Origin of the sequence: Neobacillus sp. NPDC097160 (genome assembly GCF_044762155.1) — a bacterium.
GTDB lineage: Bacteria > Bacillota > Bacilli > Bacillales > Cytobacillaceae > Neobacillus.
Genome location: NZ_JBIWDU010000005.1, coordinates 1 through 57671, shown reverse-complemented (window position 1 = coordinate 57671; position 57671 = coordinate 1). Strand labels below are relative to the sequence as shown.

At 37.2% G+C, this 57671-nt stretch carries 62 protein-coding genes and 5 pseudogenes (1 of these 67 running past the window's edge); 11 read left to right on the top strand and 56 right to left on the bottom strand.

What is annotated here, in order from left to right; all coding sequences use genetic code 11:
- Together ACIQXV_RS08605 and ACIQXV_RS08600 are read right to left on the bottom strand one after the other, a co-directional pair.
- On the bottom strand, nucleotides 1-880 hold the 5' portion of the coding sequence (locus tag ACIQXV_RS08605) for a GntP family permease (protein ID WP_402957858.1). Its footprint begins 107 nt before the window's first position; 880 of the gene's 987 nt are visible here — the first part of the coding sequence; the start codon lies at nucleotides 878-880; its stop codon lies beyond the left edge, outside the window.
- A gap of 67 nt (nucleotides 881-947) precedes the next feature.
- Complete coding sequence (locus ACIQXV_RS08600; RefSeq protein ID WP_402957856.1) at nucleotides 948-1925, bottom strand: transglutaminase domain-containing protein; 978 nt, start codon at nucleotides 1923-1925, stop codon at nucleotides 948-950.
- A 153-nt stretch (nucleotides 1926-2078) separates the two neighbouring features.
- Between ACIQXV_RS08600 and ACIQXV_RS08595 the strand changes: the two genes are divergently transcribed.
- A complete protein-coding gene (locus tag ACIQXV_RS08595) occupies nucleotides 2079-4028 on the top strand; it encodes a GTP-binding protein (protein ID WP_402957854.1) in 1950 nt (649 codons plus the stop codon).
- A 66-nt stretch (nucleotides 4029-4094) separates the two neighbouring features.
- On the opposite strand, the gene ytaF is transcribed toward ACIQXV_RS08595, so the two are convergent.
- The 4 genes and pseudogenes from ytaF to ACIQXV_RS08575 all read right to left on the bottom strand — a co-directional run bounded on the left by ytaF (nucleotide 4095) and on the right by ACIQXV_RS08575 (nucleotide 6963).
- The gene (ytaF, locus tag ACIQXV_RS08590; protein WP_402957852.1) at nucleotides 4095-4700 is read right to left on the bottom strand and encodes a sporulation membrane protein YtaF; all 606 of its coding nucleotides are present in this window, start codon (nucleotides 4698-4700) and stop codon (nucleotides 4095-4097) included.
- Between the two features lie 173 nt (nucleotides 4701-4873).
- Nucleotides 4874-5629, bottom strand: coding sequence for a twin-arginine translocase subunit TatC (gene tatC, locus ACIQXV_RS08585; RefSeq protein WP_402957850.1), 756 nt, complete (start codon nucleotides 5627-5629; stop codon nucleotides 4874-4876).
- A 91-nt stretch (nucleotides 5630-5720) separates the two neighbouring features.
- Nucleotides 5721-5834, bottom strand: a pseudogene (locus ACIQXV_RS08580) (DUF1232 domain-containing protein); the annotation flags it as partial.
- Nucleotides 5835-6225: 391 nt separating this feature from the next.
- Nucleotides 6226-6963, bottom strand: a complete 738-nt coding sequence (locus tag ACIQXV_RS08575; RefSeq protein WP_402957848.1) for a TerC family protein — start codon at nucleotides 6961-6963, stop codon at nucleotides 6226-6228.
- A 543-nt stretch (nucleotides 6964-7506) separates the two neighbouring features.
- On the opposite strand from ACIQXV_RS08575, the gene ACIQXV_RS08570 reads away from it, so the two are divergent.
- Nucleotides 7507-8511, top strand: coding sequence for a DUF3231 family protein (locus ACIQXV_RS08570; RefSeq protein ID WP_402957846.1), 1005 nt, complete (start codon nucleotides 7507-7509; stop codon nucleotides 8509-8511).
- A gap of 147 nt (nucleotides 8512-8658) precedes the next feature.
- Here the strand turns inward: ACIQXV_RS08570 and ACIQXV_RS08565 are convergent, their stop codons facing one another.
- The 7 genes from ACIQXV_RS08565 to ACIQXV_RS08535 all read right to left on the bottom strand — a co-directional run bounded on the left by ACIQXV_RS08565 (nucleotide 8659) and on the right by ACIQXV_RS08535 (nucleotide 13181).
- Nucleotides 8659-9171: an RDD family protein gene (locus ACIQXV_RS08565; protein WP_402957844.1), complete on the bottom strand. Its 513-nt coding sequence runs from the start codon at nucleotides 9169-9171 to the stop codon at nucleotides 8659-8661.
- Nucleotides 9172-9305: 134 nt separating this feature from the next.
- A complete protein-coding gene (locus ACIQXV_RS08560) occupies nucleotides 9306-9782 on the bottom strand; it encodes a DUF3995 domain-containing protein (protein ID WP_402958254.1) in 477 nt (158 codons plus the stop codon).
- A gap of 111 nt (nucleotides 9783-9893) precedes the next feature.
- A complete protein-coding gene (locus tag ACIQXV_RS08555) occupies nucleotides 9894-10487 on the bottom strand; it encodes a TetR/AcrR family transcriptional regulator (protein ID WP_402957842.1) in 594 nt (197 codons plus the stop codon).
- A gap of 44 nt (nucleotides 10488-10531) precedes the next feature.
- Nucleotides 10532-11431 (bottom strand): SDR family NAD(P)-dependent oxidoreductase, encoded by a 900-nt coding sequence (locus ACIQXV_RS08550; protein WP_402957840.1) that lies wholly within the window; start codon nucleotides 11429-11431, stop codon nucleotides 10532-10534.
- Between the two features lie 233 nt (nucleotides 11432-11664).
- Nucleotides 11665-12693 (bottom strand): spore photoproduct lyase, encoded by a 1029-nt coding sequence (gene splB, locus ACIQXV_RS08545; protein ID WP_402957838.1) that lies wholly within the window; start codon nucleotides 12691-12693, stop codon nucleotides 11665-11667.
- 14 nt (nucleotides 12694-12707) lie between these two features.
- Nucleotides 12708-12953, bottom strand: coding sequence for a transcriptional regulator SplA domain-containing protein (locus ACIQXV_RS08540; RefSeq protein ID WP_402957836.1), 246 nt, complete (start codon nucleotides 12951-12953; stop codon nucleotides 12708-12710).
- Nucleotides 12954-13022: 69 nt separating this feature from the next.
- Nucleotides 13023-13181 carry a hypothetical protein gene (locus ACIQXV_RS08535; protein WP_402957834.1) on the bottom strand — a complete coding sequence of 53 codons (159 nt, stop codon included), beginning with the start codon at nucleotides 13179-13181 and terminating at the stop codon, nucleotides 13023-13025.
- 158 nt (nucleotides 13182-13339) lie between these two features.
- On the opposite strand from ACIQXV_RS08535, the gene ACIQXV_RS08530 reads away from it, so the two are divergent.
- Nucleotides 13340-13768, top strand: coding sequence for a YugN family protein (locus ACIQXV_RS08530; RefSeq protein WP_402957832.1), 429 nt, complete (start codon nucleotides 13340-13342; stop codon nucleotides 13766-13768).
- A 119-nt stretch (nucleotides 13769-13887) separates the two neighbouring features.
- A complete protein-coding gene (locus ACIQXV_RS08525) occupies nucleotides 13888-14319 on the top strand; it encodes a pyridoxamine 5'-phosphate oxidase family protein (RefSeq protein ID WP_402957830.1) in 432 nt (143 codons plus the stop codon).
- Between the two features lie 24 nt (nucleotides 14320-14343).
- Here ACIQXV_RS08525 and uvsE (ACIQXV_RS08520) read toward each other — a convergent pair whose 3' ends face one another.
- The 6 genes from uvsE (ACIQXV_RS08520) to ACIQXV_RS08495 form a co-directional block, all read right to left on the bottom strand.
- The gene (gene uvsE, locus ACIQXV_RS08520) at nucleotides 14344-15309 is read right to left on the bottom strand and encodes a UV DNA damage repair endonuclease UvsE (protein WP_402957829.1); all 966 of its coding nucleotides are present in this window, start codon (nucleotides 15307-15309) and stop codon (nucleotides 14344-14346) included.
- 28 nt (nucleotides 15310-15337) lie between these two features.
- Entirely contained in the window at nucleotides 15338-16282 is a 945-nt protein-coding gene (gene uvsE / locus ACIQXV_RS08515) for a UV DNA damage repair endonuclease UvsE (RefSeq protein WP_402957827.1), read from the bottom strand.
- Complete coding sequence (locus ACIQXV_RS08510; protein WP_402958252.1) at nucleotides 16282-17304, bottom strand: DUF3231 family protein; 1023 nt, start codon at nucleotides 17302-17304, stop codon at nucleotides 16282-16284. The genes uvsE (ACIQXV_RS08515) and ACIQXV_RS08510 overlap by 1 nt, the downstream gene beginning before the upstream one ends.
- 269 nt (nucleotides 17305-17573) lie before the next feature.
- Nucleotides 17574-18086, bottom strand: a complete 513-nt coding sequence (locus tag ACIQXV_RS08505; protein ID WP_402957825.1) for a DUF3231 family protein — start codon at nucleotides 18084-18086, stop codon at nucleotides 17574-17576.
- Between the two features lie 293 nt (nucleotides 18087-18379).
- The gene (locus ACIQXV_RS08500) at nucleotides 18380-18673 is read right to left on the bottom strand and encodes a DUF378 domain-containing protein (RefSeq protein ID WP_402957823.1); all 294 of its coding nucleotides are present in this window, start codon (nucleotides 18671-18673) and stop codon (nucleotides 18380-18382) included.
- Between the two features lie 120 nt (nucleotides 18674-18793).
- Nucleotides 18794-18967 carry an asparagine synthase gene (locus tag ACIQXV_RS08495; RefSeq protein WP_149870190.1) on the bottom strand — a complete coding sequence of 58 codons (174 nt, stop codon included), beginning with the start codon at nucleotides 18965-18967 and terminating at the stop codon, nucleotides 18794-18796.
- 220 nt (nucleotides 18968-19187) lie between these two features.
- Here ACIQXV_RS08495 and ACIQXV_RS08490 point away from each other — a divergent pair, with 220 nt between their 5' ends.
- Complete coding sequence (locus ACIQXV_RS08490; RefSeq protein WP_402957820.1) at nucleotides 19188-19364, top strand: hypothetical protein; 177 nt, start codon at nucleotides 19188-19190, stop codon at nucleotides 19362-19364.
- A gap of 131 nt (nucleotides 19365-19495) precedes the next feature.
- Here the strand turns inward: ACIQXV_RS08490 and ACIQXV_RS08485 are convergent, their stop codons facing one another.
- The 4 genes from ACIQXV_RS08485 to ACIQXV_RS08470 form a co-directional block, all read right to left on the bottom strand.
- On the bottom strand, nucleotides 19496-20470 hold the full coding sequence (locus tag ACIQXV_RS08485; RefSeq protein ID WP_402957818.1) for an NAD(P)H-quinone oxidoreductase: 975 nt from the start codon (nucleotides 20468-20470) through the stop codon (nucleotides 19496-19498).
- Between the two features lie 83 nt (nucleotides 20471-20553).
- Entirely contained in the window at nucleotides 20554-20934 is a 381-nt protein-coding gene (locus tag ACIQXV_RS08480; RefSeq protein ID WP_402957816.1) for a VOC family protein, read from the bottom strand.
- Between the two features lie 170 nt (nucleotides 20935-21104).
- Nucleotides 21105-22508: a M28 family peptidase gene (locus tag ACIQXV_RS08475; protein ID WP_402957814.1), complete on the bottom strand. Its 1404-nt coding sequence runs from the start codon at nucleotides 22506-22508 to the stop codon at nucleotides 21105-21107.
- Nucleotides 22509-22795: 287 nt separating this feature from the next.
- Nucleotides 22796-23344: a histidine phosphatase family protein gene (locus ACIQXV_RS08470; RefSeq protein WP_402957810.1), complete on the bottom strand. Its 549-nt coding sequence runs from the start codon at nucleotides 23342-23344 to the stop codon at nucleotides 22796-22798.
- A 242-nt stretch (nucleotides 23345-23586) separates the two neighbouring features.
- Between ACIQXV_RS08470 and ACIQXV_RS08465 the strand changes: the two genes are divergently transcribed.
- The gene (locus tag ACIQXV_RS08465; protein ID WP_402957808.1) at nucleotides 23587-23943 is read left to right on the top strand and encodes a GNAT family N-acetyltransferase; all 357 of its coding nucleotides are present in this window, start codon (nucleotides 23587-23589) and stop codon (nucleotides 23941-23943) included.
- A 301-nt stretch (nucleotides 23944-24244) separates the two neighbouring features.
- Here the strand turns inward: ACIQXV_RS08465 and ACIQXV_RS08460 are convergent, their stop codons facing one another.
- Nucleotides 24245-24730, bottom strand: coding sequence for a GNAT family N-acetyltransferase (locus ACIQXV_RS08460; RefSeq protein WP_402957806.1), 486 nt, complete (start codon nucleotides 24728-24730; stop codon nucleotides 24245-24247).
- A 239-nt stretch (nucleotides 24731-24969) separates the two neighbouring features.
- On the opposite strand from ACIQXV_RS08460, the gene ACIQXV_RS08455 reads away from it, so the two are divergent.
- Nucleotides 24970-25248 (top strand): hypothetical protein, encoded by a 279-nt coding sequence (locus ACIQXV_RS08455; RefSeq protein ID WP_402957804.1) that lies wholly within the window; start codon nucleotides 24970-24972, stop codon nucleotides 25246-25248.
- A 111-nt stretch (nucleotides 25249-25359) separates the two neighbouring features.
- On the opposite strand, the gene spxA is transcribed toward ACIQXV_RS08455, so the two are convergent.
- Nucleotides 25360-25758, bottom strand: coding sequence for a transcriptional regulator SpxA (spxA, locus tag ACIQXV_RS08450; protein WP_402957802.1), 399 nt, complete (start codon nucleotides 25756-25758; stop codon nucleotides 25360-25362).
- A 138-nt stretch (nucleotides 25759-25896) separates the two neighbouring features.
- Nucleotides 25897-26316: an RrF2 family transcriptional regulator gene (locus ACIQXV_RS08445; protein ID WP_402957800.1), complete on the bottom strand. Its 420-nt coding sequence runs from the start codon at nucleotides 26314-26316 to the stop codon at nucleotides 25897-25899.
- A 661-nt stretch (nucleotides 26317-26977) separates the two neighbouring features.
- Here ACIQXV_RS08445 and hpaB point away from each other — a divergent pair.
- Nucleotides 26978-28426, top strand: a complete 1449-nt coding sequence (gene hpaB / locus ACIQXV_RS08440) for a 4-hydroxyphenylacetate 3-monooxygenase, oxygenase component (RefSeq protein WP_402957798.1) — start codon at nucleotides 26978-26980, stop codon at nucleotides 28424-28426.
- Between the two features lie 86 nt (nucleotides 28427-28512).
- Here hpaB and sstT read toward each other — a convergent pair whose 3' ends face one another.
- The 10 genes and pseudogenes from sstT to ACIQXV_RS08390 form a co-directional block, all read right to left on the bottom strand.
- Nucleotides 28513-29751 (bottom strand): serine/threonine transporter SstT, encoded by a 1239-nt coding sequence (gene sstT / locus ACIQXV_RS08435; RefSeq protein ID WP_402957796.1) that lies wholly within the window; start codon nucleotides 29749-29751, stop codon nucleotides 28513-28515.
- Between the two features lie 574 nt (nucleotides 29752-30325).
- Nucleotides 30326-30478, bottom strand: a complete 153-nt coding sequence (locus tag ACIQXV_RS08430; protein WP_402957794.1) for a YjcZ family sporulation protein — start codon at nucleotides 30476-30478, stop codon at nucleotides 30326-30328.
- 33 nt (nucleotides 30479-30511) lie between these two features.
- On the bottom strand, nucleotides 30512-30613 hold the full coding sequence (locus ACIQXV_RS08425; protein ID WP_402957792.1) for a YjcZ family sporulation protein: 102 nt from the start codon (nucleotides 30611-30613) through the stop codon (nucleotides 30512-30514).
- Between the two features lie 445 nt (nucleotides 30614-31058).
- A pseudogene (locus ACIQXV_RS08420) lies at nucleotides 31059-31136 on the bottom strand (YjcZ family sporulation protein); the annotation flags it as partial.
- Between the two features lie 108 nt (nucleotides 31137-31244).
- Complete coding sequence (locus ACIQXV_RS08415) at nucleotides 31245-31346, bottom strand: YjcZ family sporulation protein (RefSeq protein ID WP_402957792.1); 102 nt, start codon at nucleotides 31344-31346, stop codon at nucleotides 31245-31247.
- A gap of 220 nt (nucleotides 31347-31566) precedes the next feature.
- Complete coding sequence (locus ACIQXV_RS08410) at nucleotides 31567-33081, bottom strand: malate:quinone oxidoreductase (RefSeq protein ID WP_402957790.1); 1515 nt, start codon at nucleotides 33079-33081, stop codon at nucleotides 31567-31569.
- Between the two features lie 327 nt (nucleotides 33082-33408).
- The gene (locus ACIQXV_RS08405; protein WP_402957788.1) at nucleotides 33409-34314 is read right to left on the bottom strand and encodes a protein-ADP-ribose hydrolase; all 906 of its coding nucleotides are present in this window, start codon (nucleotides 34312-34314) and stop codon (nucleotides 33409-33411) included.
- A gap of 13 nt (nucleotides 34315-34327) precedes the next feature.
- On the bottom strand, nucleotides 34328-35173 hold the full coding sequence (locus ACIQXV_RS08400; RefSeq protein ID WP_402957786.1) for a Sir2 family NAD-dependent protein deacetylase: 846 nt from the start codon (nucleotides 35171-35173) through the stop codon (nucleotides 34328-34330).
- A gap of 77 nt (nucleotides 35174-35250) precedes the next feature.
- Nucleotides 35251-35839 (bottom strand): annotated as a pseudogene (locus ACIQXV_RS08395) (YdeI/OmpD-associated family protein).
- Nucleotides 35840-35955: 116 nt separating this feature from the next.
- Nucleotides 35956-36173 (bottom strand): annotated as a pseudogene (locus ACIQXV_RS08390) (DUF6366 family protein).
- Nucleotides 36174-36224: 51 nt separating this feature from the next.
- Here ACIQXV_RS08390 and ACIQXV_RS08385 point away from each other — a divergent pair.
- On the top strand, nucleotides 36225-37214 hold the full coding sequence (locus tag ACIQXV_RS08385) for a DUF3231 family protein (RefSeq protein ID WP_402957784.1): 990 nt from the start codon (nucleotides 36225-36227) through the stop codon (nucleotides 37212-37214).
- 222 nt (nucleotides 37215-37436) lie between these two features.
- Here the strand turns inward: ACIQXV_RS08385 and ACIQXV_RS08380 are convergent, their stop codons facing one another.
- Nucleotides 37437-37853 carry a VOC family protein gene (locus ACIQXV_RS08380; protein WP_402957782.1) on the bottom strand — a complete coding sequence of 139 codons (417 nt, stop codon included), beginning with the start codon at nucleotides 37851-37853 and terminating at the stop codon, nucleotides 37437-37439.
- Nucleotides 37854-38271: 418 nt separating this feature from the next.
- On the opposite strand from ACIQXV_RS08380, the gene ACIQXV_RS08375 reads away from it, so the two are divergent.
- Entirely contained in the window at nucleotides 38272-38838 is a 567-nt protein-coding gene (locus ACIQXV_RS08375; protein ID WP_402957780.1) for an undecaprenyl-diphosphatase, read from the top strand.
- Nucleotides 38839-38890: 52 nt separating this feature from the next.
- Here the strand turns inward: ACIQXV_RS08375 and ACIQXV_RS08370 are convergent, their stop codons facing one another.
- Complete coding sequence (locus ACIQXV_RS08370; protein WP_402957778.1) at nucleotides 38891-39658, bottom strand: alpha/beta fold hydrolase; 768 nt, start codon at nucleotides 39656-39658, stop codon at nucleotides 38891-38893.
- Between the two features lie 547 nt (nucleotides 39659-40205).
- Between ACIQXV_RS08370 and ACIQXV_RS08365 the strand changes: the two genes are divergently transcribed.
- Nucleotides 40206-41168 carry an LCP family protein gene (locus ACIQXV_RS08365; protein WP_402957776.1) on the top strand — a complete coding sequence of 321 codons (963 nt, stop codon included), beginning with the start codon at nucleotides 40206-40208 and terminating at the stop codon, nucleotides 41166-41168.
- A 281-nt stretch (nucleotides 41169-41449) separates the two neighbouring features.
- Here ACIQXV_RS08365 and ACIQXV_RS08360 read toward each other — a convergent pair whose 3' ends face one another.
- The 18 genes and pseudogenes from ACIQXV_RS08360 to ACIQXV_RS08275 all read right to left on the bottom strand — a co-directional run bounded on the left by ACIQXV_RS08360 (nucleotide 41450) and on the right by ACIQXV_RS08275 (nucleotide 57074).
- Nucleotides 41450-41917 (bottom strand): UPF0158 family protein, encoded by a 468-nt coding sequence (locus tag ACIQXV_RS08360; RefSeq protein WP_402957774.1) that lies wholly within the window; start codon nucleotides 41915-41917, stop codon nucleotides 41450-41452.
- A 112-nt stretch (nucleotides 41918-42029) separates the two neighbouring features.
- A complete protein-coding gene (locus ACIQXV_RS08355) occupies nucleotides 42030-42566 on the bottom strand; it encodes an AAA family ATPase (RefSeq protein ID WP_402957772.1) in 537 nt (178 codons plus the stop codon).
- A 227-nt stretch (nucleotides 42567-42793) separates the two neighbouring features.
- Nucleotides 42794-43303 carry a DUF4871 domain-containing protein gene (locus ACIQXV_RS08350; RefSeq protein WP_402957770.1) on the bottom strand — a complete coding sequence of 170 codons (510 nt, stop codon included), beginning with the start codon at nucleotides 43301-43303 and terminating at the stop codon, nucleotides 42794-42796.
- Between the two features lie 236 nt (nucleotides 43304-43539).
- Nucleotides 43540-44286 (bottom strand): formylglycine-generating enzyme family protein, encoded by a 747-nt coding sequence (locus tag ACIQXV_RS08345; protein WP_402957768.1) that lies wholly within the window; start codon nucleotides 44284-44286, stop codon nucleotides 43540-43542.
- A 200-nt stretch (nucleotides 44287-44486) separates the two neighbouring features.
- Entirely contained in the window at nucleotides 44487-45080 is a 594-nt protein-coding gene (locus ACIQXV_RS08340) for a TetR/AcrR family transcriptional regulator (RefSeq protein ID WP_402957766.1), read from the bottom strand.
- A 73-nt stretch (nucleotides 45081-45153) separates the two neighbouring features.
- Nucleotides 45154-46191 (bottom strand): alpha/beta fold hydrolase, encoded by a 1038-nt coding sequence (locus ACIQXV_RS08335; protein ID WP_402957764.1) that lies wholly within the window; start codon nucleotides 46189-46191, stop codon nucleotides 45154-45156.
- Nucleotides 46192-46509: 318 nt separating this feature from the next.
- Complete coding sequence (locus ACIQXV_RS08330) at nucleotides 46510-47010, bottom strand: GNAT family N-acetyltransferase (protein ID WP_402957762.1); 501 nt, start codon at nucleotides 47008-47010, stop codon at nucleotides 46510-46512.
- A gap of 152 nt (nucleotides 47011-47162) precedes the next feature.
- Nucleotides 47163-48041 (bottom strand): S41 family peptidase, encoded by an 879-nt coding sequence (locus tag ACIQXV_RS08325; RefSeq protein WP_402957760.1) that lies wholly within the window; start codon nucleotides 48039-48041, stop codon nucleotides 47163-47165.
- Between the two features lie 329 nt (nucleotides 48042-48370).
- Nucleotides 48371-48607: a hypothetical protein gene (locus ACIQXV_RS08320; RefSeq protein WP_402957759.1), complete on the bottom strand. Its 237-nt coding sequence runs from the start codon at nucleotides 48605-48607 to the stop codon at nucleotides 48371-48373.
- Between the two features lie 587 nt (nucleotides 48608-49194).
- Nucleotides 49195-50139, bottom strand: a complete 945-nt coding sequence (locus ACIQXV_RS08315; RefSeq protein WP_402957757.1) for an aldo/keto reductase family protein — start codon at nucleotides 50137-50139, stop codon at nucleotides 49195-49197.
- 1102 nt (nucleotides 50140-51241) lie between these two features.
- A complete protein-coding gene (locus ACIQXV_RS08310; protein WP_402957755.1) occupies nucleotides 51242-51748 on the bottom strand; it encodes a DUF1062 domain-containing protein in 507 nt (168 codons plus the stop codon).
- Between the two features lie 518 nt (nucleotides 51749-52266).
- On the bottom strand, nucleotides 52267-52392 hold the full coding sequence (locus tag ACIQXV_RS08305) for a hypothetical protein (RefSeq protein ID WP_402957753.1): 126 nt from the start codon (nucleotides 52390-52392) through the stop codon (nucleotides 52267-52269).
- A gap of 607 nt (nucleotides 52393-52999) precedes the next feature.
- Nucleotides 53000-53156 (bottom strand): annotated as a pseudogene (locus ACIQXV_RS08300) (sporulation protein YhbH); the annotation flags it as partial.
- A gap of 639 nt (nucleotides 53157-53795) precedes the next feature.
- Nucleotides 53796-54545, bottom strand: a complete 750-nt coding sequence (locus tag ACIQXV_RS08295) for an ABC transporter permease (protein ID WP_402957751.1) — start codon at nucleotides 54543-54545, stop codon at nucleotides 53796-53798.
- Complete coding sequence (locus ACIQXV_RS08290) at nucleotides 54546-55307, bottom strand: ABC transporter ATP-binding protein (protein ID WP_402957749.1); 762 nt, start codon at nucleotides 55305-55307, stop codon at nucleotides 54546-54548.
- A gap of 340 nt (nucleotides 55308-55647) precedes the next feature.
- On the bottom strand, nucleotides 55648-55989 hold the full coding sequence (locus tag ACIQXV_RS08285; protein ID WP_402957747.1) for a DUF1048 domain-containing protein: 342 nt from the start codon (nucleotides 55987-55989) through the stop codon (nucleotides 55648-55650).
- A 4-nt stretch (nucleotides 55990-55993) separates the two neighbouring features.
- The gene (locus ACIQXV_RS08280) at nucleotides 55994-56332 is read right to left on the bottom strand and encodes a PadR family transcriptional regulator (protein WP_402957746.1); all 339 of its coding nucleotides are present in this window, start codon (nucleotides 56330-56332) and stop codon (nucleotides 55994-55996) included.
- A gap of 376 nt (nucleotides 56333-56708) precedes the next feature.
- The gene (locus ACIQXV_RS08275; protein ID WP_402957744.1) at nucleotides 56709-57074 is read right to left on the bottom strand and encodes a hypothetical protein; all 366 of its coding nucleotides are present in this window, start codon (nucleotides 57072-57074) and stop codon (nucleotides 56709-56711) included.
- Nucleotides 57075-57671: the final 597 nt, after the last annotated feature.

Below are 57671 nucleotides of genomic sequence, written 5' to 3'. Positions count from 1 at the left end.
TATTGACACTTCCGCCTGTTGCGTGGAAAAAGCTTCCGTGTGGCAGATGGTCTAAAACGGTTGCACCGGCGTGAATCATGGCGGCATCGGCTAACCCCGATACACCCATTCCTAAAATTGTCCCGCTAAATACTTGACTCGCTACCGCTGTTCCTGCAGTTGTTGACGCGGTTGCTGCTGACATGAAAATACCGGAAACTGGTGCAAGTACATATCCAGGAAGGCCGAGTGTATTTAATCCTTCAATTAAAAAGTCTTTCAACCCTGAATTGGCGATAATACCCGCCAATGTACCTGTCCCAAGGAGCATGATCGCTACACCTGACATTTTTCCTAATCCGGAAACCGCATACTCATTCATTTTTCTTCCACGGCCCATTGCCAGTGCCCCGGCAATCCCCCCAACAGGCAGGGCAATTATAGGGTCAACACTAATATCAAACAATGGCCTTAAAGCTAATAAAATAATCGTTACCAGTGGAGCTGCAATGGCTGGAAAAAATAACGGAAGTTTTCCGCCACTATGGGTTTGAACTCCAAAATCTTTTATGCCGGAACCTTTATTTACAAGTTTTTTCGCAATGAAATACGTTACCAAAAGTCCAAAAATAGCAGGAATAATTCCGGCAGCCATAATCGAAGTTAACGGAACTTTAAAAATACCGGCAGCAAGGATCCGAAGTACCGCAGGAATGATGTCTTTCGCGCCTTCCATCATTAACGTTACGGTGTTGGTGATATCCACTCCTCCAATGAGTCCGCCGATTAACGCACCGGCAATCATCCCATAGGCAGGTGAAACCTTTTTCAAAATTAAAATAATGGCAATGACAAGTGCACAAATCGCACCTAAAGCGCTTACTTGAATATGAGCATCCATGATGTAACCTCTTAGTATAAATGAGGACGCAATGAATAGAGTCTACGCGGGCACTATTCTCCTCCCATTACCAAGGATATTCCCCTTCTTTATTCTTATCCGTTTTAGAAAAATAGGCAGGTTGATAGCTTCGAACAAATTTATTTGTATTCGCGTTAATGTATCCGGAACCGTATGTTGGATCTTCAGACTGCCACACACCATTCAGCATAATTTCATTCCACGCATGATTTTCACCATACGCAATTTTCGCTTCAATCCCAACAGCTCTGTGCAGGGCCGCACTTAAATGAGCATAGCCGGTACAAAGTACTGTACGAGATTGAAAGGTTTGCACAGCTGAATAGATTGGTGGGTTTGTTGCATTAACAAGCGGAGCGTTATAAGCGATATTTTTGGCAACCCACTCAAATATGGCCCGCGATTTTTCTTGATCTGACATCTTTCCACTCGTAATATTCTGTGCAAGTGCTAGAATGGAAGGATCATTGCTTTGAACCATGTAACTGGGAGTTAAATATGGGTCGCTATCCTTTAATGTATATTGGGCATAGCCAAGAACCTTATCTGGATCATTTTCCTTCCCATTGTAATATTCATCCAGATTAAGAATGACGTCCCCCACTGAATAGCTTAGTGGATAAACATAATTAATTTTTCCATTGGAAAAAGGAACCTTGATCGTTGTGTTCTTGTGGGCCCGCACTTCTTGAATATATAAAATGACACCATTCGCATTATTGTATTTTCCAAATTCCGTAGGTTTTCCCGTTACAATAAGCTTCCCACTTTCTACCGTAACCTGATAGGTTTGGATCTCCGTCGGCTGATAGTTTGCATTCGCTGAAGCTGATGTGGAATTCAGCGGTTTTTGCTCATTTACTGTTGCTTCACTAGTTTCAACTTCTGGATTCTCCTGCTCAGATAATTGGAAACGATTCAAATTTAAATAGCTTTTCATTTGTTCAATAGAAGGAATCATATTTTTTTCCGATAGAAACATAAATGCACAAAAACAGATGAACAGAAAGAATAGTTTTTTCATAACGGTTAACACCTCAGTTCAATACTTAAAAAATAGATTACCTGATTTCCAGTTTATTTCATTTTACTCTTGTTCACAATGAATTCGAATTGCCAGCACCTTTTTAAGTGAGTTATGATTTAAATTATCAGATACATAAAAAGAGGTGACACCATGAAGAAGACAATTGGGATGTTTGCCCATGTGGATGCAGGAAAAACCACATTGGCCGAACAATTGCTTTATCATACGAAAACCATCAAACAAAGAGGACGAGTCGATCATCAGGACACCTTTTTGGATAATCATGACATAGAAAAGCAAAGAGGCATTACCGTGTTCGCGGAACAGGCAAAGTTCACATTTAATCAATCCGATTATTATCTAATTGACACCCCGGGCCATGTGGACTTTTCTCCAGAAATGGAGCGGGCGATTCAAGTGATGGATTATGCCATTGTCATTATTAGTGCCGTCGAAGGAATTGAAGGACATACCGAAACAGTTTGGAGGCTCCTTCAGCAGCATCAGATACCTACATTTTTCTTTATTAATAAAACCGATCGGGTTGGGGCTGATGCGGCAAGAGTCTTAGACGAAATTCGCAACCATTTAACATCCGACGCTTTTGACATTACCGGGACATTAACTCATGGTGAAATGAACGAGGATCTAATCGAATTTATTGCGGAGCGCGATGAATCGCTTTTGGAAACATACATGGACACCGGGTATCAAGCGGAACTTTGGCTTGAAACAATGAAAAGGCTATTTAACGAAAGTAAAATTTTCCCATGCGTAAGCGGCTCAGCTCTCCAAGATATCGGAATTGCCAGCTTTCTTGATAAATTAGACTTGTTAACCGCTACGAATTATAAAAGTGATGAACCCTTTGCCGGCCGCGTCTATAAGATTCGCTATGACGAAAAAGGGACGAAAATTACGTTTATAAAAGCCTTAAGCGGAACCTTAAAAGTTCGGGATGAAATAAGCTCTGGTAATGACCTCTCTGAAAAAATTACCCAGATCCGGTTATATAATGGAAACAAATTTACACCGGTCGAACAAATCTCAGCAGGTGATATTTTTGCCGTAACAGGATTGTCATCCGCTTCTGCAGGAGACGGCGTAGGAACTATAAAAGATAAGGCTGTTTACGAAATGGTCTCAGCGCTAAAATCAAAGGTACTAGTTGATCCATCGATGAATGTGAAAGAAGTTTTGCGGTATTTTAACATTTTGAATGCGGAAGATCCGGCATTAAATGTTACTTGGGAAGAACGCTCGCAGGAAATTCATATCCATGTGATGGGGACCATTCAACTTGAAGTCTTAAAGCAAATCATTAAAGAACGGTTCCTCCTCGACGTCTCATTTGGAGAACCGAAAATTATGTATAAAGAAACGATTGGTTCGGAGGTTACAGGTTATGGGCATTTTGAACCGTTGGGACATTATTCTGAAGTACATCTGAGGATGGAACCTGCAGAAAGAAATAGCGGCATTTCCTTCGAAAGTAAGTGCCATACGGATCATTTAACGATCGGGACGCAGAACCTCATCCGCCATCATCTATTTGAGCGAGAACATCATGGGTTACTGACAGGATCACCCCTTACCGATATAAAAATCACATTGCTAACAGGTCGTGCCCATAATAAACATACCTCCGGCGGCGACTTTCGAGAGGCTTCCTACCGGGCATTACGGCAAGGCTTAGAAAAAGCAGCAAATATTTTACTTGAACCGTATTATCAATTTAAAATCAAAATGGATTTAAATCATTTAGGAAAAGTGCTGACAGATATCCAAAATTTTCACGGAAGCTTCAACCCACCTGATACCATAGGAAATAAAGCTATCTTAACCGGTAAAGTACCGGTCGCAACTTTCATGAATTATGGCCCGGAATTTGCCTCGATTACCGGAGGAAAAGGAACAATGAATTTAGTATTTGGCGGCTACTACCCTTGTCACAATCAAGAGCAAGTTATTGAAAAGCTCAATTATAATAAAGATGCAGATCCTGAATATTCATCCACTTCGATTTTTTGCGCAAAGGGACAAGGCTATTCTGTTCCGTGGGATCAAGCCGAAGCGGAAATGCATTGTAAGCTTAGTTAAAAAAATATTGGCGACCTCTATCATTTCGGTCGCCTATCAAACCAACTCTCTTTTTTAATCCAATTTTTATACAATCATTTCATAAACGCCAATCAATATTAACAGGATACCCGCAACAATATTAGAGTACTTGCCAATGTTCATACCACAAATCTTACTTCCAAGTTTTATTCCACTCCAAATGGATAGGAAGGAAAATAAACCAATAGGCAATGTTGTTAAAGCAGTAGAAACTCCCGTAATTCCTGCTCCCAATCCCATTGCTAAACAATTGATCGCTAACGCAAATCCTAAGAAAATCGATTCTTTTACAGAAATAACATTATCAGAGTTTACATCTGCTGAATCTGGATGCGTAATAACATGTGAAAAATTAGAATCAACTTTAACTTCTCTTGGAGATTCTTGAACAGAGAAGGAATCTACAATGCATTTTATCCCAATACAAATAATGATCAACCCACCGGCAAAATTGGCCATTCCGATAGAAATAAATTGTGAGATGAATTCCCCTGCAATAATGGAAAGATAAGCACATATCATGGAAACGATTGCAATAATTAAATTAGAAACAAATGGAATCCTTGTCGACCTTAATCCATATGACACGCTTATTCCTAAATTATCAAGATTTGCGGCAATACCGATTAACAATATAGACAAATAATGCATATTTTCCTCCTGTTGGTGTGCAGTTCATCCAGTTGTTCTGGAGAAAAATTCTTTTGTGTATTTATATATTCAAATCGTTTGAATTATGTTAATTAGAAATCAACTCTTCAATATTGGAAAATCTTAAAAGGAACCCAACTCTAAGTTCTCTTCAAATAAACTGTTTTCATTTTTTAACTGCTAATATGTTCATGTTCTTCAAAAGTGTTTAGAACACGATAACGTTTTTGCTTTCGTTTAAAAACCATTTTGGATAAAAAGATGCTTATTTCATACAAGAGAATCAATGGAATAGCTACAGAAATATGAGAAAAAAATTCTGGTGGGGAAATCATTGAAGCAATAATTACCAGAATCAAATACACATATTTTCTCAGTTTTACGATTTTATAAGGATTAACCAATCCTAAAGTTGTTAGAAACATCGATACAAGAGGTAATTCAAATGCAATTCCGAAAGGTAATGTCATATTAATTAAAAAACTGAAATATTTATCCGCTGAAAAGGAAATGGTCATTAAATCGTTGCCCATATTGATAAGAAACTTCATGACGTTTGGAAATATAAAAAAATAACCAAATGCCAACCCTCCAATAAAAAGAAAGAACAAAGCAGGAATATACGCTAATGTAACCTTTCTTTCCACTGGCTTCAAAGCGGGTTTTACAAATAACCAGAATTGCCATCCAGCAACTGGTATCGTTCCAGCTACAGCAATAACAGCGGCAACGTGGAAATAAATCCTAATTATATCACTTGGTCCCAAAACTAATAACTTATAATCGATATTCCCCATTAGAAAAAGATATAAATCTTTGACATAAACTAGCCCTAAAATAAGAAATATAATGAAAGCCAAAGCCGAAATAATTAATCTTTTCCTTAACTCATCCAGATGCTCAACTAATATTAATTCTTTATCATCCAAAGTTCTACGCCTGCCTGTCTAAAAAATAATAAATCCCCTTATTGGTAATGTACAAGATTCATAGTGCTTGCTTAATTAATCTAAAGTCAAATTACTTAACTGTTAGTAATTTTGTAACTATTTGTATTGCCAAAGCATCATCAATATAACCGACTGGAAAAATGTAATCTGGAATAACATCCACAGATACAATAAAATAGATTAGTCCGTGTCAATATCAGTAAGCTCACTAAGCTTCCTCATGGATAAAGAACGTTCATTTAATAATTTCTTCAAAAACAAACTAAATTGATTATCTCTTTTTTCCTCTGCCATCACTGCGTTCCTTTCTATTTTAATTTTAATATTTCGATTTCATTATGTAAGATTCTTTTAATATGGAAAACTTCGCAAAAAATAGCAAAGTACCTATTATTTGATAAAAGAAAATGCAATTAGAAATATACATAATCGTTGACATATTGTCAACAAATAATAGGAACTCAATGCCTTCTCTTCTTCCACTAATGAAATATTAATTCAAAAAGAAAAGCCACCAAAAAGGCAGCCGAAAATTTAATTCTTGCTAGTGGATTGGTACTTCTATTTAAAATACCCTACAAGGTTCTTTCATTACTGGAATTTTTCCTAAATATATGGACAATAAAGGTTCCCAAGAAAACTGCGATTAAAACACTAAAGAATACTACTTCATCCATATGGATTCCGAAGGCAGCGATGATCATTTTTACTCCAATAACGCCAATTAAAAGAAACGCAGTTATCTCAAATTCAGGGACTTTTTCAATTAAGACTAAAAATAATTGGGCTACCCCTCGCATCATTAAAATTCCGAGAACTCCTCCCAGGAATAAAACCCATACTTGATTTGAAACCCCAAATGCAGCAATCACACTGTCAAAGCTGAAAGCAATGTCCATTAGTTCCACGGTTAAAACTGTTCGCCAGAATCCAATTTTCTTATTTTGAACATCATCTTCATTATCTGTTTTCTTTACAAAATTTTGAAAAACAATCCAAAGTAGATAGTGACCGCAGACAATTTTGATCCAAGGAATGTTGATTAAGGTAACCCCTAATCCAATGGCCACAACTCGGAAAAAATAGGCACCAAAAATCCCATAGAATAGGGCTTTCTTTTGTTGTTCCTTTGGCAGATGCTTTACCATTACCGCTAGAACGAGGGCATTATCAGCAGATAATAATCCTTCAAGAATAATAAGGGTCCCAATAATTCCCCAACTGGCAGGATTCATCACGACATTCTCTAACGTCTCTAGTGAAAAAAATGTACTAAAACTAGTTAAGATTTCTTGCAGGAGTTGCATCTGCATCTGCTCTTTTCCCCTTTCCGTTCCAACCTACGCATCTTTTTTATCATGATAACTGCACATTACAAGAAAAGTAATACTATTATAGTGCTTGTACTGTTAATGCTTTGAGTCCCCCACTTGCTGCTCTAGTCTAAATGTATGTAAGACTCTTAAATATATGAACCAAAAACGAAATCGCAATCAAAAGTATAAATATTTCTTTCAGATTAAAACTTACCTTAGTGTTATCCTCTAACACAAAACTTCAATGTGGAGGGATATACTTTGGACATTCTTTTTAGCTTATTCTCAATCTTCATTATTTTGAGTATTAAGGTTGCATTTTTAATTAATAATACAACTGACAGATTAAAATCTTTGTTAAAAATGCCGGCTTTAACTTAAGAATCGAATATCCCGCTAATATCTTCTTTATCGCATTGATGAAGAAAAGGGTGAGCACAGCATTTTGCTTGCCCTTTTATGGAAATTGGGCTTCTTTTTTTTCATAGAATATTCATATCTCTAACAGAATTGGTAAATAATATTCCAAGGGGTGATCATATGGATGAGAATCAATTAAAACTCACATCTTCCGAAATAGGAACACTGTGGGGAGAATTTGTAAACGGTACAATGACAGACGTGGTAAATAGATATATGGTCTCGATTATTGAAGATGAGCAAATTAAAGCCATCTTTGAGGATGCGATCAAAACGTTCGGAAAACAAAAGCAGCAAATCATAGCTTTTATAGAAAAAGAGGGGTTCCCAGTTCCAATTGGATTTACTGAATCTGACCTTTTTAAAGGGAAACAGAGATTGTTCACTGATATATTTTGCTTGAATTATTTACATATCATGACATTACATGGTTTGCTGGGGCACAGCACGTCATTAGCTGTTTCAGTAAGAAAAGACTTAAGAGATTTTTACGATTCCTGCGATAATGACGCAAAAAGGATGTATCATCAAACAATTGAGTTATTGCTTGAAAAAGGGAATTTCCAGAGAGACCCTCTATTTTATCCAGCTAAAAATCCTGAATATGTTTCTAGCCAAGATTTTACAGATGGATTTTTCGGAAAGGGTAGAAAATTAGCTGCGACAGAAATTATTAGTATTTCTTTAAACCTGAAAAAAAGTATTATGGGTAAAACTCTTTCTATCGCATTCAGCCAAGTCGCTCAAACAAAAGAAGTTAGAAAGTTTTTAACTGATTCCGAGAAAACGGCTGATGGACAAATAAAATCATTTTCAAAAATCATGCAAACGGATAATTTGCCAGTACCTAAATCCTGGGAATCAGAAGTGACAACTTCAACGGATTCACCTTTTTCCGATAAATTGATGTTGTATCATATTGGTTTCTTGTTCCAGGCTGCACAAAACTATCATGGGGCTGGATTAGCATCAGCTATGCGATTAGACCTTGTCACGGCTTATGAAGGAACCATTCTACAAAATCTTATGTTAACTAAGAAATGGTTTAATCTTATGGTACAAAATAAATGGTTTGAACAGCCGCCACTTGCTCCAAATAGAAAAGAATTGGCACAAGAAGTGTAGTAAAATTTAAGTTATTGTCAGATAAACTTATAAAAAACCATCCAATTTTTGGTTTTTTAGCATATTCCCCAGAAAAGGTTTATTATGAAAATCCCTCCTGAGATGTAATAGATTCAGTAGGGATTTCGTAATACTCGATGGAATAGTTCAGCGAACTACCTCCGTACCTGCTATCCAGTCATAAACATTTCTCCTTTTTTTACTAGTGAGAGGAATTATTAGATATAATAATATTACAAGATTGACAGCATTTAGGATTACATAAACGGTACTCTCAGAAAAGTCAGTTGGAAGCATTAATCGCCATATTCCGAAGTGAGCAACCTCCCAAGGAAGAAACTTGATAGCTGTTCGAAAAGCGGAGCGACCGATTCCAATACGCTGACCGACAGCGTCAACAACACGGATGCCCATTTTTCTCTTTCCTAATGTTCCTTGCCATTTAGAACATTCACATAAAATAAAATAAAGAGAAACTGGCAACGTCATCATAAAAAAACCTGTCAGTTCGGCTGTTATTGGGGAACTTGAAAATAAGGGCTTAATATATGATCGAAATACAAAAGAAATGGTACCCACAACAAAAATACCATATATAACGATCACGAGATAATCTAATAAGAAAGCGTAAATACGGGTTTTAAATGCTGCATATGGCATAGCGCTTGGCCCCCCTATTTCTGTTTAATGATTATCTCTCAAAAAACAACTACTCTCTAAAATATATTACCATAAAAATCCAAGTCAGTATTAAACAACTCCGTTTTAACTACTAAAGTAAATTCATGCGAATGTTATTTATGGTTTAAGATGTTTGTCTTTTTGAACTCGAGTGCAGAGAGTATAAAAAGAACTCCTCCAATCATCCAAAATGGCTCCCAAAAAAAGAGTCTCCACCTTAGAGCAAAGTTGTCAATCTGAAGAGATAATAAACCAATACTTGAAAGAATAAGGGATATAAAGTTTAACAATCCGTATAAAGATAAAAAGATCCCTCCTATTAAAGATAAAAAATATAAAACACAATTTGTTATTTTAGACCATTTTCTTAGAAGTAACAGTAAAAACAACCCTCCACCTAACTTAATGAATCCAGTAAACCAAACAATTGCTATAAAAGATGATTCCCTTTCCACGGCTTTTTTATAGATTAAACCTCCTAAAGATTTTGCTCCTAACATACCCCCAGCTGCCCAGTAAAAACTCATTAGTGCAAATAGGAAACACCAAATGAATCCAACATAGATATAAATTCTTTTGCTCTGAATCATTTCCACCCTTACTCTCCCCTTAAAGGTTTTATTGTTGATAAGTGTAGATGTCTAGTGCACTTACTTGACTGCCTGGAAATAATCGCATGGATGGTCAATTTTAAAAGCAACTTATTTCGTTAAAATCTTCATTAAGATGTCAATCTCTTGCAGCCAATGGGATTCATCGGTCTGTACATCTTGCAACATTAGGCCGGTTAAGACGGAAAAGTAGAGGAACAAGAGCCTATGAGGATCACCTGCACAGAATTCTCCTGTCTGTTGTCCTTTGATGAATATGGGAATCAATTGCTCAATTGTATCCTTCGAAGAATATTGTTCTATTAACTGTTTTGCCTTTACCGGTACCTCATCCGAATCTTGAGTTTGCTGGATTAATAAAAAGAAATGTTTATGACTCTCATCCAACATATTTATTGTTAAGGTTTTGATTTGTTCTAACGGTGTACCGGGAAAATGGCGGAGATTCCCAACTGCTACCTGAGCTTCTTCCAATGCCTCCTGCACAAGTACCGTAAAGAGATCTTCTTTGGAATCGAAATAACGGTAGGTGAGGCCTTGACTAATACCAGCTTCTGCAGCAATCATGCTCATTTTCGTTCCGGCAATACCTCTGTGAGCAAATACCTTTAGAGCCGCCCTTTTAATCTGTTCTTTTCGTTTATCGTGAATATGATCGGGTTGATTTTCATTTATTTGCTTCAATTATTATTCACCTTTCAATTTTTAGAGTTGTTTGGATTGTCTTCTTACTGCCGAATTTCATCCTCACTTACTTCCCATAATCGCTTTGCGGCATCCATATTCTGAGCAGCCTCAGATGGGATTGTCATTTGCATGTCAGTGTAGTAAGAACCATTGCTACTCGTAATTTCGTCCGAGTCCGCTAACCATACCAACGTTTCGGCACCTTTTTCAGGGGTACGGGAAAACATTTTCATCACGGCCATGGTCAAGCGTGCCAACAGTCCGTTATTCTGATTAAAATTCGTCGACACCAGCCCCGGATCGAAGCAATGGGCCGTGACTCCACTTCCTTCAAGTCTCCTTGCCAACTCTGCAGTAAACAAGATATTGGCGAGCTTGGTTTCGGCGTAGCGAAATGTTGGGCCACCCATGAACTTTTTTGGAAATCTATAGGGTTGCTCGGCGATGAGGTCGTCAAAAATTATCCCCTTTTTAGCCATCTTATGACCATGAGAGGCAGTTGTGATAACACGGGCATGTTCGCTTTCCTTTAATCGCTCAAGGAGAAGGTTCGTAAGAAGAAAAGGAGCGAGATGGTTGACCGCCCACGTCATTTCTAAACCGTCGACTGTCAGTTGTCTTGTTTCAAATAAGGCGCCGGCATTGTTGATCAGGACATCCACTTTAGGGCACCTGGCAAGAATTTCAGCAGCTGCTTGACGTATGGAATGCTGGGAAGCCATATCCGCTATAAACACATCCACCCTCGTGTCCTTACCTGATGATGCCTTGATTTGAGCTGCTATTTCATTCACTTTGGCCTGATTACGTGCGACGATTCCTAAGTTTGCACCACGAACGGCAAGCTCTTTTGCGGCGGCAAGCCCGATTCCGCTGGTGGCTCCTGTAATCACAACATATTTTCCTTTAACCATCCACTTCCTATCCAATTTATCACTCATGTAAAGCACCTCTCCTTATTTGTGAATGAACCATTCATTCATTTTATTTTATAATTATATATGTTGATTTCCTTATACTGTCAATGGCTATTCGCTATTCATTGATTAAAATGAATACAAAGGCGGATGGAACGATGGACGACAATACACCTTTATATCACTTAGCGCACATAAAAAAACACACAATTTTTCAAATGAAATCGTGTGTTTAATTTTATTACGGAAATGATCATTTATGTGAAGTATTCCAATTTTGCATTTGGGAAAAACTTTTCCATATAGGAATAAAGATGACTTTTTATATCCTCTTCTTCTTCTTTTTGATAAATATACTTGCCAATGCCGTATTTCCCCCATTTATACCTTCTGGAAGACTCATCCAATTCCAATTTCGTCATCGGGTAATTTTTTTCAATCACTCGCTTAGCAGGTTTAGTGAACCGGTGTTGAATAAATTCAAATGTGATATCGTCCCTTGCATCTATTGGTAATTCTTCATCTAGCCGTTCAAACAAATGATAGTATCCTTCCTCCCATCCTTCATGAAGATATATGGGTGCCACGATGAACCCTAATGGATAGCCGGCCCTTGCTACTTTTCCGGCTGCTTCAATCCGTTTTGCTAATGGAGAGGTCCCAGGCTCGAAGTTTTTAATTACATAATCCGCATTGACGCTAAAGCGAAATCTCGTCTTTCCATTATGCGTGGCATCAAGTAAGTGATCAACATAATGGAACTTGGTTACGAACCGCAGCTTTCCCAGCTCAGATGTTCCAAAATGCTCTATCGCCCGCTTCAATGTATGTGTCAAATGATCAATACCAACGATGTCAGAGGTACAAGATGCTTCAAATCTCGTGATTTCTGGTGCCCGTTCCTCCATATATTGATCGGCCGCTTCCAAAATTTCCTCCACATTTACATATGTACGAATGTAGGGCTTCGACCCCATCGTCGTTTGTAAATAACAATAATGACAATGCCCCATACAGCCTGTTGCAAAAGGGATGGCATATTCAGCAGAAGGCTTGGAGGTATCGAACTTTAGTGTTTTTCTGATTCCCACTACGAGTGTTGACTTTGCGATTCTGTACCTTTGGAAATCAGTGTCACCGGGAAGGTTCCTAACTTGATTATGTGAGGTGGTATAGCGGATTTCCACATCCATTTTTTCAAATTTCTCTTTCAGCTCCTGCCCGAGCGGATACTCCAACGCCTTTGGTTCAAAATAAACGAGTTGAGGCATAAAAGGCTTATTCATACCATTTCCCCATTCTATTCATATCCAAAGTACTGTTCATACGCATGCATTGCGTCAGCTTCACTTTGGTAAACAGCCATTTCATTAGTTAATGGATAATAGGTTTCATACAGAAATATAGCCAATTCATTTGGATTCTCCGGATTATTCACAACGGCCGCTTCCTGCACATTTGCTACATCCTGTGTATGTGGATTGCGATAAAATACGTAGACAATGTCTCCCGGATTATAGGAGGTAGTCTCATGATTTACTTCCATATCCTTCACCGTCCTATTTATGTGCCTTATTTATAACGGAAAAAAACGCCGCTAAAGGGCGCAAAATTATTATGACGAAGTCTTGTCCGAAATATTCGTCAGCCCCTCGGCATTTGGATCAGCTTGTCCGTAGCCTGTAACCTTTCCTGCATGCTCCTCATTGTACTTCGATCCTGAACCAGGTTGCCCTTTTTGTTTTTCACGATTAGTATGTTGCTGATTAGACAAATTGTGCACCTCCTTTTTTATTAGCATTTGTTACATTTCAGGTGTTATTCGAAGCATAATTAAAAATAACATTTTCCAATTCCTTTCGAAAGCTAGGTATTTAATTCATTATCTGGTTAAGAATAGTAAATGATCTTTAAATACAGGAGTGAAGGAAAATGATTCAATTACAAACAGAAATTGAAGGAAGAAGAGCATATTTTGGGGCAGTTCGTGATATCTTTCATTCTTATGGTTGTAGTTTTTGCAGTAATTTTGATTATGACCAAGGGAAATTCGACGCATTGTTGTGGCGTGATGGCGGAGAATCCATATATTTGCGAGTCCCCATTTATGTAGTAGACGGTGCTTTAGATCATTCTAATGCCTTGGTTGAGTTTGGAACACCATTTGTCATCAAACATGTCATCAATATTGGACTAGATCATGATGAAAACTCATTTGTGACCGGTACTACGGGCCTGGATCAATTTCAAACACCATTGGACAAAGACGACTACATTTATGATAAAAGCAGATGGGAGAAAGCTGGAAAAGAGGCAATCCACCAAGTGTTTAGTTCGATCAATGGATTATTAGTTTCCTAAGGACACATAATGATAAAAATCAATGGAAAAGCACCTAAGAATATTTAGGTGCATTTTACAGTTTAAATGTCCCCCATTAGTGGAAAATAAATAGAACCCATACATGAGGAGGAAAATCTATGAGCAATCAAGTATTAAAAGATAAGGTTTTAAACATACTCTCCAATCACAAAACCGGTATCCTGTCATCAGTTGAAAACAATAAACCTCATTCTCGATATATGACATTTTACAATCAGGATTTAACATTATACACTCCAACGAAAAAGGACACGGAGAAAATCGAAGAAATCGAAAAAAATCCGTTCGTCTCTGTATTGCTGGGATACGAAGAGAAAGGACTTAGCGATGCCTATGTTGAAATTCTTGGCTCTACGTCAATAAATGATTCACAAGCCTTGAAGGATCAATTCTGGGAAGAATCGTTTAAGAAATGGTTTGACGGTCCTAATGATCCGAACTATATATTACTGAAAATACAGCCTGAAACGGTCCGCATTTTAAATCTAAACGGTGAACCACCGCAAGAACTTGAATTAAAGAATTTGTGATAAAATACCTGATGGCTCTTCATCTCATCTTAAATGAAACGAAGAGCCATCAATGATTTCCACATCATCCCTCGTTTTAATCTCTTCCATTAAATGAAATAGAGCTTCGTCCTTTCTCTTCGCCTCAATCATGCAATCAATTTGTGGAAGGCTTCCCCTTATTTCTTTTAGAAACTGAAAGAATAGATCTGCGTCCACAAAATCCGCATGATGGCGGAAAGCTTTTTGGCTTTTTGGACTGGAAATATGCATTTTTACTGGGAGTGAGGAATAACTCCATGTTTGAATGACACGATCCCAATGAACTTCCCATTCGGCATTTCGATGATGGGCAAGGTGATGATGATAATCGAACACAAGCGGAATTTCCAGTTTTTCACATAAGTAAAGAGTATCTTCTAGGGTGAATGAAGTATCATCATTTTCAAGCATGATCATTTTTTGAATTGACCTTGGCACAACCATCCAATTATCGACAAACCGTTCAAGTGAAGCTTCTGTTTCTTTATAATTGCCTCCCACATGCATCACACACCGGTGAGTTGGATCAATCCCCATCCCCTTTAATAGTAAATAATGCATCTTCAACGTTTGAATCGAGTTTTTTAAAATATCTTTCTTCATCGAATTGATAAGAACAAAATGATCTGGATGGAAATCAATTCTTATGTCGAGTTCTTTGACAAAATCTCCAATCTCCCGCAATTGCCCACGCAATGGCTTTAAATAATTCCAATCAAGCAGTTCTTCATGGTTGGCTAGAGGAATAAGACGAGATGTTAACCGATAAAAGTGAATTTCCGACGCCGCATTATGCTTTAAAATTCTGAGTGTATGGTGTAAATTCGATAGCGAGATCCGTTCTAATTTCCGAATCGCTGCTTCACGGTCATCAATATTCTGGAATTGGGCAAAGGTCATCGTTTGGGATGGTGAAGCATTTTTTAATTCCATACTCATGGCTACATATCCTAAACGTACGATGGTCATTTTTTCACCTCATTCCCTTGCTTTTTATTTACCATTCAATCTCACCGCCAGATAGCCGTTTGACTCCCCGAATAGAGGCGATTTCTTCAATAAGCTGCAACATCGCAAGGTTCTTCTGTTTCGCTTCGATCATAATGTCAAAGTCTTCATTAAGGACCTTTGCCATTTTCAAAAATGGCAGAATAAAATCCAATGAGACAAAATCTGCATGTGAACGATAGGCCTGATCTGATTTTGGCGAAGAAATATGCACTTTGGGAATCGTATTCCATGTGTTAAAAATTCGTTGTAAGTAATGCGAAAGGTCAACTCCCCCTTTATTCGCCATATAGTGGTGATAATCCAGAATCATCGGGATCTTTGCTTTTTCACAAGTAAAGAGCGTTTCCTCTACATTATACGTTTTATCATCATTTTCCAGCGTCATCTGCTTTTTTATTTCGCTTGGTAATTTTTTTATACTTTGATGAAATCGATTTAATGAGGTCTCTTTATCCCCATAAGCGCCGCCAATATGAATATTGATAATTCCTCTTTCCAGTGCATTCATAGCTTCGAGCATCCTAAAATGATAGTCCATATCCTTCACTGCATTCATAGTCACTTCTGTGCGGTGACTTGTGAAGAGTGTAAATTGATTGGGATGAAAGCTCGGTCGAAGTTGAAATTGCCGGATCAATTGTCCAAGTTCCTCCCATTCCGTTTTGAAAGGAGTAACAAAATCCCACATCACTTCCGGATGAGTGGCTAAGGGGACAAGTGAGCTTGAAAACCGATATAATTTTATTTCGTGCGCAATATTATAGTACAAGATTCTTTTTGTATGATGTAAATTCTGCGCCGTTACTTCTTTAAGCTTCTCCATTCGCTCGTGTTTAGGAATTGCTGAATATCGAGTAAAGGTTAAGGCTTTTGAAGGGCTGGCATCCCATAAACCTAGTGCATTCGCCACAAATCCAAAACGAATCTTCATTAAACCCTGTCAAATGCTTTTGGCGGAGATTCCATCCAGCCTTTTTCAATTAAGATATTAGCTCCGTCATCGACAAATAAGCCAATATTTATGAGAGATCTTCCATACATCAATCCTATATCTCTTCTTCCGTTTACCGCAAGTGAGTTTCCAAACGACCTTATCTTCATGGAGAACATGTCCACTTTATGAAATAACATGATTTTATCGGAAAAAGGAGGATATGTAGACGTTGTAACTAAATGGTCTATGTATGATGGTGTTAGCAAGTGCTCTATCTGAAGCTTTTCTTTGTATTGCTTTACTGATTTATCAGTCATATCTAAACCTCGTTTAAACAAAGCCTTTATCTTTTCATCTTTAACTGTCTGGTAAAATCCCAGTAATAATGCCTTACTTGTTGCGTTATTCTCAATGTTATCATAAAGATGGGTAATTTCTAATGCATGTAATGGTCTAACATCGCCAACAAAACCATTTAAGTAACTTTGATTTTTAATAAAATCAACTCCATCAGGTGTTGGAATAATAGGAGGTTTTGCAATTAATTTTTTTTCAAATAGAACATTGTTTATCTGCCCTAAAAGGATGCTAGTGCATTGATTGCAATAAACAAAAAACTCCCTTATTTCCTCCCTCATTACTAATGGAACCGCTATTGCGTAAATGCTTAGACCTGCCTTAGCAGCATATTTTAAATAATGCACGTAAAATGCATCTTCATATAAACGTGGGGCACCAAGATTTACATCATCTTCAGCAAATCCTGCAGGAATAGGAAAATTACCTTTCTTAAAAAATCCTTCTATCCTCTGCATAAAGTCCTTAGATGCAGCTAAACCATTTTCCAATAGTGTCCGAATAGAATCATCCTCGCAATGTTGAAGAAAATAACTGATAATTTGACCAGACATACTGTTTCCAACATACGTAACCCAAAGTTTCCCCATTTCAACAGATGTTAAAGGTTGAGTTTCATCTAATTCTTTTGTACTTAAATTAATTGGTTTTAATACATCCATAGGGTTTATAATATCCACCTTTAATCCCTCTCTTCCTCGTATTTTTGTAGGATTTCCTTAAAATATTCTTATATACCCCTACAATTTGATATCCATTTTCCTATACAAATTTCGGCTAAAATTACAAAAAATCTCTATTTATTAAAAAAAAATGACTATCAAAATGTATGTTTTTGATAGCCATTTCCCTTTATTTTTTGATGATTGCGATAGGTAACGAAACCCATTTAAAATTAATCCGTTCTTTTTGTTAATTATTTTAATGATTTCTAACAATCACCATGTTTGTTAAGATGCAATGGAGGAGGAATCAGCCAGCCTTTTTCCTTATTTAATCGAAGGACTTTTGCACCAAGACCCGCTTTTTGCATATGAAATTGTCCATACATCAGGGCTACATCTTCCCTGATCGATTTACCCATCGCTTGACTAAATGCCACTAATCCGGCAGCGATATCCACCGAAAGTGTTGCGGCAATAGCAGGATCAGGAATTCTAGCCCCAACTGGTATATCCTCCAAACATGCTTGCGGCGGCTCCGGTGAAGCTGGAGGTAAACCGACCCCGTTCTCTTTTAATAGTTCTTCCACTTGTTTTTTTTCCTGCTGACATATTTCAATGGCTTCATTTAATAACTTTTTTAAGTCATCGTCTCCAACATGGTTGATCATTGTTTGATAACCTGCTATCATACCATTGCCCGCTAATAATGAGGCCCAAAGATCAAAAACCTCACCATAGTGCAATGGCTCTTCCTTAGGATTTCCGCTTAATATGCCCATTGTTGCCCTCCTTAGTGTATAGGTAAATTTATTCATCATCAGTGCCACCTTTCCTGAAGCACAAATGTATTTTGTCCTACACTAGCGTTAATCATTACTAACTTTTTCTGCTATTTATTTTGAACTTATGTAATGGCGAAATGTTCAATTAAAGAAAAAATCCCTCTATCCCTCTTATTTATCCCATTGTTTAGAACTAAATTTAATGGGGGTCGTAAGAGGGCATACATGTTGAATCAGTTTTACAGCATCAAAAAAACACTCAGATGACTATGTCATCATAAGTGTTTTTTTTAATCCTTTTTTAATTTTGATAAATCGGTTTCCTCACCAAACTCAGTAGCATAATTTAAGTTTCCGCTGCCTTGGCGATCTACTTTATGCTCTTCCTTCCTCATTGGAGCAAATAGTAGGCTTATACAAATCAGTCCACTTAATCCAACAAGAGAATAGATTACTCTTGACAAAAATGCCCCTTGTCCGCCAAAAATAGTTGCAACTAAATCGAATCTAAAAAGGCCAATTAATCCCCAATTGATTGCACCTATAATCACTAGCACTAAGGCAATTCTGTGTATTAATCTCATGGTTCTACACCTCCTTTTTTTATCTTTTGCTTTAAATACGGATTAATGCTTAACAAATGAAATTTTACTTTTATGGATGTTTCATTAGAAGACGAGTACGGAATATACTCGTCTTCATCTCTAACGGCGGTGTTCTACAAGGTCAATTACGCCTAATACCACGTGTGCTAGACCAAAACCGAAAACAGTATTAGCTACCATTTTATTCGACCCGCGTTTTTGCTTTAATGCATAACCTGTCGCAGTTACTGCAGTGCCTAAAGCAGTTGGAATTAAGCCTTCACGAATATTCATCGTAATTCCCCCACATCGTCGTTAGTTGGTGTCTATTACACCACCATTCATTCTTTCCTATGTACCGTGAATTATTCTGCCCATCTATTTTGAATGAGAACTAAAGCCTAGGTAATAAGTTCTTCTATGATGGTGAGTTCTCTTAATCCCGAATCCTGTAATTTTTCTCACAGTAAAAACAGTTCCAATTACTTATAGTTATCATTGGAGGTGAATTTTTGTGAATGTTAATTATCCAATTAAAGAAAATGTTGATGTAAAGGAAATCAAGACAGCACTTAAACCGTTTGGCGGCCGTTGTGCCAAGATTGTTGAAGGTAAACTGGAGTATCAAGTGAAAGAAGAAAATGAAAATGCAGCATATGCATGTTTAAAAGACAAAGGGTATATTAACTAAAGCCGCGAAGATTATTCACGGCTTTTTTGCATCCAGTTTATTTGTGTGTGTATATCACACCATCCGCCGATGCGAATCAAAAAAATAAAAAAAGAGCTTTGTTTAAAATTCCCCTGTAGGGAAAGATTCAACTATATGCGAACGACAATTTTACCAATGTTCTTACTCGCCTCCATGTGCCGATGGGCATCTTGGATTTCTTCAAATGGAAATACCGTGTCAACAACAGGTTTGATTTTTCGTTCTATAAATAATGGCATTGCTTTTTCCGTAAATTCCTCCGTTAATTCCTTTTTATATTGATCACTACGAGGAGTCAATAGAGTAGCTTTTAACTGGGCTCTTTTGGTCATTAGCTCCCATATATTCATGTTTTCAACCATCGCACCACCTAAAATACCAATAAGTACCCAGCGGCCATCAATCTTTAAGCTTTTTATATTACTATTCCAATAGGATGCACCAATGAAATCCAGAATCACATCTGCACCTTGGTTATTGGTCGCCCTTAAAACCTCTTCATCGAATGATTGCTCCTTATAGTTGATGCCAATATCGGCCCCAAGCGATTGACAAAAATCTAACTTTTCCCGGGATCCGGCTGTTGTGATGATTTTTGCTTCAGTCATTTGTTTAGCTAGTTGGATGGCTGCAGTCCCTACACCGCTGCCCCCGGCGTGAATAAGCACTGTTTCCTGATCGGTTAGTTCTCCTAACCAAAACAGTGTTTGATAGGCCGTTAAAAATACTTCCGGAATAGCAGCAGCCTCCTCGAATGACAGATGCGCCGGAACCTTCATCGCCCGATCGGCCGGCATGACAACATATTCAGCATAACCGCCGCCATTCACAAGACCCATGATCCGAGTTCCAATCTCGATCGTTGTTCCTTCCGCTGCTTCGACGACTTCTCCAGCCACTTCAATCCCTAAAATGGGATTGGTCATATAGCCGGATTTTCCTTCCCGTGTAACGATATCTGTGCGATTGATCGCAAAAGCCTTTACTTTTATTAATAACTCACCTGCTTTTATCTTGGGAATAGATACATCCTGAAAATGTAATTGTTCTGCCCCACCGGGTTGTTTAACAACGATTGCCTTCATTTTTTTCTCCCTTCCTAAATAAAACAAAAACGACTAAAGATCGTAGGTCTAGTCGTTTTTGTCCTTATTTCGTACTTAGTGTTCTATTTTTTCTCCATAATGGCAAAATAATTGTTTTCCGGATCTGCAAAATTAAATACCCTGCCGCCAGGCATAGTTACCATTTCTCCGACCTTGATATTTTTATCCGTAAAATCTTTATATAATTGCTCAAGATTGTCTGAGAAAAACATTAAAGATGGGGTGCCTAAATGTAATTCAGGCTGCATCTTTGCAATTAATTCTTTATTGTGAAGAACAAGACTCGTTTCTGCATCCGTTGATGGTGCAATTTCAATCCATCTCATTCCTTGGCCATTATCTTGTTCAGAAACAACGATAAATCCTACCTTTTCTGTCCAAAATTTCACTGTCTCATCTTGGTCGTTTACATATAACATAATTTGACCGACTTGATTAATCATTGGTTTCACTCCATTTTTTAAAAGTTAAATTACTTTGAAAACCTTAATATTCTTCCTTTGATTATATAGGTCTAAACAACAATTTGTCCAATAAATGGTTAAATATCAACTCAAATAAAAGCAAAAAATGGCGGATTCATTTCTTCCGCCATTTTTCTAAGAAAAATTTATTACGCTCCTGGTGGACGATTTTCGAAATCATAATCGACCGGTTTTGGTGCAACACGAGAATGTATTAAGGCTGGGGTATCCGGTCGCGCGATTTGATAAACGGCTGCTCCGACGATTTCCGCCGTTTCTTGCAGTTTGTTCTTATCGATTTTATCGATGGTATCTGCTGGTGTATGATACCATGGCTCCAATGGCGAGTGAATGAATAGGGCTGCCGGAATTCCTAACTCATGGAACGGCTGATGGTCACTGCGTCCCAGCTGACCATATGGAACGACTTCACCTAATGCCGTTCTTGCGCCTGCAGCAGAAGCAAGGTCTGTCACTGTATTTTTCTTTCCATCAATCGTATACATGATTAGACCGTTTGCTTTGTTATCACCGCCTGCATCTTTACTGCCAATCATGTCCATTTGGAAGTGGGCAACGATTTTGTCCGCTTCTGCATCACTTAATGTGCTGGCATAATGATAGGATCCTAACAGGCCTTTTTCCTCGGAGCCAAAGGTAACGAAACGAAGTTCCGTATCAATTGGCATATTGGACATGACTCGGGCAAGCTCTAGTACCGCCGATACACCGGATGCATCATCATTTGCCCCAGGTCCATTAGGAACTGAATCATGGTGTGCTCCAACCATGACAATCTGGCCGGTATCCTTGTTCTTTTGAGGTTTCATCTTGGCAATGACGTTATAAGACTGCTTTTCAACAAGACCTGAACCGGATACTTTTAATTTAGCCGTTAATGGACCCGATTTTAATTGTTCAACTAATGCCGAACCTTGGGCTCTAGTGATGCCAACAGCAGGAATATCTTGACCATAGCTTGCTTGGCCAAATGCATTAGATGTACCGGTATTGTTGTACATAATGACGCCTACCGCGCCCTTTTCCATAACATTTTGGATCTTTTCAACAAAGGTGATATCGCCGCGTTCAATCAGAGCAATCTTCCCTTTTACCGTATCTGGTACCGTGCCGGCAAGTGCTTTGCCAACATTCACTAAATCAGCGGTTACCTCACCACTAAATGAACCAGAGAATACGTATGGATTTAGATTTTGTCCGCCAATTTCTACTACTCCTTTTGCATTATCTCTTACAACATCATAGATTGGGAAAGACTGCAGCTCCGTCTCATACCCATACTTCTCAAACTGACTCTTTATGTACTGTGCCCCTATTAGCTCGCCGGGAGTTCCTGCCGTACGAGGCTGCTCTGATAATAACTTAATTGTGTTATACATGTTGTCGGCACTAATTTTCTTAATGATCTTGTTGTCAAAGGCAGACGCTGCATTCGAGTTTGGGGTTCCACCGTTTCCTTGTGCATAGACTCCATTGACGCTTAAAACTAACCCCGCAGTTAATAATACGGACACCACTTTTTTCTTCTTCATTTGACTCCTCCTATTTTTTAAAAAATGTAAACGCTTTCGTTTAAATTATCAATGATATTAATAGCTTAGTAAACTTTAATAGTTTTACAAAAAGCGTGATAAATCTACATTTACACTGCCATTTTCCCTATACAGATAGGGAAATCAAGAAAGATAATGTCGATTAACAATGTATAAGCGAGAAATAATAGGCTCTACTACCTAAGCACTTTTGCAATCACTTTATAGGTAGTAAGTAGCTATTTCTTTTATAAAGTGGCCCTTTCTATTAGTCCATTACTTCATAATTATTTCCATAGTCTCTCAATAGTTACTTTATTCGTTTCATATTTTAAAAGAAATACGTCGGGATTACTGAGATTTCGCCAATCTTCGAATCCAAAGTTTTTATTATAATACCTTAAAAGTAAGGACATTAGATTTCCATGGGTCACGATGATGGTATTTTTAGTTTCACTGGTAAAGACTTTCTCGACTACTTCTACGATTCGATCCATAGCTTCTTGGCTGGACTCTCCCCCTTCAAATTTTAGGTCAAAGTCAGTAAATGTTGTTTTCAGTTTTTCAAGCCAATCAGATAGATTATTAGTGCTTAGAACTCGTTCTGTTAAACGAGAATCATTTTCTATCTCAATATGTAAACGCTCTGCAAACGGTTGGATAGATTGAATCGCCCGCTTATAAGGACTGGAAATAATCCGATCAATTTTACTATTGGAAAAAAAATCAGCTAACTCCAAAGCTTGTTTCATACCTCGATCAGTAAGCTGTGCTTCGAATGGCTGCCCTTTTGCCTCGCAATGCCTGATCAAAAAAATTTTCTTCAAAAAAATCACTCCTAATAAAAATTTTCAGAATAATAAGACATGGTATTCCAAATTTTATTAAAAAATCGGTACTTGTTTTATTCAATTTTTCATAAAATGATTCCTTCATGTAAATATTTTTATTGGCTAAGATGCGCCATTACATTTATATTTTTCTAGCATTTTTTCTATCTATCGTACTATTCATTAGCTTTTTTGTTAAAATATGTATTATGGTGAAATTTTATTAAGAACTAAAGGAGAATGATAGTTTGTCTATTTGTTTAAAGAATATAACTAAAGATAATTGGCATGAGTGTATTGGATTACAGGTTGCCCCCCATCAGAAGTCTTATATTGCTTCAAATGTATACTCATTGGCGGAATCAAAATTTGAGCCATCCTTTGTTCCAATGGGCATTTACCTAGATAATAGAATGATAGGATTTCTTATGTATGGGAAGGATCCGGAGGATGGAACGTATTGGATTATCCGTTTCATGGTGGATCAAACGCAACAAGGAAACGGCTATGGCAAGCTGGCATTAGCAGATTCGATAGACTTTATAACAGCCCTGCCTGATTGCAGCCAAACCATCATTCTCGGAGTAAAGGAATCAAACCCTTAGGACTTTATCAATCATTCGGCTTTAAAGATACCGGTCGAAGAGAACATGGAGAACTATTGTTAGAATACGTAGTTCATTGATATTGCTGAGTTAGAGCTTCAAAACGTTAAATGAAGGACATTTCTTCGATTTTTTATCGGGTTTTGCCCTTCTTCAGCTTATAAAATTCCAATATTTCCAACATTTTTTACAAAAACAGCCAGAATTCAAAGAGACATTCTCAAAGTATCCACTCTTTACTTTAAGAATGCCTCATTCAACTTCTTATAACCACAACTAATCTCTATTTAGGATTTAGTCCCTATAATTTTTTACTCATATTATACCAAGTGACTCCACCATGCTCGGAATTTGATACACCTTTGTTCAGGTATCCTTGGCTTTCATAGAAGCTGATTAAGTTTTCTTTACATGTAAGGGTAATCGTTTCACGATTATTCGCTCTTGCTTCTTTTTCAAGATGTGCAAGTAACACTGATGCGATGCCACGTTTTTGAAAATGTGGGGAAACTGCCAGTCCTAAAATACTTTGGTGACCGCCAACTGCTGGATTTGCCTTAATATCACTGAAAAGATCATCCGTGATAAAGGCAGATTCAATGACAGGCCCATTGACTAAACCCACAATCACCCCATCTATTTCTGCTACAAAAAAACTATCCGGAATGCGTTGAATGCGCTTTTCAAACGCGTCGCTCGTCGCGGCTTCTTCCTTTGAAAAGCAAAGCTGTTCTATAGCTACTAGTGCAGGTAAATCTGTAATTTCTGCGCTTCTAATATTTATCATAATGATCTCCTCCATATGCATCCAAACATTTTGCCGAAAATTATTTTATATATTCTTTGAATTTAGTGCGCCATTAATTTCCACAATGTATTAAGTGTATATCCTAATGCATCTTAAAAGCTACCCTGAAACAAGTTCGGGAATGGAGGTTTGGAGATAGGTTAATGGGGAAACGTCTATACACGCATACCGATGACACATACACTATTTTGTATAAAAAATAATGAGGAGAGATGAAAGTGGTAAATAAGCCCTTTGTAAGTCCTAACATGATGCCAAATTATCCGATGGTAAGTCCGCATATCATGCCAAACCAGCCGCCTGCTCTACCAGCAAATGTTTTACCAAATATGCCCTATATAGCACCACAAGTTTACCAGCAGCCGAGCTGTTATCCGATGCAAAATCCTTGTTGTTATCCAATGTATGACCCATGCTGTCCACAGCCGATGTACAATCCGTGCTGTCCGCCGCCCTATAATCCCTGCTGCTATCCAATGTACCCAGGGTGCTGTTAACGATTATCATTTCATAGATTGACAGAAAAGATCCACCAAAATCTGTGGTGGATCTTTTCTGTCCGGCAAATCGCTATTTAGCGATACCCTTTTTGAACTGAAACTTCATCATTAATAATTGGCTACTTTTTGTGATTCAATTCGCAAAAATGTACGAAGGCTACGCGGGAGAAAACTCCGAATTTCTTCCTCGTTAAACCCAACCTGTAATCTCTTTTCGTCCTGGATAATGGGACGTCGCAGCATTTTTGGATTATTGATAATGAGTTGATACATTTCCTGAAGGGGAAGAGATTCAAGATCTACCTCTAGTTCTTGATAAGTTTTTGAGTTTGTTGAAATAATCTCATCCGTCCCCTCATCCGTCATGCGCAGAATGGATTTAATCTCATCTTTAGTAAGTGGATCAGTCAAAATGTTTCTTTCAACATAATCAATGTGATGCTCCTCAAACCATGCCTTTGCTTTGCGGCAAGAAGTACAGCTTGGTGTCGTATATAGGTTTACCATTTTTCAACCACTCCCTCAGAACATTTATGAATGAACAAAACCATTTATCTTAAATTACATTAGTACGATTTCGAGATATATGAGTAAATTTTACTAAATGTTATAAAAAAATATACAGTTCAACTAAAAACCCACTTGCTATTCGAGCGCTTTTATCCTATCCAGAACACTGCTAATTGTTATTTGACATAAAAATGATTGCATATGCTCCTCTGCCTCATTAAATATTTCGTCCATCACACTCTGCGTATTGGAAGAAATCACACATTTTTGTTCAGGGTCACCTGTACACCAGTTGGGCTTAAGTGAACCAGATGAAATGACCAGATAGAGTTGAGACAATGTGGTTTTTTCAGGATCACAACTTAATAAATATCCCCCGCCAATGCCTTCTTTTGTTTTTACATAGCCGTTTTTACGTAAAATACTCATTACCTTCCGAATTCTTGCCGGATTTGTACAAACATTTTCAGCGATGGTTTCGCTATTTGCCATATGATCAGGTTTGTTAGCTAAAAAAACCAGACTATGCATAGCAATGACAAAATCACTATTCATAACAATTCATCTCCATCCATTTCTATTCAACTGATCATACTGTAATTTTAATATATACAGTTTAAGAAGTCAACTGTTAAAAGTCAATAAAACTTCATTTCTAACGCCCTAGGGCCGGTCGATAAGTGGTAAAGTAAATGTAAAATATGGATAATATTGCTTCAAAAAAATGCCATTATGAAAGGAATGATTTTCAGTGCAATTGGAATTTGGAAATACAACGATACATTTTCCACTGATAATAAAATTTGTTATTTTCATAGCGATTATTTATTTGTTGTGGAGATGGAGTAAAGAATTAGAGAATCGGAGTTTCACTATTTTCCTATATTTCTTGATTAGTACATACACCGCACCACTTTATTCACGGTCCACTGCGAATGGCGGGCAATTTGAATTATGGTTCCCGTTAGGATTTGCATTCATCTTGATATACCTTTATGCAAACAAGAAAAACCATCCAGCGAAAATGAAGGCAAGTTTGTTAGGATTGGCAGTAGCAATTTATAAGCTAATTGAAGTGTATCGAGTTTTGCTATTTTGATATTTTACCCCCCCATTGAAAAAAGGCTCATCCCATTGGAACAAGCTACAACAAATTCCAATAAAATAGAAGTAAGTAATACGACCAGTTTCTTTTATTTATTGGGGTGAGTGAAAATTGGGAATCATGAATGGAAAAAAATTTATTGATCGAATCGACCAAATGAATACAGAAATTTGGGTTGATGGTGAAAGAATCGTGAGAAAGCTGTCAGAACATCCTGCCTTTAAAGGAATTATTCAGACAAAAGCGTCTCTTTATAATTTGCAAAATAATCCTTGTCATAAAGATCAGATGACATTCCTATCCACTGAAACAGGGGATTCAATCGGACTATCTTACTTACAGCCGAAAACTATAGATGATTTAAAAAGAAGACGGAAGATGTTCGAAATATGGGCACGACACACTCATGGATTAATGGGCAGAAGTCCGGACTACATGAATACTGTTATCATGAGCTTCGCTTCCTCCTCCGCTGCTCTTTTAAAGGGCAAGGAAAATTGTTTTCCGGAAAATATTCTCGCATTATATGAAAAAGCCAAAGAAAATGACCTTTCCTTCACACATACTTTTATCACTCCACAAATAAATCGTTCACAGTACAATTTTGACTCTTCAAAAGAGCCAATATCCGCCAAGGTGATCGATAAAAATGAACAAGGAATTGTGATTAAAGGTGCCCGCCTTCTTGCTACCCAAGGCGGAATAACAGATGAAGTACTGGTCTATACGGCACCGAAAAAGTTCATGGACCCTGATGAAGCGTTTGCTTTTTCCATTCCTTCTAATACGAAAGGTTTAAAGTTTATTTGCAGGGAGTCGTTTGTCGGCGGAGAGTCTCATTTTAATCATCCCTTAAGCTCTCGATATGAGGAAATGGATTCAATTGTGGTCTTTGACAATGTTTTAGTCCCATGGGATCGTGTCTTTTTTTATGATAATGTGGAAGCGGCTTTTGACTTCATGTTTCACAGCTCTTTTCACCACTTTGCTACACATCAAGTACTGACAAGACAAATAGTAAAAACAGAATTTATTTTAGGTCTTGCTGAGCTCTTGGTAGAAACGATAAATGTCCGTGAATATCAGCATATCCAAGAAAAACTTTCTGAAATAATCGTAGGACTTGAAACAATGAAAGCACTACTGGAAAAGTCTGAAAATGATGCAACATTTGATGAATGGGGATATATGCGTCCAAGTTTACTCCCCCTTCAAGTCGCCACTAATATTTTTCCAAAAATTTATCCTCGTTTCTGCGAAATTATTCAATTAATAGGTGCTAGCGGCATGGTAACATTACCGTCAGAAAAAGCCTTCGAATCTGAAATTGGAACAGAACTTGAGCAATATCTTCAAGGGGTAAACAAAACGGCTGATGAACGTGTGAAACTATTTCGTTTAGCTTGGGATCTTACAATGAGTTCATTTGGAACAAGACAAACGCAATATGAACGGTACTTTTTTGGGGATCCGATTCAATTAGCCAGCAATCTATATATGCAATATCCATTTGCTGAACAAGTAAACAAAATAAACGATTTCCTTTCATCCTCGGAGTAAATGAAAAAAACCTCAAGGAGAGCACACTGTTTGTTACTGCAACAGGCACGAAAAAGCCCTCTATTGCAAATAGAGGGCTTACTTCTTTAAGCAGCTTTTTTAATATCTATTTTCTTTCCATCTTTACGCCACTTCTTAAATTCAGCTGCTGCTGTGAAAAGGACGTCTGTAGATGAATTAAGGGACGTTTCAAAGGAGTCTTGTAAAACACCTATGATAAAGCCAACTCCAACTACTTGCATAGCAACATCATTTGGAATCCCGAATAAGCTGCATGCTAGAGGGATCAGTAATAATGAACCGCCGGCAACACCTGAAGCACCACAAGCACAAACAGCTGACAAGACGCTAAGGATGATGGCCGTAGGAATGTCAACTTGAATCCCTAGAGTATGAACCGCTGCAAGTGTCAAAACAGAAATCGTAACAGCTGCACCAGCCATATTGATGGTTGCACCTAATGGAATGGAGACAGAATAAGTATCCTTATCCAAACCTAATTTTTCACACAATTTCATGTTTACAGGAATGTTTGCAGCCGAACTGCGTGTAAAGAATGCTGTAATTCCGCTTTCCTTGATGCACTTAAATACAAGTGGATACGGGTTTTGACGTATAGCCGTAAACACAATGATTGGATTGACCACAAGGGCAACAAAGACCATACAGCCAATCAAAACAGCAAGTAATTTTCCATAGCTTAGTAATGACTCGATTCCGTTTGTCGTAATAGAATCAATAACAAGGCCCATGATTCCAAGTGGTGCAAACTTAATCACCCATGTAACCATTTTAGATACGGCATCTGAAAAATTAGAAATCATCGTTTTTGTCGTATCTGGAGCGTTTCTTAACGCGATACCAAGGACAACCGCCCACGCTAAAATACCGATATAGTTGGCATTAAAAATGGCTTTTACAGGATTATCAACAACGTTTAACAGTAATGCTGTGAGGACGTCTGTAATACCGCCAGGAGCCGCCAAATCCTCAGCACCCTTTGCAAGTGTTAAGCTTACAGGAACAAAAAAGCTTACGATAACTGCTATTAATCCCGCTAAAAAAGTACCTAACAAATAAAGTCCGATAATCGATTTCATGTTCGTTTCGTGACCACTCTTGTGTTGAGCAATGGCCGACATAACCAAAAATAATACCAATACTGGCGCAATCGCTTTAAGCGCCCCTACAAATAAGGAGCCTAAAATGACAACAGGTTTGGCTGCTTCTGGGGTCGCTACCGCCAGGATAATTCCAATTATCAAACCTATAATGATTTGTTTGACTAGGCTCATTTGATTCCACTTTTTAAAGAGATTCTTCATAGATGTTTCCCCCAATAGAATAAGATATAATTGCAACATTCCATAGCCAACTTTGATGTGCTAATATTGGACTATTCATCTCTTAAAAGGTTTTTCCTATTGCTGTCCTTTCTAAGTAAATAGTAACTCTGAAATTCAATTGTTCAGCGGATGATGAATGTTGCGCTTATCCACTTCTTCAACTGAACAATTAATTCTGATTAATAGTATTATAGTGAATATTTAGATATATTACAATAGCGTTTTAAAAGTTAAGTAATCGCCATGACGACCCACTTTGCTTTCTTTTAATGTCTCGTTTGTTAGAATAATCCAACAATTAGAATAATATTTAACTAACCAAGTTGATGCCCTGCCCTTTCAATCCTCAAAAATAAGGGCTTAATTAGTCGCTTCATTATATAAATCGAAGCATAAACTGAATTGAGCCATAGCTATACAATCTATACAATGCATTATCTCCTCAATTGCTTTATTTTGCGTTTGGTGCAAAATAAAGCTAAAGAAATAAAAAGGAAAAAGCCCTAAAAAAGGGCTTTTTTTTATTTCTAGAAATGAAGTAAATTGCTTTTCATTAATAGAAACAAGTTGCTCCAATGATGATTAACAAGATGAACAATACAACGATTAAGGCAAAACCGCCGCCATATCCGAAGCCACCGCCGTAACCATAGCCACCACAGCCGCAACCGCCGAATCCGCCTCCGAATCCTCCATAACCAAACATAGATCTCCCCCCTTTCAATCAAGTATTATTTGATTAATAAAATCCTCCGCCCATAAAGGACGCACCAATAATAATGAGAAGGATAAATAATACAACCACTAAGGCAAAACCTCCACCAGCTCCTACACCGTCCATATCTCAAACCTCCTTTACATCGGATTAATACAAAATATGTTAAAAATCAAAATGTGTAAGGGCTCTTCCATGCGGACCGTATGGGTTTAAGTTTGGCGAAGGGCACTAAATGAGCTACAGAAGTGCCCTTACACTAGATAAAAATCCACGGGTCGATTATAAAATTCGGAAATTTTTTTCTCCTTTAGAAGCGAAAATAAAGTGGGAAAATTTTAATAAGCCCTCCCTTCCTAGCAGTCTTTTCAAATAAGGGCTTAATTAGTTGCTACATTATATAAATCAAAGCATAGACTGAATTGAGCCATAGCCATACCAAGCATTATCTCCTTAATTGCTTTATTTGCGTTCGGTGCAATAAAGCTAATCTAAGAAAAAAAATGAAAAAGCCCTAAATAAAAAGGGCTTTTTTTAATTTCTAGAAATGAATGAAGTTAATTACTTTTGATTAATAAAAACAAGCTGCTCCAACGATGATTAACAAAATGAACAATACAACGATTAAGGCAAAACCGCCGCCATATCCGAAGCCTCCACCGTAACCATAGCCACCGCAGCCGCAACCACCGAATCCGCCTCCGAATCCTCCATAACCAAACATGGAATTCCCCCCCTTCAATCAGGTATTAATTGGTTAATAGAATCCTCCGCCCATAAAGGACGCACCAATAATAATGAGAAGGATAAATAATACCACCACTAAGGCAAATCCTCCACCAGCTCCTACACCGTCCATATCACAAACCTCCTTTGCAATGACTCAGTACAAAATATGTTTAAATTCAAAATGTGTAAGGGCTTTTCCAAGTGGACCGTTTGGCACAGGGTATACCAGACAACCTGAATAAAGTAATTATTTTTATTTAAATTGATAGAAAAACTACCCAAAAATGCAAAAAGAACCTTTAATCCAAAGATAGATCAAAGGTTCTGTGTATTGTTTCTACATCAATAAATTAACTAAAGACCAGCTCTTTTTCGCTTAGTTTTTCGCTTAGACCAAGCGTCTCTGCTGTTGAAGTATGAATTTTATGCAGAAGCTCTGGGTTTTCCATTAATGACACGCCATAAGAAGGAATCATTTCTTTGATTTTCGATTCCCACTCTTCCACATGTTGCGGGAAGCATTTTTTAATGATCTCAAGCATAACGTGAACGGCAGTAGAAGCACCCGGTGAAGCGCCTAGTAATGCTGCGATCGAGCCATCAGCCGCTGTAATCACTTCCGTGCCAAATTGGAGTGTTCCTTTGCCGCCAGCTTCTGTGTCTTTGATAACTTGAACGCGTTGGCCCGCTACCACTATGTCCCAATCTTCAGCTTTAGCGTTCGGGATAAACTCACGTAACTCTTCCATGCGCTGTTCTTTGGATAACATAACTTGTTGAATTAGGTATTTTGTTAGTGGCACCTGTTTTGCTCCAGCCGCCAACATCGTTAAGACATTATTCGGTTTTACAGAAGTTATTAAATCCATATTTGAACCGGTCTTTAAGAACTTCGGTGAGAAGCCGGCAAATGGTCCAAATAGCAATGATTTTTTGTTATCGATAAATCTTGTGTCCAGATGCGGAACAGACATTGGTGGAGCACCAACCTTAGCTTTGCCGTATACTTTTGCATGATGCTGTGCTACAACATCCGGATCATTACACACCATAAATAGTCCGCTTACCGGGAATCCTCCAATATGTTTTCCTTCAGGAATGCCGGATTTTTGCAATAAATGCAAGGACCCGCCCCCGCCACCGATAAAGACGAATTTGGCCGTATGGCGTTCGATGTTACCGGTTTCCATATTCCATACTTTCAATTCCCATGATCCGTCGTCAGTACGTTTAATATCCTCAACACTATGCTTATAGTTGATCTTGACGTTTTTACTCTTTAAGTGGTCAAACAACATGCGCGTTAAAGTACCAAAGTTGACATCCGTTCCAGAGTCGATTTTTGTTGCCGCTATCGGTTCATTCAATTTACGACCTTCCATGATAAGCGGAATCCATTCAATCAGTTTTTCATGGTCATCGGAAAATTCCATCCCTTGAAACAGAGGATTTTTTGACAGCGCTTCAAATCTTTTTTTCAAAAACGCTACATTTTGTTCCCCTTGTACTAAACTCATATGAGGTATTGGCATGATAAAGTCCTGCGGATTACGAATAAGATTGGTGTTTACAAGATAAGACCAAAACTGTCTTGAAAGCTGAAATTGTTCATTAATTTTGATAGCTTTGCTAATATCTATTGATCCGTCTGGTTTTTCGACCGTGTAGTTAAGCTCACAAAGTGCCGCATGCCCCGTTCCCGCATTATTCCATTCGTTAGAGCTTTCCTCTCCTGCGTTTGCGAGCTTCTCAAACATTGTAATTTCCCATTCCGGTACTAATTCTTTTAAGAGTGTCCCTAGAGTCGCACTCATGATTCCGGCACCAATTAAAATAACGTCTGTTTTAGTTTCGCTGTTGCTCATTTTTATCAACCTTTTCCCCTAATATTTGCAGAAAAGATATAAGCGTCACACCAAGCTAAGGCGCGACCTTGTCACACACCTTTTCTGTCTAAATTATAACTCTATCATAGTGTAATACAATTATTTACAAATTAATATATCTACTATTATACGATAATTTTATATTATTTGAAAGCTGTAAATAGTAACAATTCAGTCCAGAAGGACCACGGGGACGGTTCTGGCGGCTTTTAAAAGGTTTGCACAGACTACAAGAACCGTCCCCATGACTCCTCAAATTATAAATAAAAAACTTCTCAAGCTAGAGAAGTTTTTCAAAAATTCGAATCATATAGTTGTGGAAACAACATTCATATATTCATTTCGGTCACTATCACTGAAAACATTAAATATTATTTTTTCGAAATGGTTTGGATAACTTGCTAGCCAGTGATTTACGGTAGTAACTGCAATATAGGCTGCTTCCGTTTTTGGAAATCCAAATACACCAGTTGATATTGCACAAAAAGCAATGGATTTAATATTCTTCATTTCATTAGCAACTTCTAGGCAAGATATATAACAGGAAGCTAGTTCATTTCTTTGTTGGTTTGTTAATGTCGTTCCTTTTGGAACAATAGGTCCAACTGTATGCAAAACATAATGGGAAGGCAGATTATAAGCTCTTGTTATTTTTGCATTTCCAGTATCCTCTAATTCATTTTGTGCAGTCATAATGATTTCACAATCATTCCTTAGCTGTGGACCAGCTGCTGAATGAATGGCATTATCAATACAAGCGTGTAATGGCTGAAAACAACCTAACATTTGATTATTTGCTGCGTTTACGATGGCGTCAGCGTTTAATTGTGTTATATCACCTTGCCACAAGAACAATTTATCTGAATCTGAAAAAGAACTATCGGGAAACATGGTAGCTATTGAATCGAGTTTCTCTACTTTCACGATACTTTTTTCTTTCAACTCTATTTGTAACAAGGTATCCATCTTTTCAAGAAATCGTTCAACTAACGGTTTTGGCACCCTAATGTTTAATAATGCCCTTAACAAATTACGTTTAGCGTTATAATCATTAGGCATTTCTATTTCATCTGGTGCATCAGGTTCTTGCAATAACATTATTATTAATTCGTCAACTATTCGATTCGTATCGGTATGCATAACTGTATGTGGCACAAATTTTTCATTCAATTTAATTAAAGAAGAATAGTCACTTAGTAATAATTGAGGCATGCTAATCACTCCCTCATTTCATTATGTTAGATACAACATCGTACATGTTTTCTGTAAATGCAATCGTTTTTTCTCTGTTTTCCTTTGCACCCTCAGGATGTTCCTTGTTAAAACGGATTAATGTTGCATTTTCATTGTTGAAAGTCATTTGTTCAAATGGATAACGAATGATTCCAGGTGTATTAAATCCTACACCCAACTCTAAATAAATAATTTTCTTTCCTGTGGATTCATGTAAGAAGTGATTGTAAGATTCATTTAATTCATCCCACTTATCATCTTGAACAAAGTATTGATTTATCCTTAAATGAGGGTCCATATTTCCTCCACAAATAGGGCATTTTGGAACAAGTTCTGATGGGATTTTACAACCCTCCGTTTTATCAACCATTTCCCTAACTAGCGATTCATTATTATACACCACGTTATGGCAGCCCTTTGCACACTGCAAGTACCCATAATTCCCCTGGACTTCAAATACTTTGTCAGCTACAAAACCAGACTTCTCAAATTGGCTATCAACATTGGTTGTGATGACAAAATAATTTTTATCCTTTACCATTTGAAAGATATCCTTATAAAGTTGAGTCCCACTAGGTTCATAACGATTTACAAGGATATGATTTGCCCAGTAAGCCCATCTCTCCTCTTGTGAGGGGAATGGAAAAAAACCAGATGTGTACATGTCGGTTAAACCGTACTTTTTAATAAATGGGGCAAAATTCTCTGTGAATCGTTTTCCTCCGTACTCTATACCAGCAGCGGCTGACAAACCTGCTCCGCCGCCTATTAATATATTTTCAGCATCTTGAATCGCCAATTTTGCTTTTTCGATCCGTTTCTCATAAGTTTCCTTCATAATCACACCATCTTTAGATTTAAGTATAAAAAATTCAATAGATATTTAAATGATTAATTTTTTTCTCATCGAATATACTAATCATTTAATCCCTTTCCATTGAGAATTTGCTGCATATATTTTTCAACTCTTGACTCTCGAGTTTTGGATTGTTTGGGCCCCGAAAAATAAAGAATGTATGCTCTTTGCCGTCCCGGCGTCAATGCTTCAAAAGCAGTTTTCAAGGCAGGGATTTCGTCGAATTTATTTTGAAATTCTACTGGAATTATGTACTCTGTATTCTTTTTAAAATTCACTTCCAAACCGGCTTTTTCAACTTCAATGGCTTCATAAATATAGTCTTTCAATATGGTTTCCATATTAACTATTTCTTGAAGATTGGTGAACCGAATCTGGCGTGCCGCCTGTACATTCTCCGTTTGTTGGATTAGAATCCCATGGGGATCCTTTAACAAGGCACCTTTGTTAAACAGAAGCGCACAATATTCTTTAAATCCATGAATTAAAACTATGTTTTTTTTCTCAAACGTGTAACAAGGATGCATCAAATTCTTCGGTCAGTTCACATTCAAGAACGATAGCTCTCAACTTCTCATATTCTTCCTTCCACTTTTTAGCTTTACTTAAAAATTCATCAACCTTAGGATTCATGCTACTATTTGTCATCAAGGAACACCCCTAATTAATTTTTCGATCATCTGACACTGACACTCTCCCCATCCATAAATGAAACGCAGCCAGATCTAAGGAAAGCCCACTGTTGAAGACGGTTAAAAAAATCTTTAAAAAAACAGTTTATATAAAACATTTCCAACTATTATAACAACAATTAATATTCCTGTCCCTTTCCAACCATACCACCAGTTAAATCAGTTAAATCAGTTAAATTCCAATTACTTCCTCTATTTAATGCATCGTGTAGAGAACCAGTGGGATTATTTTTTAAGTGTTTTTTTTGATTAAAATAAAAATAAGGGAAACTGTATACTTCAATACCAATACCATAAACTAATCTCAGAATTGAAAATGAGTAAAATTGGAGGTATTTCCTATGGGGATTTTCAAAAAATCAAAGACCAATACCTTAACCGCTGCAGAAGTATCAGCTCTTTGGCTTCAGTATTTGGGTGATAGTATGGCAATATGTGTTTTCAAATATTTTCTTACCATTGTTGAAAACAAAGAGATTAAACCCATTTTAGAATTCGCATTACAGTTAGCTGAGAGCCATATTACGAAAATCACCGAATTCTTAAATAGTGCTAATTTCCAAATCCCAATAGGATTTACAGAGAATGACGTGAATGTTAATGCCCCTCGTCTGTTTTCTGACCAATTTTTACTATTTTACTCCTATATTATGACAATACATGGGATAACCGCATATAGCTTAGCTGTTACAAACGCGGAGCGACAAGACATTCAAGATTATTTTTTTGATTGTACGGTATCATCTAAGGAATTATTCCAAAAAATAGTGGTATTAGCTAAAAACCAGCCAAAATATACAAGCGTCCCCTCTATTTCTTCACCTCATGGAGCTGAGTTTATGGTATCGCCAGGATTCATTTCTAATTTAATAGGAGACAAAAGACCATTAAATAGTTCTGAAATCAGCACCCTTTTCTTTAATTCAACGAAAACTGGATTTATCAGGTCGTTAAGTTTGGCTTTTAGTCAGGTGGCGGTGCGTGAAGATGTTCGTAATTTTATGTTGAAAAACGTTAAATTAGCAGGGAAAGATGCTGAAAGCTTTGACTCTATATTACAACGGGATCATTTACCTATACCTGAAAAATGGGATAATGAGATTACAGATTCTACTATAAGTCCATTTTCTGACAAATTGATCATGTTTCACGCAGGGTTTTTAGTAAATGCTGCACTTACTTATTATGGTGCATCATTAGGTTCCAGCTTTAGATCGGATTTAATTGTAAACTATAGTAAAGTATTTACCCATGCTATGGAGGCTGGTGCCATTTCTTACAATATTATGGTTAAAAATGGATGGTTAGAAAAACAACCTGACGCCGATTGAATGAAAGCCTCAGAATGGCATCATTTGCTAAAATCGGAGCCAAAATTATGTTGATAATGATTCAATAGGATTAATAAACCTACTGCCAAAATATATATCAATTAATTGCCAGAAACACAAAAAAGGGGTAGTTTCTAATACTGCCCCTCTTCTATTATTGATGTGTCACTTTTTATATAAATGAATATCCATTTTTCAGCTCTTTGGTTTCAACCTGAAAGTTTACTCTTGATTAATTGCGCTTTCATCCATATAAGCGACTTCCCAAAGATGGCCGTCTATGTCCTGAAACCCCCATACATACATAAATCCATGATCTTGAGGGTCATTCGAAGATTTACCGCCTGATGCCAGTGCCTTATTTACCAATTCATCTACTTGATTCCGACTTTCAGCTGATAAACAGAAAATCGCTTCAGCAGAAGTAGTAGTATTAGCAATTTCCTTCTTAGTAAACTCTTTAAAACGTTCTTCGACCATTATCAATGCGAAGATATTGTCGCTAATAATCATACTGGCCGTTGTATCATCACTGAATTGTGGGTTAAATTCAAACCCTAGCTCCCGAAAAAAGTTAGTAGATTTGTTCAGATCTTTCACTGGTAAATTGATAAAGATATTTTTGGATTGAAATGCCATTTTATTATCTCCTTATACTGAAATTATCACAGGCAAAAAAGCCATGTTCATTTAGGTTTTCCTTCAGTATCACAAAAAATACCGCAGGAACGGTTCCGATGGTTCTTAGTAAGATTGGCACCAACCACAAGAACCGACCCAATGGACTCAAGGGAGGAAAATATTTCATAAAATAGACCGGGCGCCTGACCTAAATGTCCTACATCCGGGATACAACATTCTTATATATCAATGAACAAATAGTATATGGGAAGGTAAAATTACCTTCCTATTCATTTGTCTATGGAAATCAGCACCTGAACCCCCTTTGTGCTAATGCTTTAGAAAACTGAGATCGGTATGATGCAATACATATTTGTATATTCGGACGGAAATAATACCATTGATTTTGTAACTTAAAATTAAGGGAGATTTTTTTATGAACTTTCGAATGTTTAATGTGATTAACCAATTAGCGGGACATAATCGGATTGTAGATTTCCTTATGGTCACCATTTCAAAAAGAGCACGGTTTATATATATTTTCGTGGTCATCGTTCTCTGGTTTCGCCACGATTCTTATAAAAAAATGACACTTTATACTGGAGTTTCAGTCAGTGTAACGTATCTGCTTTGTTCGATGATTAAGCAATTCTATTTTAAGCCAAGGCCATTCTTGAAGCATAGCGTTCATTTATTGCCGCCGGTTCCATCTAAAAAGGATTCATCGTTTCCAAGTAAACATACTGCTCTTGCCTTTGCCTTGACCGCATCTTTGATTGCTTATCACCGAATATTGGGCTGGAGCTTGTGGCTGCTATCGATCCTAGTAGGCTTCTCGCGGATCTGGATGGGACAGCATTATCCATCTGATATCATCGGGAGCGCGATCCTTGGAAATGGAACAGCCTTTATAGTTAAGCTTACTGAGCAGTATTGGAAGCCTTCTGTTACTCGTATCCTCCGTTCGTTTACCCAATTTCGTTCTTCTTACCGAGAATTGTAATATGAATGAAGGGATGGTCTAGCTATACTTGGATCATCCCTTCATGATTTACTTATTTGTTTACATTGATAAACCCGTGAATCAATTGATTTAACTTGTCGGCTGATTTTGTCGGTATTTGATGTTTTTCATGGAGAAACGTAAGTTCATTATTTGGTAGCTTTTCATGTAACAGTTTGGCATAAAGATGAAATTTTTTATCTTTTTCTCCATATATCAATAATACAGGGCTCTGGATAGTATTTAATTTATTTGTACAGTTATACTTTAAACACGAATGATAATACTGTTCGACATTTTTACTATTGCCTTTTAGAGCTTCCCGATACATTTTCTTGAATATCTCTATTGTATTGGAATTGCCCCATGCTACCGAAAGGCCCAGCAGCGGCATTGCCCCTGTTTTTGTAAGGATTCTTGCAATTGAAAGCCTTGTTTTGTTTTTTCCATCCCGCAACTCAGACATTCCACTCACGATAATTCCGCCTAAAGCCCGATTAGGATAAGTTAATAAAAATTCTAATACAATGGAACCTCCCGTAGAATATCCGCAAAGGAAGGCTTTGTCGATGCCAAGATGATTCAGCAAGTGCTCTATGTCTTTTGCAATAAGCTGATACGTGATTGGCTCTTCGGAGTAAGCACTTCTCCCATGACCTCTAATATCAAACGTAATAACTTTAAAGGAGCGCGACAATTCCTTCATTTGGTAGGTAAAATTAGCACTAGTAAGTAATGGTGGATGAATAAATAATATCGGTGTTCCCTCACCCTGGACGGTATAAAATAGGCCGCTTAAGAATGTGTTTACTATTGGCACGATGCTCTTCACCTCAATCATTGGCATTTGATGCATGATTAATCAAGTTCCAAGTCTTTCGTATTTAGCTTAGCACCAATTGTGGAACTTATTCGAAAATCGGTAAATCGGTGCCTGAGCCTCTAACCCAAGGGTGGATTATTTTTTGTTATGAAATGACAGACAAAAAAATAACAGGTTTTATTAGCTTCCTCCTATTTTTTTGCTTTCGCTAAATATCCTACTCACAGATAAAAAAACCCAACACATAATAGGAAAATCTAAGTTTTAACTCCTAATGCTCCTAACGAGATAAAAAAGGCAGCAACCAATCCAATTCCAAGAAGAAAAGAAAATCCCATATATTTTTCGAATCTTATTCGAACAAAAGCCAAGTGACAGCAAATAATGCCAATGTAATCAAAAATTCAGGAAAATGTAACCTGATGTTAAAAAAGCTGAAAACGAATTATGGGATAATGATTATTTTAAAGGGTTGTGAATAGAATCCCCCTTCTTCATTTTTAATATAATCAGAATCAATACAAATGATAATTCTGCCGAGGTGATGCAAGATTTGACACAGACAATAAGGAATAGAAAAAGAGTTAGATGGAGGAGAGTATTTGGCGTCCTTCTTCTTTTAAGTATTTTGATAGTTGGTCTTTTTCAAATATTTCAATACATTGAAGGATCAATAAAATCTGTCAACCAACCCCTTAAAAAAGTGGAAGGAAAACAACCATTTCAAGGAGAAAAAAATAAACTTGATGCGATCAATGTTCTTTTATTAGGCAGTGACTCACGGGGAGAAAAACAAGCTCGAACCGATACGATCATGGTTGCCCATTATGATCCACAAACCCATAAAATAAAACTCATATCTCTGATGCGCGATATGTTGGTCTCTGTACCAGAACATGGACAGCAAAAATTAAATGCGGCTTATTCGTTTGGTGGTCCTGAATTACTTAGAGAAACGATTAAAGAAAATTTCAGTCTCGATATTCATTATTTTGCGATTGTTGACTTTAAGGGATTCGAAAAATCTGTCGATCTCCTCGTGCCAAATGGTATTGAAGTAGACGTACCTTATGAGATGTCTTACGGGATAGATACGACGATAGAAAAAGGGAAACAACAACTTCATGGGAAAGAGTTGTTAGGATATGTCCGTTTTCGACACGATCGGTTAAGTGACTTCGGACGGATCCAAAGACAGCAAGAAGTGATTTCAAAATTAAAGGAAGAAGCTATAAGTCTACATAGTGTTATAAAACTGCCTAAGCTATTAGGTCTTATAAATAAATACATTGAAACAAATATGGATCGTTCCACCCTTTTGACGATCGGAAAAGACATGTTAACCAAGAAAAGTAATAATATAGAAACAATACGAGTCCCTGAAGATGGCAGTTTTGAAAATAAACGGGATGAAGAGCTTGGTGATGTATTAGAAGTGGACTTCGATAAAAATATAGAAGCTCTTAATCGTTTTTTAGGTGAAAAAAGTGTGGCTCAAAATGAATAAATAAAAACACCAAAGGCCATAAGGACAATTGGTGTCTTTATTTTGAATCATAGGAACCTTGCACCATCTGAAAAAAATTCATCAATTTCTTATCCAATTTCTCGATAAGTTGGATCGATTTAAATAACGAGGAAAAAGGGGGCAATTCCCCTTTTCCTTCATCATAAAAACAACTTTTTCTTTAATTATTTATTTTCAAAATCTTACTTCAACTCTCCTGCCCTTTAGTTCAAGAATAAAAGGTGATTACCATTTATTTTAGTAATCACCTCCTAATTACACTATTCTATAAAGTCTATTTTATTTTCCCGGCACCATTCAATCGCAATTAGTTTATAACACTCGTCTCGGTATGAATACCATTGGTCTTCTAATCCATAATCTATAATTTTGTCTTTAAATCTTCTAAAGGCACCCTTTCCCTTAATTGCCTTAGATAAAGAATCCTGCTTTCGTTGATCACTCACTGTTAGGCAAAAGTTTTCTATTATCTCATATTCATTCACATCATATTTAGTAGGTAAATCTATATAATTTTCAAAGTTTTCCACCACATCAATTGCCAGCATTCTATTTTCACGTTCCCATTCAGGTAAATGATCAAATGGTTTTTCGTCCTCAGCAGCTCTCAGGTCCTCCGAGGCCACACTCACTATTTCACCCGTTTTAATATTTAGTAAAGTACGTGATTCTTCAAACTGTATTTCCATTTCCTCAATAATATCTTTTAGTTTGACTTTTATACTCATTATTAGATCACCTTTTGATATTTTTTACTAAAGCACTCGTTAATTGATTAAGAAAGTTGGTTTGGTTTTTGATTTACATTAAATTAAGATATGCTTAAGCTAATATTACAAATTAATTCACAGTAAACCTGTCTTCATTCAAAACGATACTTACAAGATCTTCTAAATAAGAATCATTATTATCAAGTATTAATCTTTCTGGAAATTTATTTGAATTAAAATCTTTAACAATTTGTCTAATTCTTTCTTCTCCTACATACGCAACTCCGCTTCGTTGTTTATCCCTATTAATTAGGGTATCTATTTCACTTTTAATTACTATTACTTTAATGTTAATATCTAAATTCTTAATTCTATCTATAACAGAAAATATCTGTTCTTTAGAAAAAACATAATCAGTAACTATATTCATATTATTTTTTGTAAAGTTTTCAACCAGAACAACTATATTGTCCCATAAAATATTCAGAAAAAAATTATCTTGATCATCACAAGGATGTACCCATCCTTTCTTTACCATATTGTATAACAGATCCCCCTCTATATGTACACATAACCCGTTAATACTTTTACATATCTTATCAGCCAATGTACTCTTCCCAGACCCAGGTGGACCACTTATTAAAAAGACTGTTCTTTTTATATTCAAAAAATCACTTCCTTTGAAATGAATGATTATTATTACTATGTTATATTACCAAGCTTATTACGAGACTTAATATCTTGCGTTGATAGGAGTCTTTATTGAGTGCTTTTAAGATGATTTTAAATGTATAGTATCTAATATCTAAAATTAATAATGCAACAAATCTCCATTATCCTTCTTCTTCAATAATCCTGGCCCATTAGCAAAAGAAGAATAATAAAGCATACTCATTATTCATTAATTTCGTAAACCAATTTATCAAATAATTTTCCATCAGTATAAAGCAATATTGCCCATTCTCCTGGATCTGGAACTTTTACATTTGAAGGCATGTGTGAATCTGCTCCATTTACTGCCCCCATTGCACCTCTTGTCCAGTACCAATTATTCGTATCGCTTTCAAACAATATTGGATGAACCGTTCTTGTTCCTTTGTTGAAGCCAACAATGGTTAATTCAACTTTATTAACTCCCCAAAGATGCCACATCCATTTTTCGATGTTTGAACTTTTCATTGCTTCACCAATAACACCTGACTTATATTTATTTCCGAAAATTCTTCTATCACCAAATTCAACAGCTTTTCTGTCCCAATTAATTGTTTCAAAATCATTTACCTTAACAAAATCAGGAATACCTTTGGGTAAAACGATCTTACTTTCAACTGTTTCATTTTTTGAGCAACCTACAACCACAAAATACATACTCAAGAAAATAAATACCATGGATTTTAATTTCAAGAATTCCCCCCCTAAAACAATATACGCATTACTGATAATGTTAATTATACCAAATTTATACTGTGTTTCTTAAACTAAACTCCAGTTAGCTCAATAACAAACAATAGACCGCCGCAGCGATCCCTTCATAAACTCTTGACTCTCTTTACTTAACAAGATACTGTATTATTTTTACTTAAATCGGAAATAATTGAAGGCAATTCCCCTAAATCATCAATAATTAAAACTGTAAAATATCAAAAGATTGATCTAGCAATTCTAAATCCGATATCATCTATATAAAAATCAGGCATACTCTTTCGACGACAAGTGGCTCCACATCCACGTTCTTCTTCTGCCCAACTTCCTCCGCGAATTATTCTGTAATTACCAAATGTCTCTTCATCGTACAAGTCCCAGCACCACTCCCAAATATTACCGATCATATCATACAAGCCCCAATCATTAGGCATTTTCTTACCAACTTCGTGTACTCGTTTGTTAGAATTATCTTTATACCAAGCGATTTCATCAATTTCACAATACCGATATCCTTTTGATTTTGCCTTACATGCATATTGCCATTCAGCTTCTGTCGGTAAACGAAAACCATTAGTATTATAATTGCAATTAACTAATTTACGTTCATTATCAAAACCATAAAACTTGTCATAACCCAGTGCATCAGATAGAAAATTACAAAAATTCACTGCATCTATCCATGAAACATTAACAACAGGTTTTCGAGCCTCAGTTGTTGTTAACAATTTCTCCCCCATAATAATCGCATAAAGCTCTTCTGTTACCGTATATTTAGCAAGATAAAATGGCTTAATCTCAACATTCCAAATAACTTCTTTTAAATTTTTTCTAATACCCGGCATTCCAAATTTATAGTTTGAACTAATCCATTTTTGCTCGTTTCGAAAATCTCGTAGGGTGATTTCTCCTTCAGGAATATACACCATTAAATCTTTTAAGTAGTCATTTAAGTTAGTTAACATGATCCTCTCCTAGGCCTTGAATGAATGTTATGAAACACAAATGTTAGATTAAGACTTTTTTAAGGATTATTGTTTAAGCATTTCTTACTTTAGAAACTTTTATATGGCACTTAAATGTAGAAATAGCGCAATTCTTATTCCTGAATTGCGCTCGATTATGGAAGAACGAGGGTATTATAAACCAAAATCTTCTTTGGAAATTAATTTGTCAAAATACGCATTAGTACATCCACATCTGGTAAACCATACTCTTCATCAATCTCTTCTTGAGTAAGAAGACTGTTGATGATGGTAAAATACCATGACAACATCCTTCGGGGGTCGCCTGGCGAAAATTCACCCGATTCCTGTCCTTTAACAAAGATGGGAATTATCGGTTCGATCAGAACATTGGTTGAAACTTCTTCAAAAATCCGTGTGACCTTTTCGGGAACATCATCAGCCTTGCGAGCACGTTCCATTAACATAAAGGCATACATATTGTTCTCATCAAGCATGTTTTTCGTTAAGGTTCTAATTTGTTCAATAGGAGTTCCCGGCAGGTATGCAACATACTCGAGCTCCCTTCTTGCTTCTTCCATCAATTCTTGGACAAGAGTTATGAAAAGTTCCTCTTTAGAATTGAAATAACGGTAAATTAATCCTTCACTGATGCTTGCTTCTTTAGCAATCATGCTTGTTTTCGTTCCTGTATATCCCCTGCGGGCAAATATTTTAAGCGCCGCTTGTTTGATTTGCTCCCTGCGTTCGTCACGGATTTGATCAAGCTGCTTCTGTCTGTTTAATGGAGACACCTTTCCAACCTCCGGATCTAAAAAAATGTCAGATTCATTATATCATTAATCTAGAGAACTTTTGCTTTTACAATTAGTTGATAGACGTGGGGACCAGTGGGCGCACTCTCTTGGTCAACTCATCAAGAAACTGATTAGGACGGGCAAAACAAGCAAGATGGCCAGCGTTTTTGATAAGGACAAACTCCTTATGGGGGGCTTCAATTTCATCGTAATAGGCTATAGCCAGTTCAGTTGGCGTAATAATATCATGATCTCCGTGAAAAATAAAAACTGGCAGTTCAAATTGCATACCGTATTTTTTAAAATCAAAGTTTATTAATTCATCAAATAGATGGTCAAGAGAATAACTCATACCTTTAAAAATATCCATCATATCACGTATTTTATGTTCCGGGGAAGAGAGCATAGATGGCAAAATTAAGTCTGTAATCATATTGGGGACATCCCTAATCGTTTTAACGAGAAGTCGATTTCTCTTATCGAAATCTTTACGACTCCATTGGGATTGATCCGATCCCATTTTTTCAAGCAACTGAACACCTTTTGTAAGGCCTGCCCCACGGAGAGCGTTGACTGTTAATGTATACAAAAGATTTTCTGAATCTGGGGCATTCTGATCTGTACCGACATAGGCATAAAAAAGATCCGGCCGAAGCTTTGCCATCATGATACCAATCAGACTGCCCGCAGAGCTTCCAATAAGAATTATTTTTTGATGACCGAGTTGATCACACAAGTATTCTGCTACCTCTATTCCATCCTGCGCGAGACGGTCGAAAGTGATGGCTCCGCTGCCATCTTTACCGTTCTTGCCAAAAGTCTTTCCTGCTCCACGCTGATCCCACTGAACGACAATGAAGTGCTTCACCCATAAACGTAACAACGGACTAAAGATGGTATAGGTCGAAGCCGGGCCGCCATGAACCAGTAACAAAACGGGGTTGTTCCGACTCTCGCCACGAATCGTGATCCACTGATCGATACCACCAATTTTAACGTAACAGCCTTCAACGATGCTGTTAGTTGTGCTGATTTGAAGTTCTTTGGCATTCTTTCTCTGATTTCTCTTTCGCAGAATGATTTCTTTCAGGATATTAATTTGGCTCATTCGAGCATGCCCTCTTTCCATTAGTGTGAGTGAGCAACTTACTCATTATTAGATTGAGGTATTTATGTAAATTGTCAACGATAAATGTTCATCAATATACAAAGGAAATTTCTATATCGATTTCTCATCCCAGAAAATGAAATAAAATATCGTCCTTGCATGGTTGATCAATAATCCTTATTCCATTAAAGGCCCGAATGTTGAACACAAGTTAAACAACACTCTTCAACTCCCCCAATAGTTCAATAAGAACGAGGAGCTGCCTGTCGCAGCTCCATCTTCAGTCAAGAACCGCTCCAATCGTATTACGGTATTAAATTACCTATCATAAGTTTCGAGCTTCAAAATAAATTCTTCAACATCCTTGCCTCTTGCGTTGGAAAAACCCTTATCTTCAGAGATGATTTTAAATCTGCATTTTTCCAATACCCTAATGGAGGCGAGGTTATCTTTAGCGGCACGAGCATAGAGCGGGCGTACCTTAATATACTCCAGAAACTCTGACAACGCTTTAGTTGCAATACCATGACCCCAATATTCCTTCCCAATCCAGTAGCTTACTTCGGGTTCGCCGAACTGTTCAAAGTTCGAGACGTGTCCAGTGACAATGCCATTGAATAATATAGTCTTAATTGTGATAGTCTCGTCAGCGATATTTTTTTTCCAATGGTCAAAAAATGCGTCCTTATCAGTGGGGTCTTTAGCTGTAAAGGCAGCCATATAGTTCGCCGTTGAATCTAGTTGTTGTTCGAAAAAGATAGGAAGATCTTCCTCTGTGATATCTCGTATCTTCACTTCGCTTTTGCTAATGGATTCCATATATTTCACAAGCTCCTTAACATATTTTTGAATATAAATTCTTCCAAGTTTAGAGAAATTCCTTCTTCAACTCCCTCAGTTTGATACGAATATCTATAAAAAAGCCAACAAATTATTAGCTGACTTTCCTCATACATTATTCCCAAAAACTACTATACTTCCTTTTTCTCAATCAACTTTGCTCTAATTTCTTTCAATGCTACAGTTAATGCCTTATCAGCTAATATTTTTACGTGCGGAACTACACCCTTACCTTCCCAATTATCCTTTGTAATCGGATTAATCGACTTTGCGATCGGTACAAAAATCTCTAGACCCTCTGGAAGGACATGCCAGCTGCCGGGGTTTGCCCCTCCCTTGGTTGTTTCTCCAATAATCCTTGCCCGATTTAAATTCTTTAGATTATAAGAAAACTCTTCTGCACCCGAGAATGTATAGGAACTAGTTAAAATGTATAGAGGCTTATCTACATATAATGGCCCAGGTACATAAACAGTCCAGAACTGCTCGGTAGAGTCTTGTTCCCGACAATACAGGTCATTTAAGTGTGTCCGCTCTTCAAAGAAGTAACTGCACATAAAAGCTACCATTTCTGGATCCCCGCCTCCATTCTTCCGAAGATCTATAATAAGCGCATCTGTATTTGCAATAAACTTCATCGCAGCAGCACCAGTTTCTGCTGCCCATGCAGTTGGATAAAAGAGGCGAAAATCAATATACCCAATGTTGTCATCTAAGATTTCAGCTTTATAGAATCCATTATTCACTTTCCTTGCGGCTTCTGGAGTTAATTGTTGACTTAGTTCATTTACTGCTTTTCTACGAACACGAACATGTTTATCCTTGGTGATAGATTGTAAGTCCTTTGTTAAGATGACAGTGAGCTTATCCAAATCCAAGGTGTTATAACTCCCATGTTCCGCTTGAGTTCTAATCTTCACTACCAAATCCTTGGCAAGATCAAGTTCAATATAATGTCTTATAAAAAGTTCATCTATTTTATTCACTATTGATTCAACTATTTCGTTCATGTTTAATTTCCTCCTCCAAGAATGAGCCATTTGTAAAAAATATTTCAAAGTCAAAAAGAACTCTTTCATCCATTTGAATCCACTTTAATTAGTTTTAAAGATATTTATATTCGGCTTATTTATACAAATACCTTCTTTTACTATCCTCACCCGTTACATTAATATGGTTAATAGTATTCTTTATACACGCTTCTCCCTAAGCAACTTTTTGCCCTTTCAATTTGGTCGAGATAGACTCGTAAATGTGTTACACGGTATTCTAATAGTTCCTTGAATGTGAATCGAAAATAGCGTTGCCACAGCAACACCTTGTTATAGAGCCCTGTGTTTTAACTGGTCCTTCTCAGTCCAGCAATAAAAATACCAACCAAACCTCCAACTAATGTAGGGAATATATAATCCCACTCAAAATTCCCTTTAAACAAACCAATAATAATAAAAGTACCTATCGCACCTATACAAAACTTTATTTCTATCATGAAACCACCTAGAGGGGAATATTTATGCTTATACTTATTCCACATTTTTAGATTATTTTCCTTTTTTAATAAACCTGCCCCGTTCAATAAAAAAGCCGCCAAAAATGCAGCTGGACCATAAATTAAAGCACCCTTTAGTTTAAGTGCGTTTATTCACAAACTTATCCTTTTTACAGTTCATTTATTACAGGAATGCTGTCTTGTTTATAAAAAAACGACAGCTCTTATTTGCAATCGCCCTAGTTAGCTCTATTTTGACTAACTACTTCACCAAATGTTCCCTATTAAGCGAATTATCATTCTTGGTATAAACATTAAGATGTTCCAACCCACTTCAAATATAAACTCAATTAGGGTATCTTTAAAAAAGCCGTCTCTATTTCTTTTTTTATTTTTCATGTTCTAACTCCCAATTAATTAATCGTTGTTTAACTATTCTGACTCGCAATAACAATTTCAATCCTTTAAATAAATTCTACTTTTATTTTCTATTTCCTTCTTCCGCTAACCTGCTCCGTTAGTGCAATAAGAAAAAGCCGCCTTAATTGGCAGCTGGATCTTTATCTCTTGCACCCTTTAGTTGAAAAAGAACTCACAGTGAAAAGGTATTTAATTGATATTCCAATAAGAAGAAACACCAATTTTTCAAAGAAAAATAAATTGTTAACAGAGCCTTATCTTAAAATGTCCTCAATTCGAGCGAGGGTTTCAGCATTTAACTTTACGCCTGACGCTTTTACATTTTCTTCCATTTGTTCAGGACGACTTGCCCCTACAAGAGCACTGGAGACATTTTGTTGTCGTAAAATCCACGATAGTGCCAGGGTGACAAGTGACATGTCATTGTCTTTGGCGACCTCTTTTAGTAGTTCCACTTTATTAAGATTCTCCTCAGTGAGTAATCCAAAAAGATTACTGTATTTCTCTTGTGATGCACGGCTTCCTGCAGGAGCCTGAGAACCCTTCTGATATTTACCAGTTAAAACACCCTGGGCAAGAGGAGACCAAACCACTTGGCCAATGCCATGTTTTTCACATACTGGGATGACGTCCTTTTCAATATGCCGTTGAAGCATGCTGTATTGTGGCTGATTCACAACAATTCGGTCAATGAGCTTTTTGTCTGCAAGATGAACCGCTTCTGTAATTTGCTCAGCTGTCCATTCACTAACCCCGATATATAATACTTTTCCTTGGCGTACAAGGTCATCTAAGGCCCGCAATGTTTCATCGAGCGGCGTTTCCTGGTCAAAACGATGACAATAATAAATATCCACATAATCGGTGCTCAGGCGTTTTAGACTCGCATGACATTGTTCCATTACATGTTTTCGAGATAACCCACGATCGTTCGGACCATCACCCATTGGCCAGAATACCTTTGTGGCTAAAACGTAGGAATCACGTCCGAACTTCTTTAGGGCTTTTCCGACTACAATTTCTGCTTCCCCGCGCATATAAACATTGGCAGTATCAAAAAAGTTTATCCCAAGGTCATAAGCTTTATCGATTGAAGCTGTAGCATTTTGTTCCTCTACATACCCACCATATGTAAGCCAACTGCCTAAACTTATTTCACTTACTTTTAGTCCTGTTTTTCCTAAACGACGGTATTCCATGTTTATCCCTCCCAAATAATTTCGTGACACAAAATAAAAATACTATATGTTTTGTCTCTATGTCCAATATTTTGTCACTTGTTCCAAAATAAAGAAAGAGCCAAAAAGAATGGGCTTTTTGCATTAACCAAATCCATTCTGTTGTTCAAGCAACCTGCCCTTAAGTGGAACAAGATGAAGGGCTGCCTTAGCAGCCCTTTGTTAGTTTCTTCCGTTTCAACAAGTCGGTGACTCCCTTAGGAGTTGAACCTCTTTTAGTCTCACAAGAACCTTATTAGCCGATAAAGAACTGTCTTACATGGTTGAATGATTCTTCATTAGTCTAGTGGCTTTCCCTTCAGGTTGGTTAGACCTTTCATCGGTACTGTGCCACCACTTTCACTGATACAAAGATAAGTTATACAGTAGCTATTCTCACTAAGGTTTTCCTTATCAACGCTTCTTTAGGAGTAAGCCCTCCACGTTATCAGCTTACAACGTTGAATTATATCTATTATAGAAAGAACTTAGGTGCTTCCTCTAAGCCTGTTAACCGTTTATATGCCTGTAACATATCATGGATTTTCATATGAGCTAATCTTACTCATCCACTGCTAACCTCACATTAAGTGATATACACATTTCTATGTATTGTGCTTATAGACCCGTACATTTAGAAGTTCGTCAGCTTAACCTTTTTGTTTTAGGTTTATTTGCATTCTCACCATATTCATTCAACTCAAGCATCATGATTTACACCACCCCCGCGGGTAGGCTTTCGTCAGCCGAACTGGTGCGGTAAATTCTCACGCCTTTTTGCCGAGCTTATAACACTATTATTCTTACTAAATCCAGTGCTAATCGACTCAGAGAGAACCATTCAAGGCGTTACCCTTTCATTTGATTCTTCGATATAATCCTTCAATTCCAACGGAATTGTCTAGTGTTTACCAGAGTGATGTGACCATCCTCCATTTAATCTAGAAACATTTCGCACAACTCAAGCACCCGTTACTTGAATAAGAAACTTATCTGTTCCAAGCACCTTTATTAATATCACTTAAAATGAACTAAATTGCGTTATTAAGGAGCTTAGGAAATTCGCCAAGCTCCTATTTTCCATCTAATCTGTTTTTAATATCAAAATCGTGTCGTGTAGATACACTTTTTGACTTGGTTTTGTATTTTCATTGTTTAATAAAATCGTACCGTTCTTGATTTTTCGGATGATTTCAGTTCTGCTTAATCCTTCTATATGGCTGGCTAAGGCTTGATCCAGGCGAAAGCTTCCTTCCACAACGGTAACTTTAAATTCAATGACTGGTTGTTCCTTTAATCCTTGCATGGAGAATCTCTCGGTCTCTATTATCGTTTCAAATTCAGTGGGAATAAGGTTTTCAGGAATAACATGGTCAGAAAATGACTTGTAACTATCTAGTTTCTTGTTCCAAGTATGGTTTTTAGGACATTTAAAAATAGCAAACTGATAAATGTATTTTCCGTTGGCATTATGTCTCCTAATCGTTGTATCGGAAAAAACGGTTACCTTCTTGCACATCTTACAATGTCTTCTTATGGTATCAGCTTCACGTTTTTGAAGTAAAACCATAGGAATTGTTAGCATTTCCATCGTTTATCACCTCGAATAATGATTCGAGGAATACAACTCCTATTTGAAATTCTTGCAGCATGCACAACAAAAAAAGGTCCCCAAATGGCAGGAGAACCTTTGAACGCATTGTCTTATAAACGTAACAGACTGCAGTTCGCTGTATTCCTTCTGTAATGGGATGTAGACAGACTTCTCCCGTAGTCAAAAAACCGTAAGTTTTTTTACATTAGAGAAGTTATCCAATTGTTTTCCATTACAGAGTAAATGATGGCATACAGGTCACATGGTCCTTTCTTTCAAACAGGATATAGAAATTTTACCATATTTTACACTTAATAACTATATTTTATATAAATTTCTTAAATTTATGGAACGCCTGAGACAACTGTTTAATTTTTTCACTCCTTCGCCTCTGATTATTCAATCTCATAAATTTTAGATGCTACTGCCATTCGCAAAATGGCAGATAGGTTCTACAACTCTTGCACCCGTTAGAGCTTAATAACTTCAACAAAAAAAGCGTAATCTTTCTGGGATTAACGCCCTTTTTTTACAGTTCTTGAATCAATGGATACTCCTTCTGGAAGGAGAGTTTCAAACTGTATTGCTAAGCCCTCTCCTGAAGATATCATTAGGATATCTTTTAGACTTTTTAATATCAAATAAACACCTCCAATTAATAACCAGTTTTATTAATTGTTTCTCTAATTATATTAGAAACCCCTGTAAAAAAATAACTGTTTCATATTAAACTAAACTGCCCTATACCAGGATGCATCTGATTCCTCCCACATACTCAAGTAAAGCCGTTCAGTTAATATTTCAAAATTCATTTCCGAGAATCTATTTATCATTTTATAACCTCCTTTTCAAGTCATGATATTCTCACGAGAAACATTTTATTTTACATGTTAATAGAAAATGAATTTAATTTTATAAAAACACGTTTCAATATTAGTATCGAAAAAACTTAAATTATCCCCATTAATTCCATACTTAAAATTAATTTCATTCTTTAACAAATCTGTCTTGTTAGTAAAAAAACAACGTACTCGTTAGCTCATAAAAAATCATAATAATAAATTGTTTGAGTTTCCCAAACATTCTTAAAAGCAACGACTGATTACCCGTCCTTTATATTCAATTGCATCTATAACCTTAATTCGTTGCACCTCTCCCATTTCTTCCATAGAGAATCATTTGTATTCAGAGTGTTCAGCACTAAGTTTGATTTCCTCGCACCATGCATCTCTTATATACTTCTCTTCACTATATATACACCTTTTCCTCTTTCTTCCGGAAAAAGCTTTTCATCGCATAAAAGACGTCTGATTTTTGCTTTAAAATATAATAGCGAAATTTTATCATTTTTGACATTTTTGTAGACTAACATGAGGGTTAAGTGGCGGTTGTATTGGTTCAACTTTTCATCTTGTACACAAATAATTTTTATTATTGATTCTTCAACTAAAGCACCCGGTACTTTAACAGCATTTCTTCACATACTTAACTTTTATTTCAGAAATTCTGTTCCGTTTGTACATTAAGAAACAGAGATTTTTATATTCGCTCATAACTCATTTACATTCCCAACTACCCTTTTGCCAAGGAATCATTTCAATGAATAAGATGGAATAAAACAACTTATAACCCGATTTAAGGGAGAAAAATTCTCTCTTTTCATGTTGCCTTAAATTTTCTTCCCTCAATTGAAAAAACTATGAATTACATTCCAACTGAAATGTAATCCATAGTTCCTTAAGTTAATAACATTGATTACTAAAGTGGTTTTGCTTCGAATCTACTCTTTACTGTCAATTTATCTATGGGCTTAATTCTTTTAATTTCTCCTCCTGCGAAAGAGCACTACCCGTTGTAAATTCTTCTAAAGCATGCTGGCAACCTCGAGTTGTATAAGTGATCGATGCGCCACCAACCACACCATATTTGAGGGTTTCCATGATTTCATCGATGGTTGCACCGCATTAAAGTAGCCTTCCATGTGTAGCAAAGCATTCATCGTAGGGGCTGACTATTGATAGGGGCTAATCCCTTAATGGTGTACTTACCCTAACTGTCGTTTAAATGCTTTACTGGCGAAGAAGTAAGCGATGACCATGATACCGACGGACCAGGCAAGCGCGATCCAGATATCGTTGCCAACAGACCCTTCATACAAGAGGGCTCGAATCGCATTCACGATTGAAGTCACGGGCTGGTTCTCAGCGAACGCACGGACAATTTTAGGCATGGTTTCGGTAGGGACAAAGGCCGAACTGATAAACGGCAGGAAAATCAGCGGGTACGAGTAGGCTGTCGCCCCTTCCATAGACCCCGCTGCCAATCCGGGAATGACCGCCAGCCATGTCAGCGCCAGCGTAAACAGCCCGAGTATCCCAACTACCGCGAGCCAATCCAGGATACCAGCACTGGAACGGAATCCCATCAAGAGCGCGATGAGGATAACCACCACGACAGTAAGCGCATTGGAAACAATCGAAGTCAACACGTGAGCCCACAATACCGATGAGCGCTTGATGGGCATAGTAATGAAACGCGCCATCAGTCCGCTCTTTACATCGTTAAACAGCCGCAAGGAAGTGTAAGCGACGCCGGAAGCGATAGCCATCAGCAAGATTCCCGGCAATAAATAATTGACGTAGTTGTCCGTACCTGTCTCTATGGCGCCGCCAAATACGTAGACAAACAGCAGCAGCATCATAATCGGCGTAATCGCCACCGTAATAATCGTATCCGGGCTGCGCATGATGTTGCGCATTAATCGTCCTAGTAATACCCCTGTTTTGCTTTTCATTTACATCTCCTCCTTTTTGCCGATGATCGCGAGGAAAATTTCCTCCAATGTTGGCTGCTTCTCGATATACTCCACTTTCGCTGGCGGGAACATATCTTTGAGTTCTTTAAGGGTACCGGTTGTGATGATTTTTCCGCCATGCAGGACGGCGATATGGTCAGCTAGTTGTTCGGCTTCCTCCAGATACTGGGTCGTCAGCAAGATGGTCGTGCCTCCGCCGGCAAGCTCCTTGACAGTATCCCAGACTTCAATCCGCGCTTCGGGGTCAAGCCCTGTCGTCGGTTCGTCGAGAAAAATGACTTCTGGCGTCCCAATCAGGCTCATGGCGATGTCAAGCCGGCGCTTCATCCCGCCGGAATACTTATCCGCCCGGCGGTTGGCCGCATCGGTCAGGCTAAATCTAGCAAGCAAATTGTCAGCGACTTGAGCGGGATTGGAAACTCCCCGTAACTTGGCGATCATCATCAGGTTTTCCCTTCCTGTGAGCATGCCGTCTAAAGCTGCGAACTGTCCTGTCAGGCTGATGCTCTGGCGAACATGATCCGATTGACGCTGGACGTCAAAGCTGCAAATACCGACTTCGCCGCCATCATGCTTCATAAGCGTCGAGAGGATGTTGACCGTCGTCGTCTTGCCCGCTCCATTTGAACCCAGCAGGGCGAAAATGGAGCCACGCCGCACCTCAAAATCCACCCCCTTTAAGACTTCCTTATCTTTAAAGGATTTTTTTAACCCTTTTACAGAAATCGCTGCATTGCTCATACTTTTTTCCTCCTTATAATAAGCGCAGCAAGGCGCTAGATTGGCTATACTTCACTACTCTGTCTGACTGATATTCTGTATTACTTACTACAAGGTTAAAAATATAACTGAATAGTGAAGGTGACACATTTTATTTGTAACCAGCTATTCAGTCGAAATTAACTATTGAATTTACTTTTTTCCAATCGCTTCATGATACGCTGATTGAAATCTTCACGATACTTGTCGACATAATTTTAACGGTAGCCACTAGTTCGGCGGAAAGGAAGCCAAGTCGTCCCCAGTGACGGTTTGCGTGGTTAGTGTCGATGCTAGGCGAAACTCCGCTTGGAATTCACCGTTAGCCACGACCAATCGTATCGTTCAACTTCTTGCGATATTTGTCCTTCCAAGTTTGCTCATCCTTCACCAAGTCGTCGCAGAAAGCAGCCACGTCCTCGCCAGTAAGGTCAGTGATTTTCTTGCCTTCCGCTGCTCCTTCCTCGAAGAGGTCGAGAATGCCGACAAAAATACGTCTGCTGTCCTTCCAGTCGATGGGGCCACCACCAGCAGTCCACATATATTTTTGGATAGCTTTGTAAGCGTTGCGGTACTCACTTGGAAGTGCCTTCGCACGTGCCTCCATCTCCCTCCATTCCCGCTTGTCATCCAGACTTCCGATAATTTTTTCAAAAATATTCATTTTACTACTCTCCTTTTGATTTTATTTTAGTCTTAAGTTCGTTAATTTTACTTGAGATGAAATCCCATTTTTTCCAAAAAATTTCAAGATGCTCTTGACCTGCTGCGTTGAGTGTGTAAAATTTTCTCGGCGGGCCCATAGTGGATGGCTTTTTCTCGATTTCAACCAGATTGTTTTTCTCAAGCCGCATGGTAATCGTATAAACTGTGCCTTCAACCACATCAGTGAAGCCAAGTTCTCGCAGCTGTTGCGTGATTTCATAGCCGTAAGTTTCGCCACGGCTGATGATTTCAAGCACACAACCTTCAAGCACCCCTTTCAGCATTTCCGTGATGTTTTCCATTTTTTACCCCCATTTATATTTTACTTATATTTTTTCAGTACTCTGTAACACAGGTATTTTGTGTTACTGATATTCAGTATTACTGACTACTAGTATATAGTATTACCATTTAGCGTCACTTGTCAATAAAACTTTTCGTCAAAAAAGCCCTTATTACGACTTCAAAGGTGTTTTTATCAAATTTGACAGCTTAGACTTTAGCCAGACACGTGATTATTCTCAAGAAGAGCTAAAAAATTTAAAAATAATTGGTGAAAGGTTTGATGTCCAAGACTCGCTCATTTTCGTGGACTTGATTTACATGTTAAAGTGACCAAAATGATGATTAGTAATACAAACGGTCTCGACTTCGCAAAAAAAGCAGGCGACTATTCAGTTACAAATTTTGTTTTACAAATATTTTTGAAATACTCAAGTTAACGTTAGTTGCTAATGATTGAATTAGAAAGCTTATTGCTTCGTTACCACTACTACCCAAGTCAAAGTAAAAAACATACTTATTTCTTATTTTCTTTATATACCTTATAAATTTTATAAAATGACCGTTTGATTTTTCTGCTTCAATGTTCCAACTTTCATAAGCTTGCATTAGTGTATCAATTATCAGTTGTTTCCCCTTATTGCTTTCCTGTTTACTTAGACCTACTTCAATAAATTGAATTCCGAAATTCTCGTAAAAAGGTTTTAAAATATATACTGTGAAAAGTAAACCAATAGATAAAATTGCAATAATTTCAATCAATCGAGCTACAACTTTTTCAATTCATCCAAAGAAACCAACCCCATATCAAAAATTTCTTAATGATACTTAATTAAACATTTTCAAGGGTATGTCCTTGTTTTATATGAGATTATTTATTGGACTAATCTTATCCGTTACTGAAGAAGATAAGGCCAATATCGTTATTCCATTAAAGCCCCCGTTAGTGAAAAAAGAAACTGAATTACTTCACAAAAATAGCTTCAAGAAATCTAATAATAAAGAGATCCCAAAAACTGAACTACCTATCCCTGCGGTTACAAACAATTTAAGGGAACATAATTTCCCTAATTCAAATATTGAATGCCATTTTTAAAGAAAGAATAAATAAATTCAACGAAATTAATGTACTTCCAAAATCGTTAAGAGAAATTTTAGTTAAGGAATTTGGAGAGTCTATTTTAGATGTTGTTCCTTTTTTGAGGTGAAGATGATGCTGATATTGTATTCCATAAAAAAAATGTTAATCTAAAAATACAATTATGAGAGGACTGATGGATGGATAATGATTAACTAATCTATATTTTTATTTGAAAATGAATAACTTCAAACTACAAAATATAGGGTTAGTCTATCCAT

Bases quoted from the DNA above. Each gene is read 5' to 3' on its own strand.
- ACIQXV_RS08600 (WP_402957856.1), bottom strand. From the start codon at position 1,925: ATGAAAAAACTATTCTTTCTGTTCATCTGTTTTTGTGCATTTATGTTT.
- ACIQXV_RS08595 (WP_402957854.1), top strand. From the start codon at position 2,079: ATGAAGAAGACAATTGGGATGTTTGCCCATGTGGATGCAGGAAAAACC.
- ytaF (WP_402957852.1), bottom strand. From the start codon at position 4,700: ATGCATTATTTGTCTATATTGTTAATCGGTATTGCCGCAAATCTTGAT.
- ACIQXV_RS08575 (WP_402957848.1), bottom strand. From the start codon at position 6,963: ATGCAGATGCAACTCCTGCAAGAAATCTTAACTAGTTTTAGTACATTT.
- ACIQXV_RS08570 (WP_402957846.1), top strand. From the start codon at position 7,507: ATGGATGAGAATCAATTAAAACTCACATCTTCCGAAATAGGAACACTG.
- ACIQXV_RS08565 (WP_402957844.1), bottom strand. From the start codon at position 9,171: ATGCCATATGCAGCATTTAAAACCCGTATTTACGCTTTCTTATTAGAT.
- ACIQXV_RS08560 (WP_402958254.1), bottom strand. From the start codon at position 9,782: ATGATTCAGAGCAAAAGAATTTATATCTATGTTGGATTCATTTGGTGT.
- ACIQXV_RS08550 (WP_402957840.1), bottom strand. From the start codon at position 11,431: ATGAGTGATAAATTGGATAGGAAGTGGATGGTTAAAGGAAAATATGTT.
- splB (WP_402957838.1), bottom strand. From the start codon at position 12,693: ATGAATAAGCCTTTTATGCCTCAACTCGTTTATTTTGAACCAAAGGCG.
- ACIQXV_RS08540 (WP_402957836.1), bottom strand. From the start codon at position 12,953: ATGGAAGTAAATCATGAGACTACCTCCTATAATCCGGGAGACATTGTC.
- ACIQXV_RS08530 (WP_402957832.1), top strand. From the start codon at position 13,340: ATGATTCAATTACAAACAGAAATTGAAGGAAGAAGAGCATATTTTGGG.
- ACIQXV_RS08525 (WP_402957830.1), top strand. From the start codon at position 13,888: ATGAGCAATCAAGTATTAAAAGATAAGGTTTTAAACATACTCTCCAAT.
- uvsE (WP_402957829.1), bottom strand. From the start codon at position 15,309: ATGACCATCGTACGTTTAGGATATGTAGCCATGAGTATGGAATTAAAA.
- uvsE (WP_402957827.1), bottom strand. From the start codon at position 16,282: ATGAAGATTCGTTTTGGATTTGTGGCGAATGCACTAGGTTTATGGGAT.
- ACIQXV_RS08510 (WP_402958252.1), bottom strand. From the start codon at position 17,304: ATGGATGTATTAAAACCAATTAATTTAAGTACAAAAGAATTAGATGAA.
- ACIQXV_RS08505 (WP_402957825.1), bottom strand. From the start codon at position 18,086: ATGGGCATATTAAGCGGAAATCCTAAGGAAGAGCCATTGCACTATGGT.
- ACIQXV_RS08500 (WP_402957823.1), bottom strand. From the start codon at position 18,673: ATGAGATTAATACACAGAATTGCCTTAGTGCTAGTGATTATAGGTGCA.
- ACIQXV_RS08495 (WP_149870190.1), bottom strand. From the start codon at position 18,967: ATGAATATTCGTGAAGGCTTAATTCCAACTGCTTTAGGCACTGCAGTA.
- ACIQXV_RS08485 (WP_402957818.1), bottom strand. From the start codon at position 20,470: ATGAAGGCAATCGTTGTTAAACAACCCGGTGGGGCAGAACAATTACAT.
- ACIQXV_RS08480 (WP_402957816.1), bottom strand. From the start codon at position 20,934: ATGATTAATCAAGTCGGTCAAATTATGTTATATGTAAACGACCAAGAT.
- ACIQXV_RS08475 (WP_402957814.1), bottom strand. From the start codon at position 22,508: ATGAAGAAGAAAAAAGTGGTGTCCGTATTATTAACTGCGGGGTTAGTT.
- ACIQXV_RS08460 (WP_402957806.1), bottom strand. From the start codon at position 24,730: ATGATAAATATTAGAAGCGCAGAAATTACAGATTTACCTGCACTAGTA.
- spxA (WP_402957802.1), bottom strand. From the start codon at position 25,758: ATGGTAAACCTATATACGACACCAAGCTGTACTTCTTGCCGCAAAGCA.
- ACIQXV_RS08445 (WP_402957800.1), bottom strand. From the start codon at position 26,316: ATGAATAGTGATTTTGTCATTGCTATGCATAGTCTGGTTTTTTTAGCT.
- sstT (WP_402957796.1), bottom strand. From the start codon at position 29,751: ATGAAGAATCTCTTTAAAAAGTGGAATCAAATGAGCCTAGTCAAACAA.
- ACIQXV_RS08430 (WP_402957794.1), bottom strand. From the start codon at position 30,478: ATGTTTGGTTATGGAGGATTCGGAGGCGGATTCGGCGGTTGCGGCTGT.
- ACIQXV_RS08425 (WP_402957792.1), bottom strand. From the start codon at position 30,613: ATGGACGGTGTAGGAGCTGGTGGAGGTTTTGCCTTAGTGGTTGTATTA.
- ACIQXV_RS08415 (WP_402957792.1), bottom strand. From the start codon at position 31,346: ATGGACGGTGTAGGAGCTGGTGGAGGATTTGCCTTAGTGGTGGTATTA.
- ACIQXV_RS08410 (WP_402957790.1), bottom strand. From the start codon at position 33,081: ATGAGCAACAGCGAAACTAAAACAGACGTTATTTTAATTGGTGCCGGA.
- ACIQXV_RS08405 (WP_402957788.1), bottom strand. From the start codon at position 34,314: ATGCCTCAATTATTACTAAGTGACTATTCTTCTTTAATTAAATTGAAT.
- ACIQXV_RS08400 (WP_402957786.1), bottom strand. From the start codon at position 35,173: ATGAAGGAAACTTATGAGAAACGGATCGAAAAAGCAAAATTGGCGATT.
- ACIQXV_RS08385 (WP_402957784.1), top strand. From the start codon at position 36,225: ATGGGGATTTTCAAAAAATCAAAGACCAATACCTTAACCGCTGCAGAA.
- ACIQXV_RS08380 (WP_402957782.1), bottom strand. From the start codon at position 37,853: ATGGCATTTCAATCCAAAAATATCTTTATCAATTTACCAGTGAAAGAT.
- ACIQXV_RS08375 (WP_402957780.1), top strand. From the start codon at position 38,272: ATGAACTTTCGAATGTTTAATGTGATTAACCAATTAGCGGGACATAAT.
- ACIQXV_RS08365 (WP_402957776.1), top strand. From the start codon at position 40,206: ATGCAAGATTTGACACAGACAATAAGGAATAGAAAAAGAGTTAGATGG.
- ACIQXV_RS08360 (WP_402957774.1), bottom strand. From the start codon at position 41,917: ATGAGTATAAAAGTCAAACTAAAAGATATTATTGAGGAAATGGAAATA.
- ACIQXV_RS08345 (WP_402957768.1), bottom strand. From the start codon at position 44,286: ATGTTAACTAACTTAAATGACTACTTAAAAGATTTAATGGTGTATATT.
- ACIQXV_RS08335 (WP_402957764.1), bottom strand. From the start codon at position 46,191: ATGAGCCAAATTAATATCCTGAAAGAAATCATTCTGCGAAAGAGAAAT.
- ACIQXV_RS08330 (WP_402957762.1), bottom strand. From the start codon at position 47,010: ATGGAATCCATTAGCAAAAGCGAAGTGAAGATACGAGATATCACAGAG.
- ACIQXV_RS08325 (WP_402957760.1), bottom strand. From the start codon at position 48,041: ATGAACGAAATAGTTGAATCAATAGTGAATAAAATAGATGAACTTTTT.
- ACIQXV_RS08315 (WP_402957757.1), bottom strand. From the start codon at position 50,139: ATGGAATACCGTCGTTTAGGAAAAACAGGACTAAAAGTAAGTGAAATA.
- ACIQXV_RS08310 (WP_402957755.1), bottom strand. From the start codon at position 51,748: ATGGAAATGCTAACAATTCCTATGGTTTTACTTCAAAAACGTGAAGCT.
- ACIQXV_RS08295 (WP_402957751.1), bottom strand. From the start codon at position 54,545: ATGAAAAGCAAAACAGGGGTATTACTAGGACGATTAATGCGCAACATC.
- ACIQXV_RS08290 (WP_402957749.1), bottom strand. From the start codon at position 55,307: ATGAGCAATGCAGCGATTTCTGTAAAAGGGTTAAAAAAATCCTTTAAA.
- ACIQXV_RS08285 (WP_402957747.1), bottom strand. From the start codon at position 55,989: ATGAATATTTTTGAAAAAATTATCGGAAGTCTGGATGACAAGCGGGAA.
- ACIQXV_RS08280 (WP_402957746.1), bottom strand. From the start codon at position 56,332: ATGGAAAACATCACGGAAATGCTGAAAGGGGTGCTTGAAGGTTGTGTG.